This is a genomic window from Streptomyces sp. B93, from assembly GCF_018070565.1.
Lineage (GTDB): Bacteria > Actinomycetota > Actinomycetes > Streptomycetales > Streptomycetaceae > Streptomyces.
In genome coordinates this window covers 1-46717 of sequence record NZ_JAGPXL010000051.1, presented here as the reverse complement: position 1 = coordinate 46717, position 46717 = coordinate 1, and the positions used below count along the sequence as shown (strand labels likewise).

The 46717-nt window shown below is 70.7% G+C and carries 42 protein-coding genes, 1 pseudogene and 1 riboswitch; of the genes and pseudogenes, 12 read left to right on the top strand and 31 right to left on the bottom strand.

The window, feature by feature from the left end; all coding sequences use genetic code 11:
- Positions 1–484 (bottom strand): annotated as a pseudogene (locus KBY47_RS31375) (tetratricopeptide repeat protein); the annotation flags it as partial.
- A 179-nt stretch (positions 485–663) separates the two neighbouring features.
- Here KBY47_RS31375 and KBY47_RS31370 point away from each other — a divergent pair.
- A complete protein-coding gene (locus KBY47_RS31370; RefSeq protein ID WP_210927154.1) occupies positions 664–1242 on the top strand; it encodes a flavodoxin family protein in 579 nt (192 codons plus the stop codon).
- A gap of 36 nt (positions 1243–1278) precedes the next feature.
- On the opposite strand, the gene KBY47_RS31365 is transcribed toward KBY47_RS31370, so the two are convergent.
- The 4 genes from KBY47_RS31365 to KBY47_RS31350 form a co-directional block, all read right to left on the bottom strand.
- Positions 1279–2244, bottom strand: coding sequence for an ABC transporter permease (locus tag KBY47_RS31365; protein WP_374103137.1), 966 nt, complete (start codon positions 2242–2244; stop codon positions 1279–1281).
- Positions 2231–3199 carry an ABC transporter ATP-binding protein gene (locus tag KBY47_RS31360; protein WP_247695515.1) on the bottom strand — a complete coding sequence of 323 codons (969 nt, stop codon included), beginning with the start codon at positions 3197–3199 and terminating at the stop codon, positions 2231–2233. The genes KBY47_RS31365 and KBY47_RS31360 overlap by 14 nt, the downstream gene beginning before the upstream one ends.
- A gap of 99 nt (positions 3200–3298) precedes the next feature.
- Positions 3299–4549, bottom strand: a complete 1251-nt coding sequence (locus tag KBY47_RS31355) for an outer membrane lipoprotein carrier protein LolA (RefSeq protein WP_210927148.1) — start codon at positions 4547–4549, stop codon at positions 3299–3301.
- Positions 4550–4961: 412 nt separating this feature from the next.
- Positions 4962–5972 (bottom strand): polyprenyl synthetase family protein, encoded by a 1011-nt coding sequence (locus KBY47_RS31350; protein ID WP_210927146.1) that lies wholly within the window; start codon positions 5970–5972, stop codon positions 4962–4964.
- Positions 5973–6589: 617 nt separating this feature from the next.
- A riboswitch (cyclic di-AMP (ydaO/yuaA leader) is annotated at positions 6590–6784 on the top strand.
- 3 nt (positions 6785–6787) lie between these two features.
- On the opposite strand from KBY47_RS31350, the gene KBY47_RS31345 reads away from it, so the two are divergent.
- Positions 6788–7270, top strand: a complete 483-nt coding sequence (locus KBY47_RS31345; RefSeq protein WP_210927144.1) for a transglycosylase SLT domain-containing protein — start codon at positions 6788–6790, stop codon at positions 7268–7270.
- Here KBY47_RS31345 and KBY47_RS31340 read toward each other — a convergent pair.
- Positions 7264–8097 carry an HAD family hydrolase gene (locus KBY47_RS31340; protein WP_210927142.1) on the bottom strand — a complete coding sequence of 278 codons (834 nt, stop codon included), beginning with the start codon at positions 8095–8097 and terminating at the stop codon, positions 7264–7266. The two genes, KBY47_RS31345 and KBY47_RS31340, sit on opposite strands and share 7 nt — an antisense overlap.
- 324 nt (positions 8098–8421) lie before the next feature.
- Here KBY47_RS31340 and fahA point away from each other — a divergent pair, with 324 nt between their 5' ends.
- Both fahA and KBY47_RS31330 read left to right on the top strand, forming a co-directional pair.
- The gene (fahA, locus tag KBY47_RS31335) at positions 8422–9633 is read left to right on the top strand and encodes a fumarylacetoacetase (RefSeq protein WP_210927140.1); all 1212 of its coding nucleotides are present in this window, start codon (positions 8422–8424) and stop codon (positions 9631–9633) included.
- 173 nt (positions 9634–9806) lie between these two features.
- Positions 9807–10745, top strand: a complete 939-nt coding sequence (locus tag KBY47_RS31330) for a M56 family metallopeptidase (protein ID WP_210927138.1) — start codon at positions 9807–9809, stop codon at positions 10743–10745.
- Between the two features lie 58 nt (positions 10746–10803).
- Here the strand turns inward: KBY47_RS31330 and recQ are convergent, their stop codons facing one another.
- The 15 genes from recQ to KBY47_RS31255 form a co-directional block, all read right to left on the bottom strand.
- The gene (recQ, locus tag KBY47_RS31325) at positions 10804–12783 is read right to left on the bottom strand and encodes a DNA helicase RecQ (RefSeq protein WP_210927160.1); all 1980 of its coding nucleotides are present in this window, start codon (positions 12781–12783) and stop codon (positions 10804–10806) included.
- A gap of 169 nt (positions 12784–12952) precedes the next feature.
- Positions 12953–14602: an NADH-quinone oxidoreductase subunit NuoN gene (gene nuoN, locus KBY47_RS31320; RefSeq protein WP_210927136.1), complete on the bottom strand. Its 1650-nt coding sequence runs from the start codon at positions 14600–14602 to the stop codon at positions 12953–12955.
- On the bottom strand, positions 14599–16170 hold the full coding sequence (locus KBY47_RS31315) for an NADH-quinone oxidoreductase subunit M (protein WP_210927134.1): 1572 nt from the start codon (positions 16168–16170) through the stop codon (positions 14599–14601). Before KBY47_RS31315 ends, nuoN begins: the two co-directional genes overlap by 4 nt.
- Before the next feature lie 5 nt (positions 16171–16175).
- Positions 16176–18122, bottom strand: a complete 1947-nt coding sequence (gene nuoL, locus KBY47_RS31310) for an NADH-quinone oxidoreductase subunit L (protein WP_210927131.1) — start codon at positions 18120–18122, stop codon at positions 16176–16178.
- Between the two features lie 15 nt (positions 18123–18137).
- The gene (gene nuoK / locus KBY47_RS31305) at positions 18138–18437 is read right to left on the bottom strand and encodes an NADH-quinone oxidoreductase subunit NuoK (protein WP_210927129.1); all 300 of its coding nucleotides are present in this window, start codon (positions 18435–18437) and stop codon (positions 18138–18140) included.
- Positions 18434–19276 carry an NADH-quinone oxidoreductase subunit J gene (locus KBY47_RS31300; RefSeq protein WP_210927127.1) on the bottom strand — a complete coding sequence of 281 codons (843 nt, stop codon included), beginning with the start codon at positions 19274–19276 and terminating at the stop codon, positions 18434–18436. The genes nuoK and KBY47_RS31300 overlap by 4 nt, the downstream gene beginning before the upstream one ends.
- Positions 19273–19914 carry an NADH-quinone oxidoreductase subunit NuoI gene (nuoI, locus tag KBY47_RS31295; protein ID WP_210927125.1) on the bottom strand — a complete coding sequence of 214 codons (642 nt, stop codon included), beginning with the start codon at positions 19912–19914 and terminating at the stop codon, positions 19273–19275. Before nuoI ends, KBY47_RS31300 begins: the two co-directional genes overlap by 4 nt.
- Entirely contained in the window at positions 19907–21274 is a 1368-nt protein-coding gene (gene nuoH, locus KBY47_RS31290; RefSeq protein ID WP_210927123.1) for an NADH-quinone oxidoreductase subunit NuoH, read from the bottom strand. The genes nuoI and nuoH overlap by 8 nt, the downstream gene beginning before the upstream one ends.
- Complete coding sequence (locus KBY47_RS31285; protein WP_210927121.1) at positions 21271–23772, bottom strand: NADH-quinone oxidoreductase subunit G; 2502 nt, start codon at positions 23770–23772, stop codon at positions 21271–21273. The genes nuoH and KBY47_RS31285 overlap by 4 nt, the downstream gene beginning before the upstream one ends.
- Entirely contained in the window at positions 23769–25118 is a 1350-nt protein-coding gene (gene nuoF / locus KBY47_RS31280) for an NADH-quinone oxidoreductase subunit NuoF (protein ID WP_247695514.1), read from the bottom strand. Before nuoF ends, KBY47_RS31285 begins: the two co-directional genes overlap by 4 nt.
- On the bottom strand, positions 25118–25987 hold the full coding sequence (gene nuoE / locus KBY47_RS31275; protein ID WP_210927117.1) for an NADH-quinone oxidoreductase subunit NuoE: 870 nt from the start codon (positions 25985–25987) through the stop codon (positions 25118–25120). Before nuoE ends, nuoF begins: the two co-directional genes overlap by 1 nt.
- Positions 25984–27306, bottom strand: coding sequence for an NADH-quinone oxidoreductase subunit D (locus KBY47_RS31270; protein ID WP_210927115.1), 1323 nt, complete (start codon positions 27304–27306; stop codon positions 25984–25986). The genes nuoE and KBY47_RS31270 overlap by 4 nt, the downstream gene beginning before the upstream one ends.
- Positions 27303–28043, bottom strand: coding sequence for an NADH-quinone oxidoreductase subunit C (locus KBY47_RS31265; RefSeq protein WP_210927113.1), 741 nt, complete (start codon positions 28041–28043; stop codon positions 27303–27305). Before KBY47_RS31265 ends, KBY47_RS31270 begins: the two co-directional genes overlap by 4 nt.
- Complete coding sequence (locus KBY47_RS31260; RefSeq protein WP_189217821.1) at positions 28040–28594, bottom strand: NADH-quinone oxidoreductase subunit B family protein; 555 nt, start codon at positions 28592–28594, stop codon at positions 28040–28042. Before KBY47_RS31260 ends, KBY47_RS31265 begins: the two co-directional genes overlap by 4 nt.
- A gap of 14 nt (positions 28595–28608) precedes the next feature.
- Positions 28609–28968 carry an NADH-quinone oxidoreductase subunit A gene (locus KBY47_RS31255; protein WP_007383963.1) on the bottom strand — a complete coding sequence of 120 codons (360 nt, stop codon included), beginning with the start codon at positions 28966–28968 and terminating at the stop codon, positions 28609–28611.
- 726 nt (positions 28969–29694) lie between these two features.
- Between KBY47_RS31255 and KBY47_RS31250 the strand changes: the two genes are divergently transcribed.
- The gene (locus KBY47_RS31250) at positions 29695–30549 is read left to right on the top strand and encodes a C40 family peptidase (protein ID WP_210927111.1); all 855 of its coding nucleotides are present in this window, start codon (positions 29695–29697) and stop codon (positions 30547–30549) included.
- A gap of 172 nt (positions 30550–30721) precedes the next feature.
- Complete coding sequence (gene def / locus KBY47_RS31245) at positions 30722–31348, top strand: peptide deformylase (protein WP_210927109.1); 627 nt, start codon at positions 30722–30724, stop codon at positions 31346–31348.
- A 12-nt stretch (positions 31349–31360) separates the two neighbouring features.
- Here def and KBY47_RS31240 read toward each other — a convergent pair whose 3' ends face one another.
- Positions 31361–32644, bottom strand: a complete 1284-nt coding sequence (locus KBY47_RS31240; protein ID WP_210927106.1) for a geranylgeranyl reductase family protein — start codon at positions 32642–32644, stop codon at positions 31361–31363.
- Between the two features lie 98 nt (positions 32645–32742).
- On the opposite strand from KBY47_RS31240, the gene KBY47_RS31235 reads away from it, so the two are divergent.
- On the top strand, positions 32743–33249 hold the full coding sequence (locus KBY47_RS31235) for a GNAT family N-acetyltransferase (RefSeq protein WP_210927104.1): 507 nt from the start codon (positions 32743–32745) through the stop codon (positions 33247–33249).
- A 92-nt stretch (positions 33250–33341) separates the two neighbouring features.
- Positions 33342–33686, top strand: coding sequence for a PASTA domain-containing protein (locus tag KBY47_RS31230; protein WP_210927102.1), 345 nt, complete (start codon positions 33342–33344; stop codon positions 33684–33686).
- Positions 33687–33771: 85 nt separating this feature from the next.
- On the opposite strand, the gene KBY47_RS31225 is transcribed toward KBY47_RS31230, so the two are convergent.
- From KBY47_RS31225 to KBY47_RS31210, 4 genes are read right to left on the bottom strand one after another with little or no spacing between them, the layout of a single operon-like run.
- The gene (locus tag KBY47_RS31225) at positions 33772–34476 is read right to left on the bottom strand and encodes a demethylmenaquinone methyltransferase (RefSeq protein ID WP_210927100.1); all 705 of its coding nucleotides are present in this window, start codon (positions 34474–34476) and stop codon (positions 33772–33774) included.
- Positions 34473–35726 carry an acyltransferase gene (locus KBY47_RS31220; protein ID WP_247695519.1) on the bottom strand — a complete coding sequence of 418 codons (1254 nt, stop codon included), beginning with the start codon at positions 35724–35726 and terminating at the stop codon, positions 34473–34475. The genes KBY47_RS31225 and KBY47_RS31220 overlap by 4 nt, the downstream gene beginning before the upstream one ends.
- Positions 35669–37936: a bifunctional polysaccharide deacetylase/glycosyltransferase family 2 protein gene (locus KBY47_RS31215; protein ID WP_210927096.1), complete on the bottom strand. Its 2268-nt coding sequence runs from the start codon at positions 37934–37936 to the stop codon at positions 35669–35671. The genes KBY47_RS31220 and KBY47_RS31215 overlap by 58 nt, the downstream gene beginning before the upstream one ends.
- Entirely contained in the window at positions 37933–38274 is a 342-nt protein-coding gene (locus tag KBY47_RS31210) for a hypothetical protein (protein ID WP_247695513.1), read from the bottom strand. Before KBY47_RS31210 ends, KBY47_RS31215 begins: the two co-directional genes overlap by 4 nt.
- A gap of 190 nt (positions 38275–38464) precedes the next feature.
- On the opposite strand from KBY47_RS31210, the gene KBY47_RS31205 reads away from it, so the two are divergent.
- Entirely contained in the window at positions 38465–39457 is a 993-nt protein-coding gene (locus KBY47_RS31205; protein WP_210927094.1) for a chitinase, read from the top strand.
- A 14-nt stretch (positions 39458–39471) separates the two neighbouring features.
- Here the strand turns inward: KBY47_RS31205 and KBY47_RS31200 are convergent, their stop codons facing one another.
- From KBY47_RS31200 to KBY47_RS31185, 4 genes are all read right to left on the bottom strand, one after another.
- Positions 39472–39921 (bottom strand): hypothetical protein, encoded by a 450-nt coding sequence (locus KBY47_RS31200; RefSeq protein ID WP_210927092.1) that lies wholly within the window; start codon positions 39919–39921, stop codon positions 39472–39474.
- 19 nt (positions 39922–39940) lie between these two features.
- On the bottom strand, positions 39941–41140 hold the full coding sequence (mqnC, locus tag KBY47_RS31195; RefSeq protein ID WP_210927090.1) for a cyclic dehypoxanthinyl futalosine synthase: 1200 nt from the start codon (positions 41138–41140) through the stop codon (positions 39941–39943).
- A 98-nt stretch (positions 41141–41238) separates the two neighbouring features.
- On the bottom strand, positions 41239–43056 hold the full coding sequence (locus tag KBY47_RS31190) for a serine/threonine-protein kinase (RefSeq protein WP_210927088.1): 1818 nt from the start codon (positions 43054–43056) through the stop codon (positions 41239–41241).
- Between the two features lie 110 nt (positions 43057–43166).
- Positions 43167–44015, bottom strand: coding sequence for a menaquinone biosynthetic enzyme MqnA/MqnD family protein (locus KBY47_RS31185; RefSeq protein ID WP_210927086.1), 849 nt, complete (start codon positions 44013–44015; stop codon positions 43167–43169).
- A 299-nt stretch (positions 44016–44314) separates the two neighbouring features.
- Between KBY47_RS31185 and KBY47_RS31180 the strand changes: the two genes are divergently transcribed.
- Positions 44315–44518: a cold-shock protein gene (locus KBY47_RS31180; RefSeq protein ID WP_004984723.1), complete on the top strand. Its 204-nt coding sequence runs from the start codon at positions 44315–44317 to the stop codon at positions 44516–44518.
- 152 nt (positions 44519–44670) lie between these two features.
- On the opposite strand, the gene KBY47_RS31175 is transcribed toward KBY47_RS31180, so the two are convergent.
- Complete coding sequence (locus KBY47_RS31175; protein WP_210927084.1) at positions 44671–45249, bottom strand: helix-turn-helix domain-containing protein; 579 nt, start codon at positions 45247–45249, stop codon at positions 44671–44673.
- Positions 45250–45316: 67 nt separating this feature from the next.
- Here KBY47_RS31175 and KBY47_RS31170 point away from each other — a divergent pair, with 67 nt between their 5' ends.
- Positions 45317–46021, top strand: a complete 705-nt coding sequence (locus KBY47_RS31170; protein ID WP_374103136.1) for an AzlC family ABC transporter permease — start codon at positions 45317–45319, stop codon at positions 46019–46021.
- Positions 46018–46332 carry an AzlD domain-containing protein gene (locus tag KBY47_RS31165; RefSeq protein ID WP_210927082.1) on the top strand — a complete coding sequence of 105 codons (315 nt, stop codon included), beginning with the start codon at positions 46018–46020 and terminating at the stop codon, positions 46330–46332. The genes KBY47_RS31170 and KBY47_RS31165 overlap by 4 nt, the downstream gene beginning before the upstream one ends.
- The last annotated feature ends 385 nt before the right edge of the window (positions 46333–46717 follow it).

The window sequence follows — 46717 nt, the reverse complement described above, 5'->3', positions numbered from 1 at the left end:
GGGTGGGGGTACGGGGCGGCTCAGGTGCCGGGACCGGGGCGGAGGTGGGGGTACGGGGCGGCTCAGGTGCGGGGACGGGGGCCGGATTCGGGTAGGGCCGGTGGCCGCCGGCGGCGTACGGGCCGCTCTCCGGCACGTCCCCCTCGGCCGGACGCGGCCCCGCGCTCATCACCGGTGGCGGTCCGAACTCACCCAACGGGACGGTGACCGGGATGGCGGTCGGCTCGGCGGTGAAGCGGCTGGCACCGTCCGGGTCGACCTGGAGCGGGACGACGTAACCGATGCGCTCGTCATGGACCCTGGCCAGAACGGGGCTGCCGGTCGCACGGGCCATACGGCGCAGGTGCTTCAGCACCGCCTGCTGCGGTTCCTCGCCCGCCGCGACGACGACCGGGACACCCCCGACCGTCGCACCGCCTCCGTCGGCGCCGGAGACCCGAACCTCGACGGGTTCCCGTTCTTGATCGCGGCTGGGTAGGGACATCGGTTCCTCACTCGGGTACGCCCGTGGTCGTACTGTCGAGTCTCTCCGCCATCCGCCTCCGCACACGTCACCGCGCCGTCACAGCCTCGTCCCAAGGGACGGCCTTGCCGGAGTATGGATGCGTGTGCATATAATGCATGCGCCTTTAAGGATCGTACGCCGGACATTTGGGGGTAGCCATGAGCCGCCGTTTCCTGTTCGTCCTGGGCAGCAGCCGCAGTGCGGGCAACACCGAACTGCTGGCCCGCCGGGCAGCCGAACAACTCCCCACGGACGTCGAGCAGCAGTGGATCAGCCTGGCCGAGCACCCACTGCCCGACTTCGTGGACCTGCGGCACGACTCCGACCACACCCGGCCCCGGGAGGGCAATGCCGCGCTGCTGCTCGACGCCACCCTCGCGGCGACGGACATCGTGATCGCCTCGCCCCTGTACTGGTATTCGGTGTCCGGCCACACCAAGCGCTACCTCGACTACTGGTCCGGCTGGCTGCGCACACCCCACGTCGACTTCAAGGCCACGATGGCCGGGCGCACGCTCTGGGGCGTCACCGCCCTCGCGGACGCCGAACCGGTCGTCGCCGACCCGCTGATCGGGACGCTCAACAACTCCGCCGCCTACCTGAAGATGCGCTTCGGCGGCGTCCTGCTCGGCAACGGCAGCAAGCCGGGCGACGTACTGAACGACACGGCGGCGCTGGCCCGCGCCAAGACGTTCTTCGCCTCCGAAGCGCCTCTCGCCCGCTTTCCGGGGGCCTGATCGCCGCGCCGAGGGCTTGGTCGCCGCGCCGGGCGCCTAGGCCGTGATGTCCTTCGCCGTGAACCGCGCCCAGGCCGCCGAGCCGAACACCGCCGCGTACAGGCCCTGGATGCCGAGGTTCTTCAGCAGGTCGTCCCAGTAGACCGGCTCACGCATGAGGTCGGCGAAGGACAGCCAGTAGTGCGAGAAGAAGTACGGGTGCAGCGCGTCCAGCTGCGGTATCTGGTCCAGGATCTGGACGGTGATCAACAGCCCGACGGTCGTCGCCATCGCCGCGATCCCGCTGTTGGTGAGCGTGGAGACGAACAGGCCGAGCGCCGCCACGCCTACCAGTGACGCGGCGACGACGAGCGCGATCAGCAGCGCCCGCAGCAGGCCCTCGGCGAAGCTGATCCGGGTGCCGGAGATGGTCGTCAGCTCGCCCAACGGGAAGAGCAGGGCGCCCACGGTGAGCGCCGACAGCGCGACCACGAGGGTGGCCGCCAGACAGAAGGCGATCACCGTGACGTACTTGGTGAGCAGCAGCCGGGTCCGGCCCGCGGGGGCCACGAGCAGATAGCGCAGGGTTCCCGCGTTCGCCTCACCGGCGATGGCGTCGCCCGCGACCACGCCGATCGCCATCGGCAGGAAGAACGGCAGGGTCGCGGCCAGCGCCGTGAACACCAGGAACAGGCCGTTGTTGGTGATCTGCGCGATGAACGCGGGCCCTTCGCCGCCTCCACCACCGCCGCCCCCGCCGCCGAGGGACGAGCCGTCACTCGTCTCTATCCTCACGGCGATCCCGACGAGGACCGGCACGGCGGCGAGCACCCCGAGCAGCGCCAGGGTGCGCCAGCGCCGGAACGTGATGACGAGTTCACTGCGGAGGAGACCGAAGGTCCACAGCGGGCCGGGCCGCCTGCGAGATCCCAAGGGCGCGGGGGACGCGGGGGCTCCGGCGGTCGTGCCTGTGGGCTCCGCTCCCACCGCCCCGCCTGCTCCCCCCGCCTCAGCCGGCGACATCGAACCCCTCCCCCGTCAACGCCATGAACGCGTCCTCCAGTGAGGCCCGTTCCACCCCGAAGCCCCGGACCCGGACCCCGGCCTCGACCAACGCCGCGTTCAGCTCGGCGAGTTCGCCGTCCGGCGCGTCCGCCGTCACCCGGTCCTCGTCGGCGACCACGACATCACCGACGCCCTTCTCCTTCAGCACCCTGGCCGCCTCCGCCTGGTCCGGCGTGGTCACCACCAGCCGTCCCCGCAGCCCGGCCGCCAGGTCCGCCACCGTGCCCTGGGTGATCAGTCTGCCCTGCGCCATCACCGCGGCGTGCGTGCACACCTGCTCGATCTCGTCTAGCAGGTGCGAGGACAGGAACACGGTCGTGCCCTCGGCCGCCAACTCCCTGACCAGCCCACGGATCTCCCGCATGCCCTGCGGGTCGAGACCGTTGGTCGGCTCGTCCAGGACGAGCAGCCTGCGCGGCTGGAGCAGGGCCGCCGCGAGCCCGAGCCGCTGCTTCATCCCGAGGGAGTACGCCTTCGCCTTCTTCCCGGCCGCCGCCGCGAGCCCGACCCGCTCCAGCGCCGCCTCGACGCGGACGCGCCGGGTGCGCGGATCGGCGGTCGGGTCGGCCGCGTCGTACCTGGTCAGGTTCTCCCGGCCGGACAGGAAGCCGTACAGCGCGGGGCCCTCGATAAGGGCGCCGACGTGCGGCAGGACGGACTGCGCGGCGCGGGGCATGGGCCGCCCCAGCACCCGCGCGGTGCCCGAGGTGGGGGCGATCAGGCCCATCAGCATGCGGATGGTGGTGGTCTTGCCGGAGCCGTTGGGGCCGAGGAAGCCGAAGACGCTGCCCGCCGGGACGGTCAGGTCGAGACCGTCCACGGCGAGCTGACCGCCTCGGTAGCGTTTGGTGAGCGCGCGGGTGCGGATGACGCCGTCCTCGTCCTCCACGACGGCTTCCCCTGTGTCCCCCATGCTCCGCATCAGCTCCTCGGCTTCCTCGTCCCCCGCTGTCTCCCTGCGGCTTGCCGCTTACCGCTTACCGCTTACCGCTTACCGCTTACCGCTTACCGCTCACTGTGCCGACTCGGCCGCCTTCACCAGGGCGTCCTTCGTGACGGCGCCCACATAGACCTTGCCGTCGTCCGTGACGAGGGCGTTGACCAGGCGGGTCTTGAAGACCGTGCCCGTTCCGAAGTCGCCCTTGACCTGGTCCCCGAGGGAGTCGAGGAAGCCACCGACGTCCCCGCCGACCTCGGCGCCCGAGGGCACGCCCTCGCCGCCGGTGTCGAAGACGGCTACGGCGTTCCAGCCCTCACCGATGACCTCCAGGCCTTCGGGGCCCTTCTCCAGGCCCTTGGCGAAGCCCTCCTCGGCTCCGCGCGCGTGCTCCTCCGGTACCGCCTCGTCCTCCTCGGTCACCTTCGCGCCCTTGGGCGGGGTGAAGTCGAAGGTCGACGCGTCCGGCTTGGCGAAGCTGACCTGGGTGAAGCCCGCGTCCACCACGGCGGCGCCACCGCTCGCCGGGGTCAGCGTGAACTTCAGCGGCATACCGGTCTTCGCGTCCACCGCCACGCTGATCGCGCCGACCGTGGAACTGGACTGCTTCGGCTTGATGAGCAGCTTGTACGCGTCGCGCCCGGCGACCTGGGCGGTCCCGTCGACGGTCACGGACGTGGTGTCGTCGACCGCCTTCAGCGCCTCCTCGGTCATCTCCTTGGGCGTGACCGGAACTTCGTCCGCCGTCTCCCCCGCGCCCTTGCCGGCCTTGCCGTCGGCGTGGGCGCTGTCGTCGGCGGTGCCGTGGAACACCTCGTTCGAGGCACTGTCGTAGCCCCAGACGTCATCGCCGTTGTGGATCAGGCTGTACTCGGCGGCGTCCTCCAGCAGCGACAGCTTCTGCCGGTCGGGGCCGTCGGCGGCGACGCGCAGGGTGTGGGTGCCGGAGACCAGCTCGGTCAGCTTCGCCGACGGGTCGGCGGAGGAGCCCTCGCCGTCGCCCTGCCCGGCCATCCCGGACGCCAGACCGCCGCCCAGGCCGCCCAGGTCGGGCAGGCCCAGATCCGCGGTGATCTTCACCGTCCCGGACAGCTGCTGCACGTCCGACTCCGCGATCTTCTGTATGAGTTGCTGTGCGCTGATCTCCGGAAGGTCCGGGCTGCCGGAGTCGGCGAGCGCCGGGACGAGCCCGATGGTCGCCGCGGCCACCCCCGTCACCGCGACCGGCACGACATACCGCGCGGCCCTGCGCCGTGCCCCGCGCGCCTCGTCGTCCTGCGCGTCCCGCGCCGCGGTCGTGTTGTCGTCGGATGCGTACGGTGCCATGTGTGCCTTACCTCTCGCGTCGGCGGCGGCTGTCCGTCTCGTCACGTCCTCGTCGCGCTGTACCCCGAGCCGCCATTCTCACCCGAATCGGTGAGGAGTGGTGTTTTCCGTGGTTCCCATCTGACCAAATCGGCCCGCGAGAAGCGTCAGCCCACGGAGCCAACTCCGCGTACTGCTGGGGTATGACACGGGGTGACGCCGCGTCCGCCGACCCGTAGGGGGCGGCGATCAGCCTCCGGTCGCACTGCGCCGAACGGTGGTACACGACGGCCTGACGGACCACCGGACGCGGCGGCCCGTCAGCGGTACGGGAGGTGTCGGTCCGCCAGCATCGAGGCGCCGGCCCGTCGGCACGACCGGACGCGGCGGCCCGCGAACGCCACCGGAACGCGGTGACCGGCGGTCCGGGTCACTACCCCGCCCGGTGCACCACCGCGTCGCACAGCTCGATCAGCGCCGCCTTCGCGCCGCACTCCCGCAGCGGCGCGAGCGCCGCCCGCGCCTCCTCCGCGTACCGCACCGTGTCGCGCCGCGCCTGCTCCAGCGCGGGGTGGGCGCGCAGCGCCGTGAGCGCGCGCTCGTGCTGCTCGTCGTCGGTGAGGTCGGAGTCCAGCAGCTTGCACAGGGCGATGTCCTCCTCCAGCCCCAGCCGGGCGGCCCGCTCGCGCAGCCGCAGCACGGGCAGGGTGGCGATGCCCTCGCGCAGGTCCGTGCCGGGCGTCTTGCCGGACTCATGGGAGTCGGAGGCGATGTCCAGGACGTCGTCCGCGAGCTGGAAGGCGACACCGAGCCGCTCGCCGTACTGGGTGAGGACGTCGACGACGGTCTCGTCGGCGCCGGACATCATCGCGCCGAACCGGCAGGCGACCGCGACCAGCGAGCCGGTCTTGCCCGCGAGCACGTCGAGGTAGTGGTCGACGGGGTCGCGCCCGTCGGCCGGGCCCGCGGTCTCCAGGATCTGCCCGGTCACCAGCCGCTCGAACGCCTCGGCCTGCACCCGCACCGCCTCCGGCCCGAGGTCGGCCAGGGTGTGCGAGGCACGGGCGAAGAGGAAGTCGCCGGTGAGGACCGCGACGGAGTTGCCGAAGCGGGTGTTGGCGCTCGGTACGCCGCGCCGTACCGCCGCCTCGTCCATCACGTCGTCGTGGTACAGGGTCGCCAGGTGGGTCAGTTCCACGACCACGGCGGAAGGCACGACTCCGGGGGCGTAGGGGTCACCGAACTGGGCCGCCAGCATCACGAGCAGGGGACGGAACCGCTTCCCGCCCGCCCGTACGAGGTGCTGGGCGGCGCCGGTGATGAACGGAACCTCGCTTTTGGTTGCCTCAAGCAACCCTTCCTCGACGGCCGCCAACCCAGACTGGACATCGGCCTCCAGGGCCTGGTCCCGCACGCTCAGCCCGAACGGCCCGACGACGGTCACGAGGGGTCTCCTGTCTGCTGGTGTCCACCGGCGATTACGCGGTTTGTCGATACGTCGCTGCCTTCACTCAAGTCAGCGTATCCGGTCACGTTTCGATCACCGAGGGCGCCCACCGTTGCGGCACGGGCGGTATCGGATCACGGCCCGTATGTTTTTGATCACCCGAAAAGAGTAGACACAGGGGCTAAATGGATCAATTGGGACAGATGGCAAGGAAAGCGGCTATCCACCCCCCCACGGTCGCCCCTGAGGACAAACGAAGCTCCGACCCCAGGGGGTTCCGAATTCACCCGGGCATAAACCCCGACCCCTGCGGGGAGTTGGCGGCTATTGCCCGTTTTGCCGGTCTTGTTGCCTCCCGTGAGTTGTCTCACCCGGCTCACAGGAGCGCACCTCCACCCCGCCATCACACCCACCTCACGAACCTCCCGCCCGTCACCCGCAGTTGAACCTGTGCGCCCGCAAAGGATCAAGTGCCCCGAAATCACCCGATCAAGGTCGATCGGGCGCTGAACGGTGTGATCCACGGATCCCCTACTTGTTTCCGACATGTGCTCTCGCATACGTTCCCGGCCTGTCGGGCGGACGCCTAATCCTGCCGCCGCTCCGGCAACCCACTGACGGACTCACTCATCCACGGCAGGAGCGGGGGACCCAGGTAAGCCGCCGGGCCGCGACGCGTTCGACGTCACACACGACGCCGTACGCCGTCATGGCCCGGCTCGGGGTGAAGCCGTGCCCGCACAGGGCACGGCCGGGCATCTCCAGCCCGAACCCGACAGCTCACCTCGCAGGCGACGGAGAGGACATTCGCCATGCCTGCAAACGGCCAGCCCCGCCGTGCCCGCATCACCCGCAAGCTCGTTCTCGTCGGCACCGGCGCGGCCGTACTCGCGCTCCCGCTGATGGGTGCCACCACCGCCTCCGCGCACACCACGACCACCGCCACGGCCACCACCACCGCGGCCACGGTCTACCCGAACAACCTCGACGGCTGGATCCGCCAGTCGCTCTCCGTGATGGCGCAGCACGGCATCCCCGGCTCCTACGACGGCATCTACCGCAACGTGATCCGTGAGTCGTCGGGCAACCCCAACGCCATCAACCTCTGGGACTCCAACGCCGCCAAGGGCACCCCCTCCAAGGGCCTGCTCCAGGTCATCGACCCGACCTTCGCCGCCTACCACGTGCCCGGCACCGTGTACGACCCGTACGACCCGGTCGCGAACATCACCGCCGCCTGCAACTACGCTGCCGCGCGCTACGGCTCGATCGACAACGTCTTCGGCGCCTACTGAGCCTGCGAGTAGAGACGTTCGAGGACGACGGCCACGCCGTCGTCCTCGTTCGACAGCGTGACCTCGTCGGCGATCGCCTTCAGCTCCGGGTGGGCGTTGGCCATGGCGACGCCATGGCCCGCCCAGTCGAACATCGGGATGTCGTTGGGCATGTCGCCGAAGGCGACGGTGTCCTCCGGCAGCACACCCAGGTGCCGTGCGGCCAGCGCCAGCCCGGTCGCCTTGGTGATGCCGCACGGCTGAAGCTCCACCGTGCCCGGCCCCGACATGGTGACCGTCGCCAGTGAACCCACCACCGCACGCGCCACCGACGCCAACTCGTCGTCCGACAGGGCGGGATGCCGCAGCAGCACCTTGCTGATGGGGGCGCACCACAGGTCGTCGCGCCGCCCGACCCGCACCGCGGGCAGCGTGGGGTGCGGCATCAGGTATCCCGGTTCGATGAGCGTGAGCCCCTCCACGCCGTCCTGGTCGACCGCCGCGTGGACCTGCCCCACCTCCGCCTCGATCTTGCCGAGCGCCGTCTCGGCCAGCTCCTGGTCGAGGGTGACCGACCACAGCAGCCGGTCCGCGCCCGCGTCGTACAACTGCGCGCCCTGCCCGCACACCGCGAGCCCCGTGCTGCCCAGCGACTCCAGCAGCGGACGCACCCTGGGCGCCGGCCGGCCCGTCACCACCAGGTGCCGGGCACCCGCCGCGGCCACCCGCGCGAGTGCGGCCAGCGACCGGTCGGAGAACGTATCGTCGCCGCGCAGCAGCGTCCCGTCCAGGTCGGTGGCGATGAGGGAGTACGCGGTGCGCTCGGCATATGCGATGGGTGCGGCCATGATCAGAGAATACGGACATCGCGCCCGCCCCGTTCACCACCCGATCCCCTCCCAACTTCCTTGCGCCGCTCCCTTCTTCGGTCCCACACGGGCACGATCCCCCCTGTCCCGGCCCGGTCCTTCCCCCTCCTTTCTCACGCAGCCGCCGATCATCGGCTTCTCCCACTTCCGCGGATCGCCGACCCTCCCGGCACCGCACGCACTGCCCAAGACGGGCGACCCGGCCGTAACGTGTGGCCCGACCACCAGAACGTGTGGCGCGCTCGCACACCCGTGCGGCGCGACCCCTGGATCACGGCGCGTACGAAAGTGAGGCAGCACCCCATGCCCCCCTTCGATGTCCCCGAGGGCGACCCCTTCGGACCGCACAATCTCCCGTACGGCGTGTTCTCCCTCCCTGGCAACACGGACCGCAGGATCGGCGTCCGCCTCGGTGACCACGTCCTGGACGCCGGTGCGGCGGCCCGGACCCTCGGCTCCCCCTACGCCGCCCTCCTGGGCGGGCCGAACCTCAACTCCCTGCTGGCCGCCGGACGCACCGCGTGGTCCGACGTACGGCGGGCGCTGACGGCCTGGGTGACCGTGCCCTCCCACCGCGAGGCCCTGGAACCGCTGTTCCACCCGCTGTCCTCGGTGACCCTGCACCTCCCCTTCGAAGTGGCGGACTACGTCGACTTCTACGCCTCCGAGAACCACGCCCGGAACGTCGGCCGCATCTTCCGCCCCGACGCGGAGGACTCCCTGACCCCCAACTGGAAGCACCTGCCGATCGGTTACCACGGCCGCTCCGGCACCGTCGTGGTCTCCGGCACCGATGTCGTCCGCCCGTCCGGCCAGCGCAAGGCCCCCACCGATCCCGCGCCGGTCTTCGGGCCCTCCGTCCGCCTGGACATCGAGGCCGAGGTCGGCTTCGTCGTCGGGGTGCCGTCACGGATGGGCTTCCCCGTGGCGCTGGGCGACTTCCGCGAGCACGTCTTCGGCCTGTGCCTCCTCAACGACTGGTCCGCCCGCGACCTCCAGGCCTGGGAGTACGTTCCCCTCGGCCCGTTCCTCGGCAAGTCCTTCGCCACGTCGGTCTCGGCGTGGATCACCCCGCTGGACGCCCTGGAGGAGGCCCGCGTCGCCCCGCCCGAGCGCACCCACCCGCTGCTGCCCTACCTGGACGACGCCCAGGAGGAGCCCGGCGGCTACGACCTGCGTATCTCGGTCTCCGTCAACGGCCACGTCATCTCCGAGCCTCCCTTCTCCACCATGTACTGGACGGCCGCCCAGCAGCTCGCCCACATGACCGTCAACGGCGCCTCCCTGCGCACCGGTGACCTCTACGGCTCCGGCACGGTCAGCGGACCGGCCGAGCGTGAACGCGGCTCCCTGCTGGAACTGACCTGGAACGGCCGCGACGCCCTCGAACTCCCCGACGGCAAGCGCACGTTCCTCGAGGACGGCGACGTCGTCACCATGACGGCGTGGGCCCCGGGCCCGGACGGCGCCCGGGTCGGCCTCGGCGAGGTGACCGGCCGGGTCGTCGCGGGCTGAGCCGCCCCGACCGGACCGCGCAAGGGCGCTGACTCCGACCGCCCGCCGCCGTCATACTGGCGGCGGGCGAGCGGCGTCTGCGGGCACGGCACGCGCGGCGCGCGGCCCGAGCCGCCCCACCCCGTACCACCCCCACTCCCGATACTCCCGATCAGGATCCGGAGCCGCGTGGCATGACCGTCTGCCTGCTCCTGCTGAGCATCGTCGCCCTGACGGCCGCCGTACCCGTACCGCGTCTGCTCACCCGCGCCGCGTGGCCCGAACGGGAGCCGGTGGTGGCGCTGTGGGTGTGGCAGTGTCTGGTCGCCACGGTGCTGCTGAGCTGTCTGACGGCTCTGCTGCTGGGGGCCGCCGCTGTCTTCCAGACCGTGCGCGCCCAGGTCTTCGCCCCGGCCCCGGCGGCCGTCACCGCCGCGTACGACCTGTCCACCGCGCCGCCCTGGGCGGTCGCCCTCACCCTGCTGCTGGCCTGCGGCGCAGCCTGGACCGGGGCCATGCTCGCCCGGGAACTGTTCGAGGCGCGGCGCCGCCGTCTGCGGGCCAGCACCGTGCTGCGGGAGCGCGCCCCCGACCTGCCCGCCGGGCTCCCGGCCGCCCGGGGGCCGCTGCTGGTGCTGGAGGACGAGTACCCCGACGCCTGGTGGATGCCGGGCCACCCGCCACAGCTCGTCGTCACCACCGGCGCACTGCACCGGCTCACCGACCACCAGCTCGACGCCGTCCTCACCCATGAACGCGGCCACGCCCGCGCCCGCCACGACTGGCTGGTCCACCTCTCCACCGCGCTCGCCACCGGATTCCCCCACATCCCGTTGTTCGCCCATTTCTGCGACCAGACCCGCCGTCTGATCGAACTCGCCGCCGACGACACCGCCTCCCGCCGCTGCGGCCACCTCACCACGGCCCTGGCCCTGATCGAGCTGAACCAGCACCGCGGAGTCCTGTCCTGCTCCTCCAGCCACCGCCTGCTCGGCGAACGCGTCGACCGCCTGCTGGAGCCCCCGCCCCGGCTGGGCCGCCGGGACCGCGCCCTGACCACGACGGCGGCGGCGCTCGTGCCCCTGCTGCCGCTGCTGATCACCTTCGCACCGGGCCTGACGGCGCTGAGCTGACCTCGACCGAGGAACAGCCGCCATGGACCCAAGGCCCAAGCCAAGTGGCCCAGGGTGCCTACTCCCAGTCCTCCGGTTCCGCCTCCGGCCACATGCCGTCGTCCTCCGCGGCCGGGCCGCCCTGCTCCGGTCCCGGCGCCGCGCCCGGCCCCTCGCCCAGGGAGGCGAGGACGCCGAGCACCCCTTCCCCGTACGTGGCCAGCTTCTTCTCGCCGACGCCGCTGATCCCCCCGAGCTGGGCCACCGAGGTCGGCCACACCGTGGCGATCTCCCGCAGTGTGGCGTCGTGGAAGATCACATACGCCGGGACGCCCTGCTCGCGGGCCTGCTCGGCGCGCCAGGCACGCAGCGCCTCGAACGCGGGCAGCAGTTCCTCGGGCAGCTCCGCCGCGGCCGCCTTCGGCTTGCGCTCGCCCCGGCCGGAGCCCGCGGAGCCGGACGACGCCGACCGGGACGCCGGTCTCTTCGGCTCCTTGCGCAGCGGCACCTCCCGCTCCCGCCGCAGCACCGCCCCGCTGGCGTCGGTGAGCACCAGGGTGCCGTACTCGCCCTCGACGGCGAGCAGGCCCTGGGCCAGCAACTGCCGGACCACACCGCGCCATTCACCCTCGGTCAGCTCCTGTCCGATGCCGAACACGGACAGCTGGTCGTGGTCGAACTGGATCACCTTGCCGGTGCGCTTGCCCAGCAGGATGTCGACGATCTGCACCGCCCCGAACTTCTGCCCCCGCTCCCGCTGCAACCGCACCACCGTCGACAGCACCTTCTGCGCCGCGATCGTGCCGTCCCAGGTCTCCGGCGGCACCAGGCAGGTGTCGCAGTTGCCGCATCCGGCCGCGTCCGGGTCCTGTCCGAAGTAGGCGAGCAGCTGGCCCCGGCGGCACTGGGCCGTCTCGCACAGCGCCAGCATCGAGTCCAGGTGCGCGGCGGCCCGTCGCTGGAAGGCCTCGTCGCCCTCGCCGGACTGGATCAGCTTGCGCTGCTGGATGACGTCATTGAGCCCGTACGCCATCCAGGCCGTGGACGGCAGCCCGTCACGGCCCGCGCGCCCGGTCTCCTGGTAGTAGCCCTCCACCGACTTCGGCAGGTCCAGGTGGGCGACGAACCGCACGTCGGGCTTGTCGATGCCCATGCCGAAGGCGATGGTCGCCACCACGACCAGGCCCTCCTCCCGCAGGAACCGGGACTGGTGCGCGGCACGCGTGCCCGCGTCCAGGCCCGCGTGGTACGGCACCGCCTCGATGCCGTTGCGGGTGAGGAACTCGGCCGTCTTCTCCACCGAGTTGCGCGAGAGGCAGTAGACGATGCCCGCGTCCCCGGCGTGCTCCTCGCGCAGGAAGCTGAGCAGCTGCTTCTTGGGATCGGCCTTCGGCACGATCCGGTACTGGATGTTGGGCCGGTCGAAGCTGGCGACGAAGTGCCGGGCCGCCGGCATGTTCAGCCGCTCGGTGATCTCGCGGTGCGTCGCGTGGGTGGCGGTGGCCGTGAGCGCGATCCGCGGGACGTCCGGCCAGCGCTCGCCGAGCAGTGACAGGGCGAGGTAGTCGGGGCGGAAGTCGTGGCCCCACTGGGAGACGCAGTGCGCCTCGTCGATGGCGAAGAGGGCGATCTTCCCGCGGGAGAGCAGCTCCAGCGTGGCGTCGACCCGCAGCCGCTCCGGCGCCAGGTACAGCAGGTCCAGCTCGCCCGCGAGGAACTCGGCCTCCACCACCCGCCGCTCGTCGAAGTCCTGCGTGGAGTTGATGAACCCGGCCCGCACCCCGAGCGCCCGCAGCGCGTCCACCTGGTCCTGCATCAGCGCGATCAGCGGCGACACGACGATGCCCGTGCCGGGCCTGACCAGGGACGGGATCTGGTAGCACAGCGACTTGCCGCCGCCGGTCGGCATCAGGACGACGGCGTCCCCACCGGCCACCACATGCTCGATGACGGCTTCCTGCTCGCCACGGAAGGCGTCGTACCCGAACACCCGGTGCAGCGTGGCCAGCGTCTCACTCTGCGTCACTGCCATCTCGGCGATACCGCCCGTCCCACCCATCGTCATGTCCCCCGTACGTCGTCCCTCGACCACTGCGTCCACGATAGGGGGCCGCGCCGACAGCCTCCGGAGTTATCCACAGGCTCACTCCTGCGGTATGACCGCACACGCCGCTGCCCGGCACCCCCGAGACCGGGGCGCCGGGCAGCGGATCGAACAAGAGAGCAGGTCAGCGCGCGAACACTCCCGCCTGCCCGGCCAGATCCAGGAAGTACTGCGGCGCCACACCCAGCACCAGCGTGACCGCCACGCCCACCCCGATCGCCGTCATCGTCAGCGGCGACGGGACGGCCACGGTCGGGCCCTCGGGCCTGGGGTCGCTGAAGAACATCAGCACGATCACCCGGATGTAGAAGAACGCCGCGATCGCCGACGAGATCACACCGACCACGACCAGCGGGGCCGCGCCGCCCTCGGCCGCCGCCTTGAACACGGCGAACTTCCCGGCGAAGCCGCTGGTCAGCGGAATGCCCGCGAAGGCCAGCAGGAACACCGCGAAGACCGCCGCGACCAGCGGCGACCTACGGCCGAGACCGGCCCACTTGGACAGGTGTGTCGCCTCGCCGCCCGCGTCCCGCACCAGCGTGACCACCGCGAAGGCGCCGATCGTCACGAACGAGTACGCGGCCAGGTAGAACAGCACCGACGACACACCGTCCGGGCTGGTGGCGATGACACCGGCGAGGATGAAGCCCGCGTGGGCGATCGACGAGTACGCCAGCAGCCGCTTGATGTCCGTCTGGGTGATGGCGACGATGGCGCCGCCGAGCATGGTGATGATCGCCACGCCCCACATCACCGGCCGCCAGTCCCAGCGCAGGCCCGGCAGCACCACGTACAGGATCCGCAGCAGCGCGCCGAACGCGGCCACCTTCGTCGCGGCCGCCATGAAACCGGTCACCGGCGTCGGCGCGCCCTGGTACACGTCCGGCGTCCACATGTGGAACGGCACCGCGCCCACCTTGAACAGCAGGCCCATCACGATCAGCCCGGAGCCGACGAGCAGCAGCGCGTCGTTGCCCATGGTGGACGCGAGCGCCGGGGTGACCTCGGTGACGGTGCCGTCGACGACCTGCGCGATCGTGCCGTACGACATCGAACCCGCGTAGCCGTACAGCAGCGCGATGCCGAACAGGGTGAACGCGGACGCGAACGCGCCCAGCAGGAAGTACTTGACCGCGGCCTCCTGCGACATCAGCCGCTTGCGGCGGGCCAGCGCGCACAGCAGGTACAGCGGCAGCGAGAAGACCTCCAGGGCCACGAACAGCGTCAGCAGGTCGTTGGCCGCGGGGAACAGCAGCATTCCGGCGACCGCGAACAGCAGCAGCGGGAACACCTCGGTGGTGGTGAAACCGGCCTTCACCGCGGCCTGCTCGCTCTCGCTGCCGGGCACGGCCGCGGCCTGCGCGGCGAAGGAGTCGACCCGGTTGCCGTGCGCCTCCGGGTCGAGCCGCCGCTCGGCGAAGGTGAACAGGGCGACCAGCGCCGCCAGCAGGATGGTGCCCTGGAGGAACAGGGCCGGTCCGTCCACCGCGATGGCGCCCATCGCCGCGATACGGGCCTTGGTGGTGCCGTACCCCTCGACCGCGAGGGCGACGACCGCGGCGAACGCGGCGGCCAGCGCGACCACGGAGACGAACATCTGGGCGTAGTAACGGGACTTGCGCGGCAGGAACGCCTCCACCAGCACCCCGATGATCGCCGCGCCCACGACGATCAGGATGGGCGAGAGCTGCGCGTACTCGATCTTCGGCGCGTCGATCTTCGAGATCGGGTCGGCCGCCGTTGTCCACAGGTTGTGGACGGCTGTTGCGCTCACTTGGCCGCCTCCACGTCAGGCCGGGGGTCCTTCTCCTGTACGTCCGACATGGTCTGCTTGACCGCCGGGTTGACGATGTCCGTGACGGGCTTCGGGTAGACGCCCAGGACGATCAGCAGGGCGACCAGCGGAGCCACGACGACCAGCTCCCGCACCCTGAGGTCGGGCATCTTGGCGACCTCGGCCTTCACCGGGCCGGTCATCGTCCGCTGGTAGAGGACGAGGGTGTACAGCGCGGCGAGCACGATGCCGAAGGTGGCGATGATGCCGACCGCCGGATACCGCGAGAACGTGCCGACCAGCACCAGGAACTCACTCACGAACGGCGCGAGACCCGGCAGCGACAGCGTCGCGAGACCACCGATCAGGAAGGTCCCGGCGAGCACCGGGGCGACCTTCTGCACTCCGCCGTAGTCGGCGATGAGCCGCGAGCCGCGCCGGGAGATCAGGAAGCCGGCGACCAGCATCAGCGCGGCGGTGGAGATGCCGTGGTTGACCATGTACAGCGTCGCGCCCGACTGGCCCTGGCTGGTCATCGCGAAGATGCCCATGATGATGAAGCCGAAGTGCGAGATCGACGCGTACGCCACCAGGCGCTTGATGTCACGCTGGCCGACGGCGAGCAGCGCCCCGTAGATGATGCTGATCAGCGCCAGTACGAGGATGGCGGGCGTCGCCCACTTCGAGGCCTCCGGGAACAGCCCGAGGCAGAAGCGGAGCATCGCGAAGGTGCCCACCTTGTCGACGACCGCGGTGATCAGCACGGCGACCGGGGCGGTGGACTCGCCCATGGCGTTGGGCAGCCAGGTGTGCAGCGGCCACAGCGGCGCCTTCACCGCGAAGGCGAAGAAGAAGCCGAGGAACAGCCAGCGTTCGGTGCTGGTCGCCATGTCCAGTTCGCCGCTCGCGCGGGCCTGGGCGATCTCCGGGAGCGAGAAGTTCCCGGCGACCACGTACAGGCCGATCACCGCCGCCAGCATGATCAGGCCACCGGCGAGGTTGTAGAGGAGGAACTTCACGGCCGCGTACGACCGTTGCGTCGACGCCACCTCCTCGCCGTGCTCGTGGGCACGGTCCCCGAAGCCTCCGATGAGGAAGTACATCGGGATGAGCATGGCCTCGAAGAAGATGTAGAACAGGAAGACGTCGGTGGCCTCGAAGGAGATGATCACCATCGCCTCGACGGCCAGGATCAGGGCGAAGAAACCCTGGGTGGGCCGCCACCGCTTGCTGCCGGTCTCCAGCGGGTCGGCGTCGTGCCAGCCCGCCAGGATGATGAACGGGATCAGTACGGCGGTGAGCGCGATCAGCGCGACCGCGATGCCGTCCACGCCCAGTTCGTAGCGGACGCCGAAGTCGGCGATCCAGGAGTGGGATTCGGTGAGTTGGTAGCGGTCGCCGTCCGGGTCGAAGCGGACCGCGATCGTGACGGCCAGCGCGAGCGTCGCCAGTGAGACGAGCAGGGCCAGCCACTTGGCGGCGGTGCGCCGCGCGGCCGGTACGGCGGCCGTGGCGATGGCCCCGAGCGCGGGGAGCACCGCCGTCGCTGTCAGCAGGGGAAAGGACATCGGTATCAGACCGCCCTCATCAGCAGGGTCGCGGCGACCAGGACCGCCGCACCGCCGAACATCGAGACCGCGTACGACCGCGCGAAGCCGTTCTGGAGCCTGCGCAGCCGTCCGGAGAGGCCGCCGACCGAGGCCGCCGTGCCGTTGACGACTCCGTCGACCAGGGTGTGGTCGACGTACACCAGGGAGCGGGTGAGGTGCTCGCCGCCGCGGACGAGGACGACGTGGTTGAAGTCGTCCTGGAGCAGATCACGCCGGGCGGCCCGGGTGAGCAGCGACCCGCGCGGGGCGACGGCCGGGACCGGACGGCGCCCGTACTGTGCCCAGGCGATCGCGACGCCGATGACCATGCAGGCGACGGTCGCGGCGGTGACCGTGGCCGCGCTGATCGGCGCGTGCCCGTGGTCGTGACCGGTGACGGGCTCCAGCCAGTGCAGGAAGCGGTCGCCGATGCTGAAGAACGCGCCGCCCGCGACCGAGCCGATGGCCAGCACGATCATGGGGATCGTCATGACCTTCGGCGACTCGTGCGGGTGCGGCGGCGTGTACTCGCCGCGGGTCTCCGCGGCGGGCTCCACGCTCGGCTCGGCGGGGGACGGCGTCGGGGCGCTGCGCCAGCGCTCCTCGCCGAAGAACGTCATCAGCATCACGCGCGTCATGTAGTACGCGGTAATGGCCGCGCCCAGCAGGGCCACCGACCCGAGGATCCAGCCTTCGGTGCCGCCCTTGGCGAACGCCGCCTCGATGATCTTGTCCTTGGAGAAGAAGCCGGACAGGCCCGGGAAGCCGATGATCGCGAGATAGCCGAGGCCGAAGGTGACGAAGGTGACCGGCATGTACTTGCGCAGGCCGCCGTAGCGGCGCATGTCGACCTCGTCGTTCATGCCGTGCATCACCGAACCTGCGCCGAGGAACAGCCCGGCCTTGAAGAAGCCGTGCGTCACCAGGTGCATGATCGCGAAGACGTAACCGATGGGGCCGAGGCCCGCGGCCAGGATCATGTAGCCGATCTGCGACATCGTCGAACCGGCCAGCGCCTTCTTGATGTCGTCCTTCGCGCAACCGACGATCGCACCGAAGAGCAGCGTGACCGCGCCGACGATGGTGACGACGAGCTGCGCGTCCGGCGCGGCGTTGAACAGCGCCCCGGAGCGGACGATCAGGTACACGCCCGCAGTCACCATCGTCGCGGCGTGGATCAGCGCGGAGACCGGTGTCGGGCCTTCCATCGCGTCCCCGAGCCAGGACTGGAGCGGCACCTGGGCGGACTTGCCGCACGCGGCGAGCAGCAGCATCAGGCCGATGGCGGTGAGGGTGCCCTCGGAGGTCTCCCCCACGCTGTCCAGCACCGGGCCGAAGGCGAAGGTGCCGAACGTGGTGAACATCAGCATGATCGCGATCGACAGGCCCATGTCGCCGACGCGGTTGACCAGGAACGCCTTCTTCGCGGCGGTCGCGGCGCTGGGCTTGTGCTGCCAGAAGCCGATCAGCAGGTAGGAGGCGAGACCGACGCCCTCCCAGCCGACGTACAGCAGCAGGTAGTTGTCGGCGAGGACGAGCAGCAGCATCGCCGCGAGGAACAGGTTCAGATAGCCGAAGAAACGGCGGCGCCGCTCGTCGTGCTCCATGTACCCGACCGAGTACAGGTGGATCAGCGAGCCGACGCCGGTGATCAGCAGGACGAACGTCATCGACAGCTGGTCGAGCTGGAAGGCGACGTCGGCCTGGAAGCCCTCGACGGGGATCCAGCTGAACAGGTGCTGTGTCAGGGTCCGTTCCTCGGCGCCCTTGCCGAGCAGGTCGCCGAAGAGGACGAGGCCGATGACGAAGGAGACGGCCGCGAGGGCGGTACCGATCCAGTGGCCCACGGCGTCGAGCCGCCGGCCGCCGCACAGCAGGACGGCCGCTCCGAGCAGGGGCGCCGCCACCAGCAGCGCAATCAGGTTCTCCACGATTCTTCCGACCCCTTACAGCTTCATCAGGCTGGCGTCGTCGACCGAGGCCGAGTGGCGGGCGCGGAACACCGAGACGATGATCGCGAGTCCGACCACGACCTCCGCGGCGGCGACGACCATCGTGAAGAAGGCCATGATCTGGCCGTCGAGATTGCCGTGCATCCGGGAGAACGCGACGAGCGCGAGGTTGCAGGCGTTGAGCATCAGCTCCACGCACATGAACAGCACGATCGCGTTCCGTCTGATCAGTACGCCGGTGGCGCCGATGGTGAACAGCAGGGCCGCGAGATAGAGGTAGTTGACCGGGTTCACTTCGATGCCTCCTCGGCCCGCTTGAAGGTCGCCGGCTCGATCGCGGTCCGCTCCAGGCGTTCCTCCGCGCGCTGTTCCAGCGCCCGCAGGTCGTTCAGCGCCTCCGTCGACACGTCCCGGATCTGGCCGCGCTCACGCAGCGTCTTGCTGACCGTCAGTTCGGACGGGGTGCCGTCCGGGAGCAGACCGGCGATGTCCACGGCGTTGTGCCGCGCGTACACACCGGGCGCGGGCAGCGGCGGGATGTGCTTGCCCTCGCGGATCCGCTGCTCGGCCAGTTCCCGCTGGGTCCTGGCCCGCTCGGTGCGCTCGCGGTGGGTGAGCACCATGGCGCCGATGGCGGCCGTGATCAGCAGGACACCGGTCAGCTCGAAGGCCAGGACGTACTTGGTGAAGATCAGGGCCGCCACGCCCTCCACGTTGCCGTTGGCGTTGGCCGCGCCGAGCCCGTTGAACTCCGAGAGCGAGGCGTTGCCGATGCCTCCGACCAGCAGGATCCCGAAACCGAGCCCGCACAGCACCGCCACCCAGCGCTGCCCCTTGATGGTCTCCTTCAGGGAGTCGCCCGCCGTGACACCGACGAGCATCACCACGAACAGGAAGAGCATCATGATCGCGCCGGTGTAGACGACGATCTGCACGATGCCCAGGAAGTAGGCGCCGTTGGCGAGGTAGAACACCGCCAGGATGATCATGGTCCCGGCGAGGCAGAGGGCGCTGTGCACCGCCTTCTTGGAGAGAACGGTGCCCAGGGCACCGATCACCGCGATGGTGCCGAGGATCCAGAACTGGACCGCCTCCCCGGTGGAGGTGGAGTAGGCGGCGAGCTGCTGCGTCATCGGCCGATCACCTCCTCCGACGCGGGCTCGTCCGCACCGAAGGTGCTGTCGGCTTCCTGCGGCGCCTCCCCCTTGGAGACGGCCGGCTGCCGGACCGTGCCGGGCGCGGCCTCCGTGACCAGGCCCCGGTAGTAGTCCTGCTCGTCCATGCCCGGGTAGATGGCGTGCGGGGTGTCGACCATGCCGTCCTCGAGACCGGCGAGCAGCTGCTCCTTGGTGTAGATGAGGTTGGCGCGGCTGGAGTCCGCCAGCTCGAACTCGTTGGTCATCGTCAACGCGCGCGTGGGGCACGCCTCGATGCACAGGCCGCACAGGATGCAGCGGGCGTAGTTGATCTGGTAGACGCGGCCGTACCGCTCGCCCGGCGAGTAACGCTCCTCGTCGGTGTTGTCCGCGCCCTCGACGTAGATCGCGTCGGCCGGGCAGGCCCAGGCGCACAGCTCGCAGCCGACGCACTTCTCCAGGCCGTCCGGATGGCGGTTGAGCTGGTGCCGTCCGTGGAACCGGGGAGCGGTGGTCTTCTGCTGCTCGGGGTACTGCTCGGTCAGCCGCTTCTTGAACATGGCCTTGAAGGTCACGCCGAAGCCGGCCACGGGGTTCTGGAAACCGGGCTTGGTCTCCTTGGCCTCCTCAGCCATCGGACGCCTCCTTTCCATCCAGAGATCCGTCACTGGCAGTATCGGGGCCACCACTGACAATCAACTCGCGCTCGCGGTGCGGGCGTCGCCGCGGCACCGGCGGCAGCTCCTGTCCGGGCAGCGGCGGCACGGGGAATCCGCCCGCCATCGGGTCGAAGGCGGCCGGTTCGGCGGGCCCCGCCTTCTCCTCTTCCTTGGCGCGGTCGCGGAAGAAGTCCACGAGGAAGGAGAGGAGCAGCACGCCAAGGACACCGCCGCCGACGTACAGGGCGATGTCGGTGAATTCGTAGTTCTCGTTCCGCAGGGTCCGCACGGTCGCCACCAGCATCAGCCAGACCACGGCGACCGGGATGAGGACCTTCCATCCGAGCTTCATCAGCTGGTCGTAGCGGACCCGCGGGAGCGTGCCGCGCAGCCAGATGAAGAAGAACACCAGCAGCTGCAGCTTGACCGTGAACCACAGCATCGGCCACCAGCCGTGGTTCGCGCCCTCCCAGAAGGTGCTGACCGGCCAGGGAGCACGCCAGCCACCGAGGAACAGCGTCACCGCGATCATCGACACGGTGACCATGTGGATGTACTCGGCGAGCATGAACATCGCGAACTTGATCGAGCTGTACTCCGTGTTGAAGCCACCGACCAGGTCGCCCTCGGACTCCGGCATGTCGAAGGGGGCCCGGCTGGACTCACCCACCATCGTCACCATGTAGATCAGGAAGGACACCGGAAGCAGCAGGACGTACCAGCGTTCCTGCTGTGCCCCGACGATCGCCGAGGTCGACATCGACCCGGAGTAGATGAACACCGAGGCGAAGGCGGCGCCCATGGCGATCTCGTACGAGATGATCTGGGCGCACGACCGGATGCCGCCGAGCAGCGGGTACGTCGACCCGGAGGACCAGCCTCCCAGGACGAACCCGTACACCCCGAGGGAGCCGATGGCCAGGATGTAGAGCATCGCGATGGGCAGGTCGGTGAGCTGCATCGTGGTGCGCTGGCCGAAGATCGACACCTCGTTCCCGGCCGGCCCGAAGGGGATCACCGCGATCGCCATGAACGCGGGGATGGCGGCGATGATCGGCGCGAGGACGTAGACCACCTTGTCCGCGCGGCGGACGATCACGTCCTCCTTCAGCATGAGCTTCACGCCGTCGGCCAGCGACTGGAGCATGCCCCAGGGGCCGTGCCTGTTGGGCCCGATGCGCAGCTGCATCCAGGCGACGACCTTGCGCTCCCAGACGATGGAGAACAGCACGGTCAGCATCAGGAACGCGAAGCAGAAGACCGCCTTCACGACGACCAGCCACCACGGATCGGTGCCGAACATCGAGAGGTCCTCAGCAGCCTGGTACACGCTCATGCCTCCACCTCCTTGAGGGCCTCGGCGGCGTCGGTCGCCGGTCCGATGCGGACGAGGGAGCCGGGCCGGGCGCCGGTGTCGGAGGTGACGCCCCCGCCGACGGAGTTCAGCGGCAGCCAGACCACCCGGTCGGGCATCTCGGTGATCTCCAGCGGGAGTTCCACGGTCCCGGCGGGACCGGTCACCGCGATCGGTTCGCCCTCCGCGACGCCCGCCTCGGCCGCCGTGGCGGACGACACGCGCGCGTGGGCGGCGTGCCGGGTCCCGGCGAGCGCCTCGTCGCCCTCCTGGAGGACACCCTGGTCGAGCAGCAGGCGGTGCCCGGCCAGAACGGCCTCCCCGGCGGCCGGACGCGGCAGCGCGCTCGCCGTCTCCAGCGGATCGGAGGCCCGCGGCCCGTCCCAGGCCCCTAGCCGGTCCAGTTCGGCGCGCAGGGTCCGCAGATCCGGCAGACCCAGGTGTACGTCCATGGCGTCGGCCAGCATCTGGAGCACCCGCGCGTCCGCGGTCAGCCGACGCGGCGTGTGCTCCGGCTTGAGCGCGGCGTCGAAGAGGCGGGCCCGGCCCTCCCAGTTGAGGAAGGTGCCCGCCTTCTCGGCGACCGCGGCCACCGGCAGGACGACGTCCGCGAGTTCCGTGACCTCACTGGGCCGCAGCTCCAGCGACACCACGAACCCGGCCTCCGCCAGCGCCGCACGCGCGCGTGCCGGATCCGGCAGGTCGGCGACCTCGACCCCGGCGACCAGCAGCGCCTGGAGTTCGCCGGTGGCGGCGGCCTCCACGATCTGCCCGGTGTCCCGGCCGTAGCGGTGCGGGAGTTCGGCGACGCCCCAGACGGCGGCGACCTCCTCACGCGCGCGCGGGTCGGTCGCCGGACGCCCGCCCGGCAGCAGCGACGGCAGCGCGCCCGCCTCGACGGCACCCCGCTCACCGGCCCGGCGCGGGATCCACACCAGCTGCGCCCCGGTCGCGGTCGCGGCCCGTACGGCGGCGGTGAGACCGCCCGCCACACCGGCCAGCCGCTCACCGACGACGATCACCGCGCCCTCGGCACGCAGCGCCTCCGCGGCGACCGCACCGCCGTTCTCCAGCCCGACGCCGCCCGCCAGCGCGTCCAGCCACTCGGTCTCCGTGCCGGGAGCCGCGGGAAGCAGCGTGCCGCCCGCCTTCTCCAGACCCCGGGTCGCGTGCGTGGCCAGCGAGAAAACCCGCTGCCCGTGGCCGCGCCAGGCCTTGCGCAGCCGCAGGAAGACGCCGGGCGCCTCCTCCTCCGACTCGAACCCGACCAGCAGCACCGCGGGCGCCTTCTCCAGCGCTGTGTACGTGACGCCCGTACCGTCGAGGTCACGGCCGCGCCCGGCGACCCGGGCCGCCAGGAAGTCGGCCTCCTCACCGCTGTGCACGCGCGCGCGGAAGTCGATGTCGTTGGTGTCGAGGGCGACCCGCGCGAACTTGCTGTACGCGTAGGCGTCCTCGACGGTGAGCCGACCGCCGGTCAGCACACCGGTCCGGCCGCGTGAGGCGAGCAGGCCCTGCGCCGCGATCTGCAACGCGTCCGGCCAGGACGCCGGTTCGAGCTCACCCTCGGCGTTGCGCACCAGCGGCGTCTCGAGACGGTCCTTCGCTTGCGCGTACCGGAACGCGAAGCGTCCCTTGTCGCACATCCACTCCTCGTTGACCTCGGGGTCGTTGGCCGCGAGGCGCCGCATCACCTTGCCGCGCCGGTGGTCGGTGCGGGTGGCGCAGCCCCCCGCGCAGTGCTCGCACACCGACGGGGAGGAGATCAGGTCGAAGGGGCGGGAGCGGAACCGGTACGCCGCCGAGGTGAGCGCGCCGACCGGGCAGATCTGGATGGTGTTGCCGGAGAAGTACGACTCGAACGGGTCGCCCTCGCCGGTGCCGACCTGCTGGAGCGCGCCCCGTTCCAGCAGTTCGATCATCGGGTCGCCCGCGACCTGGTTGGAGAAGCGGGTGCAACGGGCGCACAGCACACACCGCTCCCGGTCCAGCAGCACCTGTGTGGAGATCGGCACGGGCTTCTCGTACGTCCGCTTCTTGCCGTCGAAGCGGGAGTCGGCGTTGCCGTGCGACATCGCCTGGTTCTGGAGCGGGCACTCACCGCCCTTGTCGCAGACCGGGCAGTCCAGCGGGTGGTTGATGAGCAGCAGCTCCATCACACCCTTCTGCGCCTTCTCCGCGACCGGCGAGGTGAGATGGGTCTTCACCACCATGCCGTCGGTGCAGGTGATGGTGCAGGACGCCATGGGCTTGCGCTGGCCCTCGACCTCGACGATGCACTGGCGGCAGGCGCCGGCCGGGTCGAGGAGGGGGTGGTCGCAGAACCGGGGGATCTCGATGCCGAGCTGTTCGGCGGCCCGGATGACCAGGGTGCCCTTGGGCACGCTGATCTCGGCGCCGTCGATCGTCAGCGTGACGAGATCCTCCGGCGGGACCGCCGCCTCTCCCCCGCCGGAGGGAGCGCTGGTGGTCACTGTCATGCGTTGACCTCCGTACGGTGATCGGCCCAGGCCGTCGACTTGGCCGGGTCGAAGGGGCATCCGCGGCCCGTGATGTGCTGCTCGTACTCCTCACGGAAGTACTTGAGCGAGGAGAAGATCGGCGCGGCGGCACCGTCGCCGAGGGCGCAGAACGACTTGCCGTTGATGTTGTCGGCGATGTCGTTCAGCTTGTCGAGGTCGGACATCTGGCCCTTGCCCGCCTCGATGTCCCGCATCAACTGCACCAGCCAGTACGTTCCCTCACGGCAGGGCGTGCACTTGCCGCAGGACTCGTGGGCGTAGAACTCGGTCCAGCGGGTCACGGCGCGCACGACGCAGGTCGTCTCGTCGAAGCACTGGAGGGCCTTCGTGCCGAGCATGGAACCCGCGGCGCCCACTCCCTCGTAGTCGAGGGGGACGTCCAGGTGCTCGTCGGTGAACATCGGCGTCGAGGAGCCGCCCGGGGTCCAGAACTTCAGCCGGTGCCCGGGCCGCATGCCGCCGCCCATCTCCAGGAGCTGGCGCAGGGTGAGGCCGAGCGGCCCCTCGTACTGGCCGGGGTTGGCGACATGGCCGCTGAGCGAGTACAGCGTGAAGCCCGGGGACTTCTCGCTGCCCATCGACCTGAACCATTCCTTGCCGTTTTTCATGATGGCGGGAACCGACGCGATCGACTCGACGTTATTCACCACAGTCGGGCACGCGTAGAGGCCCGCGACGGCAGGAAAGGGGGGACGGAGCCGCGGTTGCCCACGGCGGCCTTCGAGCGAGTCGAGCAGTGCGGTCTCCTCACCGCAGATGTACGCGCCAGCGCCCGCGTGCACGGTGATGTCGAGATCGAGGCCGCTGCCCAGGACGTTCTTGCCCAGGTAGCCGGCCGCATAGGCCTCGCTCACGGCCGAATGCAACCGCCGCAGCACGGGGACGACCTCACCACGCAGATAGATGAAGGCATGCGAAGACCGGATGGCATAACACGCGATGACAATGCCCTCGATGAGGCTATGCGGGTTCGCGAACAGGAGCGGAATGTCCTTGCACGTTCCGGGCTCCGACTCGTCGGCGTTGACAACTAGATAGTGCGGCTTTCCATCCCCCTGCGGAATGAACTGCCACTTCATTCCGGTGGGGAATCCCGCGCCGCCGCGCCCGCGCAGCCCGGAGTCCTTGACGTACGCGATCACGTCGTCGGGCGACATGGCCAGCGCCTTGCGGAGCCCCTCGTATCCCTCGTGCCTCCGGTACACGTCCAGCGTCCAGGACCTGTCCTCGTCCCAGAAGGCCGACAGCACGGGTGCGAGCAGCTTCTCGGGGCTGGTGTCTTTCAGCTCGGGTGCCAAGGTCATCACTCCCCCTCCTCGGCTACGGGCCCCGCCGGGTGGGAGGGGTCGGAGGCCGATGTGTCCTGCGGCGCGTCGTGTGAGCTGAGGTGCTCGGTGGGCGACGGCTCGTGCACCTTGTCGTGCGGTTCCTCGTGCGGCCCGGCGTCCCTCGGGTGCACGACCCGCGCGGGATGGGCCTCGCCCTTGGCGAGCTTGAGGCCGACCAGTGAGGCGGGTCCCGCGCCTCCGGTCGCCTCGACCGCGCCGTCCCGCTGGTCCGGGAAACCGGCCAGGATGCGGGCGGTCTCCTTGAAGGTGCACAGCGGCGCACCCCGCGTGGGCGCGACCTCGCGTCCGCCGCGCAGGTCGTCCACGAGGCGCTTGGCGCTCTCCACGTCCTGGTTGTCGAAGAACTCCCAGTTGACCATCACGACGGGAGCGAAGTCGCAGGCCGCGTTGCACTCGATGTGCTCCAGCGTGACCTTGCCGTCGTCGGTGGTCTCGCCGTTGCCGACGCCGAGGTGCTCCTGGAGCGCCTCGAAGATGGCGTCCCCGCCCATCACCGCGCACAGGGTGTTGGTGCAGACACCGACCTGGTAGTCACCGCTCGGGCGGCGCCGGTACATGGTGTAGAAGGTGGCGACGGCGGTGACCTCGGCGGTGGTCAGGGCGAGCATGTCCGCGCAGAACTGCATTCCGGTGCGCGTGACATGGCCCTCCTCCGACTGCACCAGGTGCAGCATCGGCAGGAGGGCGGACCGGGAGTCGGGGTAGCGGGCGATGATCTCGCGCGCGTCCCGCTCCAGCCGGGTGCGGACGTCGTCCGGGTAGTCGGGCGCGGGCAGTTCGGGCATGCCCAGGCTGACGCCCCGCTCCGAAGAACTGGTGGTCACCGGTCGACGCCTCCCATCACGGGGTCGATGGACGCGACGGCGACGATGACGTCGGCCACCTGGCCGCCCTCGCACATCGCCGCCATAGCCTGAAGGTTGGTGAAGGACGGGTCGCGGAAGTGGACCCGGTAGGGGCGGGTGCCGCCGTCGGAGACGGCGTGTACGCCAAGTTCGCCCTTGGGTGACTCGACCGCCGCGTACGCCTGTCCCGGCGGGACGCGGAAGCCTTCGGTCACCAGCTTGAAGTGGTGGATCAGGGCCTCCATGGAGGTGCCCATGATCTTCTTGATGTGGTCCAGGGAGTTGCCGAGGCCGTCCGGTCCCAGGGCGAGCTGGGCGGGCCAGGCGATCTTCTTGTCGGCGACCATGACCGGTCCGGGCTGGAGCCGGTCCAGGCACTGCTCGACGATCCTGAGCGACTGGCGCATCTCCTCCAGGCGGATCAGGAAGCGGCCGTAGGAGTCGCAGGTGTCGGCGGTGGGGACGTCGAAGTCGAAGGTCTCGTATCCGCAGTAGGGCTGGGACTTGCGCAGGTCGTGCGGCAGGCCGGTGGAGCGCAGCATCGGGCCGGTGACGCCGAGGGCCATGCAGCCCGCCAGGTCGAGGTAGCCGATGTCCTGCATACGGGCCTTGAAGATGGGGTTCCCGGTGGCGAGCTTGTCGTACTCCGGGAGGTTCTTCCGCATCTTCTTCACGAACTCGCGGATCTGGTCCACCGCGCCGGGCGGCAGGTCCTGGGCGAGTCCGCCGGGCCGGATGTACGCGTGGTTCATCCGCAGGCCCGTGATCAGCTCGTAGATGTCGAGAATCATTTCACGATCACGGAATCCGTAGATCATGATCGTGGTGGCGCCGAGTTCCATGCCGCCGGTGGCGATGCACACCAGGTGCGAGGAGAGCCGGTTCAGCTCCATCAGGAGCACCCGGATGAGGGTGGCGCGGTCGGGGACCTGGTCCTCGATGCCGAGGAGTTTCTCGACGGCGAGGCAGTAGGCGGTCTCGTTGAAGAAGGACGTCAGGTAATCCATGCGCGTGACGAAGGTGGTGCCCTGCGTCCACGTGCGGAACTCGAGGTTCTTCTCGATGCCGGTGTGCAGATAGCCGATGCCGCAGCGGGCCTCGGTGACGGTCTCGCCCTCGATCTCCAGGATGAGGCGCAGCACTCCGTGGGTGGAGGGGTGCTGGGGGCCCATGTTGACGACGATGCGCTCGTCGTCGGCACGGGCCGCGGACTGCACGACCTCGTCCCAGTCGCCGCCGGTGACCGTGTAGACGGTGCCCTCGGTGGTCTCTCGGGGGGAAGCGTGGGAAGTGCTCATGAGTACGACCTCCGCTGGTCCGGAGCCGGGATCTGGGCGCCCTTGTACTCGACGGGGATGCCGCCGAGGGGGTAGTCCTTGCGCTGTGGGTGGCCCTGCCAGTCGTCCGGCATCATGATCCGGGTCAGGGCCGGGTGACCGTCGAAGACGATGCCGAAGAAGTCGTAGGTCTCGCGCTCGTGCCAGTCGTTCGTCGGATAGACGGAGACGAGGGACGGGATGTGCGGATCGGCGTCCGGGGCGCTGACTTCGAGGCGGATGAGCCGGTTGTGGGTGATCGAGCGCAGGTGGTAGACGGCGTGCAGCTCGCGTCCCTTGTCGTGCAGGTAGTGGACGCCGCTGACGCCGGTGCACAGCTCGAAGCGCAGGGCCGGGTCGTCGCGCAGGGTGCGGGCGACGCGGACCAGGTGCTCGCGTTCGATGTGGAAGGTGATCTCGTCGCGGTCGACGACCGTCTTCTCGATGGCGTTGCCGGGGAGGAGTCCCTGTTCCTCCAGGGCGCCCTCCAGCTCGTCGGCGACCTCGTCGAACCAGCCGCCGTAGGGGCGGTTCGAGGGTCCGGGGAGCCGGACCGAGCGGACCAGGCCGCCGTAGCCGGAGGTGTCGCCGCCGTTGTTGGCGCCGAACATGCCGCGCTGGACGCGGATCTCCTCGCCGCCCTGACCGCGCTGGCCGGGGAGGTTGGAGGCGCTGAGGTCCTTCTCCGGGTTGACCTCGCCGCTGTTGGCGTCGCTCATCGCAGCAGCCCCTTCATCTCGATCGTCGGCAGGGCCTTGAGCGCCGCCTCCTCCGCCTCGCGGGCCGCTTCCTCCGCGTTCACGCCGAGCTTGGAGTGCTGGATCTTGTGGTGGAGCTTGAGGATGGCGTCCATCAGCATCTCGGGCCGGGGAGGACAGCCGGGGAGGTAGATGTCGACCGGGACGACATGGTCGACGCCCTGGACGATGGCGTAGTTGTTGAACATGCCGCCCGAGGAGGCGCACACGCCCATGGAGATCACCCACTTGGGGTTCGGCATCTGGTCGTAGACCTGCCGCAGCACCGGCGCCATCTTCTGGCTCACCCGGCCCGCGACGATCATCAGGTCCGCCTGGCGGGGTGAGCCGCGGAAGACCTCCATGCCGAAGCGCGCCAGGTCGTAGCGCCCCGCGCCGGTGGTCATCATCTCGATGGCACAGCACGCGAGGCCGAAGGTGGCGGGGAAGACCGATGACTTGCGCACCCAGCCCGCGGCCTGCTCGACGGTGGTCAGCAGGAATCCGCTCGGCAGCTTTTCTTCGAGTCCCATGACTTAAAGGCCCCTCAGTCCCATTCCAGGCCGCCGCGCCGCCACACGTACGCGTACGCGACGAAGACGGTGAGCACGAAGAGCAGCATCTCCACGAGCCCGAACACACCCAGGGCGTCGAAGGTGACGGCCCAGGGGTAGAGGAAGACGATCTCGATGTCGAAGACGATGAAGAGCATCGCCGTCAGGTAGTACTTGATGGGGAAACGCCCGCCGCCGGCCGGCGTGGGGGTCGGCTCGATACCGCACTCGTAGGCCTCGAGCTTGGCCCGGTTGTACCGCTTTGGACCGATCAGCGTGGCCATGACCACGGAGAAGATCGCAAAGCCTGCCCCGAGGGCTCCCAGTACGAGGATGGGCGCATACGCGTTCACCGCTCCTCGCTCCTCTCAGTCGGCACTGACTGCTGGCGGTTTCACCGGACTCGCATCCGCCCCCTCAGTCCCACAAACCCCGTCTGTCCCGGCGAAGATCGAGAACATGTGAAGCAGGTCACAAGCCCAGTTGCCTCGCATCTTATGCCCGTGGCTCTGTGATCTGCGACACGGGGTATTGCACAAGCTTTGTGATCTCCACCACCTGACGAAGGATCATGAAGTCGGATGAGCGGTGATCTTCACACTCGAAGCGTCCGAGTGATCACCAGAGGTGACATTTTCGCTAGTCAGCGCAGCTCGGAGGGGTCGTCTCAATATCAAGAGTGTTCCGCTGCATGCAAATTGGAGTTGGGCACCCGCCGTTGATAGAGGACCACGTTCACATCTGGACGGAGGTCTAGGGAGGCGATGTGGACGCGTGCACGCGTTCACGAAGTCGACCGGTGGAGTGGACCGATGTCGATCACACGCGAGACGCGGGCGTCGCGGTAATCGTTCCGTGACCTCCGCCACATTCATGAGAGGCGGATGAAAAGCGGGCTTGGCCATCGGACCCAACGAGTGGTAGGTGGCGGGCAATTCGGGCGTAACGACGAAAGGCCATGATCACAGGCTTGATCAACCGTGTCCGCAATGTCCGTTACGGCGTCAATAAGGGCCGACACGCCCGGGGTTCCGAGTGCCGATTGAACAACTGTGGCGCAGCACACGTTTCTTGAAGGTATGGAGGAGCCCCTGATACCGCTTGTTCCCATGTCCCACACCGCTCACATACGCAGCCACCGGAAACCCCGCCGCACCGCGTCCTCGACGATCGCGATGCGCGCCGGAGTGGCCGGTGGCATCCTCAGCACCGTGGCAGTGGCCAGTGCGTCGGCCGCGGCGAACGCCGCCGAGCCCGTGACGCAGACGCTCGAACTGCCCGTCCTGACGGCCGACCTGGCCGCTCAGGTCGCCGAGTCCGCGGACGCCACCCAGCTGGCCGCCGCGAGCTACGAGCTGGAGGCCGAGCGTGACGCGGCCGCCGCGAAGGCCGCCAAGCAGGCCAAGGCGGACCTCGCCGAGGCCAAGCGGAAGGCAGAGGCCAAGAAGAAGGCCGCGGAGGCCGCCCGCAAGGAGGCCGCGGAGCGCGCCGCCCGTGACGCCGAGCGCGCCACCCTCACCGCGACCGCGAGCGCGGGTGCCGGCGTCGACACCGGCACGACCGCCTCCGCCCCCGCGAGCGGCAGCGTGGCGACGGTCATCTCCTTCCTCAAGGCGCAGTTGGGCGACGCCTACGTCATGGGCGCCACCGGCCCCAACGCCTGGGACTGCTCCAGCCTCGTCCAGGCCGCCTTCCGCCAGGTCGGCGTGGACCTGCCCCGGGTCTCGCAGGACCAGTCGATGGTCGGCACCGAGGTCTCCCTCTCCGCCCTCCAGGTGGGCGACATCCTGTACTGGGGCGGCAAGGGTTCCGCCTACCACACGGGTGTGTACATCGGTAACGGCCAGTACCTGGACGCGGCCAACCCGTCCAAGGGTGTCGTCATCCAGGACCTCTCCGGCTACCCGGCGTCGGGTGCGGTGCGCGTGCTCTGATTCACGAGCCGCGCGCCGGCAGGGGCGCCACGGGGGAAGGGCCGCAGCCGCTCGGGGGCAGCGGCCCTTCCGCCGTACCGCGTGTTGCGCGTGGCGCCCCCGCCCCAGCACTCTCTTGCCCGACGGCCACGCCGCGGTGGCGGGGCCGCGGGAGAGAGAAGGAGGGGCAGCGATGCCCAGCGTCTTCGTCCAGGGAACGCCCGTCGAGTCCTACCCGCCGCTGGCGCCCGAGGCCCGGCGCGGTGCGGTGCGGCGGATCACCGAGGTAGGTGAACAGGTCCTGCACAAGCCGTGCCGGGACGTGACCGAGTTCGGGCCCGATCTCGCCGCGCTCATCGACGACATGTTCCTCACCATGTACATCGCCGACGGGGCCGGGCTGGCGGCGAATCAGGTAGGCGTCGATCTGCGGCTGTTCGTCTACGACTGCCCGGACGACGAAGGTGTCCGACATGTCGGACACATCGTCAACCCGGTGCTGGAACCGCTGCCTCCGGCCGGGCGACGGCTGATCGACGACAGCGAGGGCTGTCTGTCGGTGCCGGGGGCGACGATGGAGGTACCCCGGCCCGACCGCGCCGTCGTGCGCGGGTACGACAAGGACGGCGGTCCGCTCGTCATCGAGGGGACGGGGTACTTCGCGCGGTGTCTCGCGCACGAGACCGACCATGTGAACGGGCACGTGTATCTGGACCGGCTCTCCGCGCGGGAGCGCAGGCGGGCGCTGCGGCAGGTGGCGGACCGGCGGGACGAGGTGTTCGCCCGCCGGGCCGCCAACGTGGCGGCGCTGGGCGCCTGAGGCCCGCCGGGCTCAGGCCTTCGGGGCCACCCGGCTCAGCCCGTTGATGATGCGGTCCATCGCGTCGCCGCCCGTCGGGTCCGTGAGGTTGGCGAGCAGCTTCAGGGTGAACTTCATCAGCATCGGGTGGGTCAGGCCGCGCTGGGCGGCGATCTGCATGACCTTGGGGTTGCCGATGAGCTTCACGAAGGCGCGGCCGAGGGTGTAGTAGCCGCCGTAGGTGTCCTTGAGGACCTGCGGGTAGCGCCGGAGCGCGGCCTCCCGCTGGGCGGGGGTCGCGCGGGCGTGGGCCTGGACGATGACGTCGGCGGCGAGCTGGCCGGACTCCATGGCGTAGGCGATGCCCTCGCCGTTGAAGGGGTTCACCAGGCCGCCGGCGTCGCCGACGAGGAGCAGCCCGCGCGTGTAGTGCGGCTGCCGGTTGAAGGCCATGGGCAGGGCGGCGCCGCGGATCGGGCCGGTCATGTTGTCGGGGGTGTAGCCCCAGTCCTCCGGCATGGACGCGCACCAGGCCTTCAGCACCTCGCGCCAGTCCAGCTCCTTGAAGGAGTCGGAGGTGTTCAGGACGCCCAGGCCGACGTTGGAGGTGCCGTCGCCCATGCCGAAGATCCAGCCGTAGCCGGGCAGCAGGCGGTCCTGGGGGCCCCGCCGGTCCCACAGCTCCAGCCAGGACTCCAGGTAGTCGTCCTCATGACGCGGTGAGGTGAAGTACGTACGGACCGCGACGCCCATCGGACGGTCCTCGCGGCGGTGCAGGCCCATGGCGAGGGAGAGGCGGGTGGAGTTGCCGTCGGCGGCCACCACCAGCGGCGCGTGGAAGGTGACCTCGCGCTTCTCCTCGCCGAGCTTGGCGTGCACGCCGGTGATCCGGCCGGTGCGGTCGTCGATGATCGGGGCGCCGACGTTGCAGCGCTCGTGCAGCCGGGCGCCCGCCTTCTGGGCCTGCCGGGCGAGCTGCTCGTCGAAGTCGTCGCGCTTGCGGACCAGGCCGTAGTCGGGGAAGGAGGCCAGATCCGGCCAGTCCAGCTGGAGTCGGACACCGCCGCCGATGATGCGCAGGCCCTTGTTGCGCAGCCAGCCCGCCTCCTCGGAGATGTCGATGCCCATCGCCACGAGCTGCTTGACCGCGCGCGGGGTGAGACCGTCGCCGCAGACCTTCTCCCGTGGGAACTCGGTCTTCTCCAGCAGCAGCACGTTCAGTCCGGCCTTGGCCAAGTGGTAGGCCGTCGTGGAGCCCGCCGGGCCCGCGCCCACGACGATCACATCGGCGGTGTTGTCCGTCAGAGACTCGGCCACGGCGGGATCTCCCCAAGTTCGAAATCTGTGTGCCGACCGGCACTGGACATGGGCAGTCTATTCAGCAGAATTGATCACCCGGCTGAAGGGCTGCCCCCGTGAACCGAACTCTCCCCGTAGTGCGGCTGCGCGTCCCCACCGACGAGGACGCCGTCGCCTGGCACCGGGTGTTCGACCACCCGGACGTCATGGAGTTCCACGGCGGCAGGGCCGCGGAACTGTCCGTCTACGAGGAGCTGACCGCCCGCCAGCGCCGCCACGACGCCGAGCACGGCTTCTGCCTGTGGACCATGCTGGACGAGGAAGACCGGGTCATCGGCTTCACCGGTGCCCAGCCCTGGCCCTGGGAGTGGGGGCCCAAGGGCGAGATCGAGATCGGCTGGCGGCTCGGCCGGGAGCACTGGGGCAAGGGCTATGTCACCGCCGCCGCGCGGCAGACCCTGGAGCGGGTCAGGGCCGCGGGGGTGCCCGACGTCGTGGCGATGGTCAACGCCCGCAACGCCCGTTCCATCGCCGTCACCCAGCGGCTGGGCATGCGGCTCGCCGAGACCTTCACGACCCCGACGAGCAAGCAGCAGGGGCACTGCTACCGGCTCGCCCTGTAACGCCGAGTAATCGTCGGCTACGGAAAGACACTTGACGCTTCCGGACCACCCACCGGGGAGTTACCCTGCCAGTACCGCTGGGGGTGACATCTGTGCGCATAACACCCAGGACACCCGAGGTGAGGGTGCCGAAGCTGGTCGGTCTGATGGCCATGGACGCGCGCGCGACGGCCGACGCGCACGGGGTGCTGCTCGCGGCACCCGACCGGCCCGACTTCCATCTCACCGTCGTCGACTACGTCGTACGGCAGTACCCACCGCCCGGCGTCGAGATCCCGCGCGGGGCGGTGGTCACCGTCTGGTTCGACCTCGGGGAAGGTGAGGGCGGCGGCGGATCGGGGGTCCGGGAACCCCGGCTGCCGAATCCGCCACGGGGCGGGATACGGCGGGAAATGGACGAGCCGGAGGATCCGTTCGCGGTGGCCCGCTCCCACTGAGCGCTCCGCTGGTTGCGCCGGGTTCCTTGGCTGGCGCGTCGTCGGGGCTGGGCACGCGGTTCCCCGCGCCCCTCCGGGACGTTGGTCAGCTCTGGCCGGTCACCTTGAAACCCCGGTGCAGGGCCACCACCCCGCCCGTCAGGTTGCGCCAGGCCACGCTCGACCAGCCCGCGGTCCGCAGCCGGTCGGCCAGGGCGCTCTGGTCGGGCCAGGCGCGGATGGACTCGGCGAGGTAGACGTAGGCGTCCGGGTTGGAGGACACGGTCCGCGCGACGGGGGGCAGCGCCCGCATCAGGTACTCGGTGTAGACGGTCCGGAAGGGCGCCCACGTCGGGTGGGAGAACTCGCAGATGACCACGCGCCCGCCGGGCCGGGTCACCCGGTACATCTCGCGCAGCGCCGCGTCCGTGTCCTGGACGTTGCGCAGCCCGAAGGAGATCGTCACCGCGTCGAAGGTGTCGTCCTTGAACGGCAGCCTCGTGGCGTCCCCCGCCGTGAACGGCATCCACGGCTGGCGCCGCTTGCCGACCTGGAGCATCCCCTGGGAGAAGTCGCAGGGTACGACGTACGCGCCCGCGCGGCTGAAGGGCAGGGAGGAGGTCCCCGTACCGGCCGCCAGGTCCAGGACCTTCTGCGCGGGGCGCGCGTCGACGGCCCGCGCGACCTCCTTGCGCCATCGCCGGTCCTGGCCGAGGGACAGCACGTCGTTGGTCAGGTCGTACCGTTCCGCGACGTCGTCGAACATCGAGGCGACTTCGTGCGGCTGCTTTTCCAGGGATGCGCGGGTCACGGAGCCATTCTTGCAGCAGAGGTCGCGAGCGGGGCGGCCGGGAGAAGACATGGCCTCTTCCGCGCCGCCACGTCCTCCACCCACCCGCACAGCAGCACGAAGACCGCGATCAGCAGCCAGGCCACCCCGAACATGAACCACTGGCTCTCCAGCGGCAGATGGGCCTCGAAGGCGGGGATCTCCCAGAACCGGTCGATCAGCGGTACGGCGAGGACCAGCGCGATCTCGTGCCAGAGGTAGATCGTCACCGCGCGCGCGTTGAAGACGGCCACGACCCGGTCGAGCCGCCGGAACCGGGCCAGCCCGGCGAGGTCGACGCGGAAGCGCGCCTTGGCGTACATCAGGGGCGTCACGAAGCCCGCCGACCAGAAGGCCTGCGCCAGGGGGTTGTCGTCGAGGTCGTAGGTGCCGCCGTACTCGGCCTGGTGCGTCAGCGCGTACCAGCCGCCGTAGCCGAGCGCGGCCAGCGACAGCGCCCCGACGGCGGACGGCCGCAGCCGCGCCAGCACCCCGTCGCGGTGGGCGAAGCCGAGCAGCCAGCAGAACAGGTACGTCGCCAGGTCCCACAGCCCGGCGCCGAGACGTCCGTCCGGCGGCGGCCAGGCGAAGGTGAACACCACGACCGGCGCGAGCGACAGCGCCAGCACCGCGACCGGCGCCCTCCTGAAGAGCCACAGCAGGGCCGGGGAGAGCAGGACGAACCAGAGGTACGTCCGCAGGTACCAGAGGACCTCCCAGGCCTGCTCGCCCCACGCGTCGCCCGGCGGGTCGCCGAGCGGCACCACCCAGTAGACGATCCGCCAGCCCGGCAGCCAGCCGTGCAGCAGCATCGCGAGCACCACGAAGAAGCCCCAGAACCAGAACGGCGGCAGCAGTCGGCGGACCCGGCCCCTGACCACCGCGACCGCCGGACGCTCCAGCGACCTCGCCATCAGGCTCCCGGCAAGGGTGAACATGACACCCATGGAGGGGAACACCATGCCCGCCCACGCCCAGCCGAAGGTGTGGTACGCGACGATCCGCACGAGGGCGAGGGCCCGCAGCACGTCGAAGTACCGGTCCCGGCCCCCACCTCCCCCACCTCCCGCGCCTCCCGCGCCTCCCCCTCCCGTCCGTATCCCGGACTCACCCTTCCGTACGCCGGTCCCGCCCGCCCGTGCCCCGGTCCCGCCCCGCCTCCGATGCGCCCCCATCAGCCCGCCGATCCCGCCGGTGTCCCCACCTCGCCCGTCCGCTTCAGCTTCTGCCAGCGCAGTCGGCCGCCGGTGAGGGCGGTGACGCAGGAGTGGATGAGGACGAGGTACATCATCTGCCGGTAGGCGAGCTGCTGGAGCGGCATCATCAGCAGATACCGGTACTTCTCCCGGTCGAGCCGGAAGGCGTACGCCGCGCACACCAGTTGCACCCCCAGCACCGCCAGCCACGCCAGCAGCGCCGCCTTGAAGTCGACGAAGATCATCGAGTAGGCGGTGAACACGTCGATGAGCGGCGCGAAGACCGGCGTGACGATCTGGAAGACCACCACGAGCGGCATCCCCACCCGCCCGAACCGTCCCGAGGGCCCCTTGTCCGTGAGGGACTTGCGGTGCTTCCACAGCGCCTGCATGGTGCCGTACGACCAGCGGTAGCGCTGGGACCAGAGTTGCTTCAGGGACCCCGGCGCCTCGGTCCACGCCCGCGCGTGCTCCTGGTAGACCACCCGCCAGCCCGCGCGGTGCATCGCGATGGTGATGTCGGTGTCCTCGGCGAGGGTGTCCTCGCTCATCCCGCCGGCCCCCAGCACCGCCTCCCGCCGGAACGCGCCGATGGCCCCGGGGATCGTCGGCATGCAGCGCAGCAGGTCGTACATGCGGCGGTCGAGGTTGAAGCCCATCACGTACTCGATGTGCTGCCAGGCGCCGATGACCGTGTTGCGGTTGCCGACCTTGGCGTTGCCCGCGACCGCGCCGACGCCGGGGTCGGCGAAGGGCTGGACGAGCTGCCGTACGGTGTCCGGTTCGAAGACGGTGTCGCCGTCCATCATCACGACGATGTCGTGAGCGGCGTTGCGGACGCCGTTGTTGAGGGCGGCGGGCTTGCCCGCGTTCTCCTGCCGGATGACCCGGACGTTGAGCATGCCGAGGTCGGCCGCCGTGTCCCGCGCGAGCTGCGCCGTGCCGTCCGTCGAGCCGTCGTCCACGACGATGATCTCGATCGGGTGCGTGCTCCGCGCCAGCGACCGGAGGGTGTTGGCGATGCACTCCTTCTCGTTGTACGCCGGGACGATCACGGTCACCGGCCGGGTGACCGGCGGTCCCCAGCTGAAGCGGCGGCGGTCGCGCTGCCGGTGGTGGCGCCGGGCGAGGACCACCATCATCCCGAACCGGCCCATCACGGCCACACCGACCACCACCAGCCCGGCCGACAGCGCCGGTACGGTCCACTCGGCGACGGCGACGGCCGCGACGAGCGCCTTGCCCTCGTAGAGGGTGGTGCCGGTGGCCGCACGGTGGGCGGCCTGGAGCATCGCCGTGCCCGAGGCCCCCGGGGGCACGGCCGCACCCGAGGCCCCGGCCTGCTCCGCCTCCTCCGCCCGGGCCTCCCGCATCGCCCCGCTGACGGTCGTGAAGGTGTACCCCTCCGCCTGCATCTTCTCGATGTACCGCGCCAGCGCCGTCACCGTCTGCGAGCGGTCACCGCCCGCGTCGTGCATCAGCACGGACGCGCCCTCCCCGTCCTCCGGGGTGGCCCACTTGACGATCTTCGCCACGCCCGGTGTCTTCCAGTCGTCGCTGTCGGTGTCGACGAAGACACTGGTGTAGCCCTCCTCGCCGAGCCGCTGGTAGACGGGCCAGCTGTAGTTGTCGATGGCGTCGGTCTCGGAGGAGTAGGGCGCCCGGAACAGGGTCGTCGTGATCCCGGCCGCGCCCGCGAGCGCGAGCTGGGTCTGGGTGATCTCACGGGTGACGCGGGCGTCGCTCTGGTACGACAGGTCGACGTGCGTGAAGGTGTGGACGCCGACCTCGTTGCCCTGCTCCACGAGGTCCCGCACGATGCCGGGGTAGCGGGAGACCATCGAGCCGACGACGAAGAAGGTCGCCGGGACGTCGTACTCCGCCAGCACCTCCAGGATCTGCGGGGTCCAGGTCGGGTCCGGACCGTCGTCGAAGGTCAGCGCGATCGTCTTGTCCGGCACCGAGAGGGTGGTGGCCTCGCCGCCCCGGAAGGTGAGGATCGGTCCGCCGTTCAGGACGTCGTCGGGTACGTCGCCGGCGCTGGCGCCGGTGCGGACGCGCTGGTCGCCGCCGACCTCGGCGCGCAGATAGCCGTCCAGCAGCATCACGCAGGTCAGCGCGAGCAGGAGCAGCAGGGCGAGGACGACCCGGGGGCGCTGGAGCGCCGCGGCCCGGCCCGCCGCGCGCTCGATCCGGCTGGGGGCACGGCGACGACCCCGGGCGGGACGTGCGGGGGCGGTGGTCATGAGGCGCCGTTACCGCCCTGCGGCGGGAGACCGGTGCCGGGGGCACCGCTGGGGGTGCCGCTTGGGGCGCCGCCCGGGCCGGACCCGCCCTCCGCGCCGAACGGCAACAGCGAGGACGGCGTGAGCGAGGTCCCCCAGCCCATGAAGGCCGCGCCCAGCAGGACGGCGTACCCCACACAGGCGACGCCGAGGAGGAGGCCGATCCGGCGCAGCACCTTGGCCCGGCGCCCGGAGGTGTCAACGAACACGGGCCCTTCGACGACGGGGGCCTCGTTGCCGCGTTTGCGGCGGCGACCGCGCATGGCGGCACGACTTTCGACGACAGACTCGGAATGCATTCCCCGGACGATAGGGATCCTTTATTTGTGCAGGGCACGGCGCACATATGAGGAGCCCATGAAGAGACCCGGAACCTGTCCCTTCCCTTAGAGAAGGCCTGCACGACAGCAAATCGGCGCCGATACCCAGCCTCGTGTGAGACGTTGCCCCTCCCCACGAGCCGATTCCACGAGAGCGGGTGCGTCAGCGATGCGGAGTTTCCTGAAGCCGGTGGCCGGGCTGAGCTGCCTGCTGGCACTGGCGGTCACGGGGTGCTCCACGACGACCACGGCGACGGCCGAGAGCACACAGGCACAGGACGCCCCCGAGGAGCCGTACACCTCCTACGCCCCCTACGTCAGCGCCACCGCCGCCGCCGACCAGGACACCGCCGGTTCCCCGGCGGCGTACAACCTCGCCTTCGTGATCTCCGAAGGCGACGGCTGCACCCCGGCCTGGGGCGGCAGCCACGGCATCGACGACTCGGCCGTGACGTCCCGGATCGCCGCGCTCGGCGAGACGGGCGCCGCGCTCCGCGTCTCCTTCGGCGGCGCGTCCGGCGCCGAGCTGGCGACCGTCTGCGACAGCGCCGAGGACCTGGCGGAGGCCTACGGCGCCGCACTGGACGCGGCCGGTGCCACCCGGGCGGACTTCGACATAGAGGGCGACACCCTCACCGACTCCGGCTCGGTCGCCCTGCGCTCGGAGGCGGTCGCCCTGCTCCAGGAGCAGCGCCCCGGCCTCGACGTGTCCTTCACGCTCCCGGTGATGCCGTCCGGCCTCGACGACGACAGCGTGACCCTGCTGGAGTCCGCCAACGACCACGGCGTGCAGGTCGCCACCGTCAACATCATGACGATGAACTACGGCAGCACGTACACCGGCGACATGGGCGACTACGCGCTCGACTCCGCGAAGGCCACCCACGCCCAACTCAAGGAGATCTTCGGCCAGTCAGACGAAGGCGCCTGGCACGCCATGGCCCTCACCTCGATGATCGGCGTGAACGACGTCGACGACGAGACCTTCACGCTCGCGGACGCCGCGCAGGTGCGGACCTTCGCGGAGGAGAAGGAGATCGCCTGGGTGTCGATGTGGTCCACGTTCCGGGACCAGCAGTGCGCGGACGAGGGCAGCCCGGCCACCGAGTGCACCGGCGTGACCCAGTCACCCGGCGCCTTCGCGGAGGCCTTCACCGGCTGAACCCGGCTGCCCCGTCACCGCCGCCGGTGCACCAACCGCCCCGCGCACACGGTGGCGACGGCCTCCCCCACCCCGTACTCCTCGGCGAAGACGGCGAGATCGGCGCGCCCGTCCACCTCCAGCACGGCGGCTCGCGCGGCCCCCAGCACCCGTACGTCGTTCCGCTCGGCCGCCGCCCGCAGCTCCGCCGTACCCACGTGCCCGGCGACCACCGCCGTGGCCCCCAGCTTGAGCACGGCGTGCACGCGCTCGCGCGGCGAGGGCGCGTCCGGCAGCGGACCGTCGTGGACGAGGCCGGGCCCGAGCACCCCGGGCCACCGCCGCACCCGCGCCCCCGGGAACCGCTCGGTCAGCTCGGGCAGCGCGCCCACGGCGGCGATCAGCGCCCCGTCGACGGCGACGGCACCGTCCTTCAGGTACCCGCCGCCGCCCACCACCTGGTCAGCGGCATGAATGGTCAGCACGAACAGCCCGTCCGCCCGGTCAGTTGGAGGCGAGCAGCTTCAGCTCGGGGTGGGCGGTGCCGCCCGCGATGGCGGTGGAGGAGATGTGGGACATCACGCGCCCGTCGACGGGGTCGTCGGCGGGGTCGTCGTGGACGTGGAGGTGCTCGTACGTGGTGGACCGCTGGGCGGGCACGCGGTCGGCGCCCCGGATCATCTCGATCATCTCCATCAGGTTGGAGCGGTGCTTGGCACCGGCCGCGGAGACGACGTTCTCCTCCAGCATGATCGAACCGAGGTCGTCGGCGCCGTAGTGCAGGGTGAGCTGGCCCGCGTCCTTGCCGGTGGTGAGCCAGGAGCCCTGGATGTGGGCGACGTTGTCGAAGAAGAGCCGGGCGACGGCGATCATCCGCAGGTACTCGAAGATGGTGGCCTGGGTGCGGCCCTTCAGATGGTTGTTCTGCGGCTGGTACAGGTACGGGATGAAGGCGCGGAAGCCGCCGGTCCGGTCCTGTACGTCGCGGATCATCCGCAGGTGCTCGATGCGCTCGGCGTTGGTCTCGCCGGTTCCCATCAGCATGGTGGACGTGGACTCGACGCCCAGGTTGTGGGCCGTCTCCATGATCTCCAGCCAGCGCTCACCGCTCTCCTTCAGCGGGGCGATGGCCTTGCGGGGCCGCTCCGGCAGCAGCTCGGCACCGGCACCGGCGAAGGAGTCGAGCCCGGCGGCGTGGATCCGCTGGATCGCCTCCTCGACGCCCACCTTGGAGATCCGGGCCATGTGCTCGACCTCGGAGGCGCCCAGCGAGTGGATCACGAGCTGCGGGAAGGCCTCCTTGATGGCGGCGAAGTGCTTCTCGTAGTACTCGACGCCGTAGTCCGGGTGGTGACCGCCCTGGAACATGATCTGCGTACCGCCCAGTTCGACGGTCTCCGCGCACCGGCGCAGGATGTCGTCCAGGTCCCGGGTCCAGCCCTTGGCCTTGTCCTTCGGCGGCGCGTAGAAGGCGCAGAACTTGCACGCCGTGACACAGACGTTGGTGTAGTTGATGTTCCGCTCGATGATGTACGTCGCGATGTGCTCGACGCCCGCGTACCTGCGGCGGCGTACGGCGTCGGCGGCGGCGCCCAGCGCGTGCAGCGGGGCGTCGCGGTAGAGCGCGAGCGCCTCCTCGGGCGTGATCCGCCCACCGGCCGCGGCACGGTCGAGCACAGACTGGAGGTCGGCCTTCTCGGTCACCGAAGCGTCCCTTTCGTCAAGGGTTGTGGACAGACCGACTCAGCCTACGCCAGCCGTTCGAACCGACCGACGTCAGGCCGCGCGGGCGGCACGGCCGCCTACTCCACCTTCGAGAGGCGCGCCTCGGGCCGCCCCGAGTCCGAGCTGTCCGACTTGTACCGGAGGTCGTCGCCGACCGGGGTGAGGCTGACAGTGTGGGCGGCCTGGCTGCACCCGGCGTGGTTGCCCTCCGCGCCCACGGAGTCCGCCAGCAGCCGCCCGCCGCTGACCTCCTTGAGGGTCAGTACGTCGGTGCAGACGCCGCCGAGCGGATCGGTGTTCTGGACGCGGCCCACCTCCTCGCCCACCTTGGCCTGCTCGACGGTGACCCGGAAGGCGCCCATGGGCAGCGCGCCGCCGAGGGCGGTGCCCTGGCCCTCCCAGGTGCCGAGATAGCGGTCGGGCACGGCCGCCGCCCCACCGGAGGAGTCCCCGGGGGCGCTCTGGCTCGCCGACGGGGTCCGCGTGCCCGTGCCGGGCCCCTGGTCGGCCGAGTCGTGCTCGCCGCCGCCCGGCACCAGATCGAACAGGAACGCCGACCCGACGGTCACCGCGGCCAGCGCCCCCGCGACCGCGAGCGCGACGGTGCAGCTCAGCCGCCGCCCGCGCCCGCCGTCCCCCGGCATGGTGGTCGCCGAGAGGCTGACGGAGACCCGGCCCGGACGCTCGTCGGTGGGCGGCGGCACGAAGGTGGGCGCGTGCGGCGACGGCATCACGGGAGCGGGCCCGAAGCCTCCGCCGCTCCCGCCGCTCCCACCGTGGGAGCCCGGCCCCGGCACGGAGGGAGGGGGCGTCGGTGTCGGGGTCGGCGGCAATGACGGGAGCGGCGGGCTCGTCGCGGGAGTCGGGGACGGCGCCGGAGTTGAGGGCGGCACCGGAGTCGGGGCCGAAGGCGGCGTCGGCGTCCAGCTGGGCGTCGGCGTCGCGTTCACCGCCGGACTGCTGAACCCCACGGGCCCCGAGGCCTCCCCACCACCCCCCGCCGTCTCCAGGTTCAACAACTGCACGGCACTCCGGCTGACCCGCTCCACCAGGGGCCCCGGCAGCCAGCCCCCGCTGATCAGCCGCGCCGTGCCCTCGGGCGCCAGCCGCGCGGCGATGTCGCGGGGCGCGGGCCGGGCGCCCGGGTCCTTGGCCAGGCAGGCGGCGGCCAGCTCCCGCAACTCCCCGTCGAGGCCGTCCAGTTCCGGCTCCTCGTGGACGACCTTGTAGAGCAGGGCGGCCGAGGAGTCCCCCGGGAAGGGCGGCGCGCCGGTCGCCGCGTACCCCAGGACGGCACCGAGCGAGAAGACGTCCGCGGCGCCCGTGACGCCCTTGCCGAGGATCTGCTCGGGCGACATGTAGCCGGGCGAGCCGATGGAGACGCCGGTGGAGGTGAGGGAGGCGGTGCCGTCGGTGGCGCGGGCTATGCCGAAGTCGATGAGGAGGGGGCCGTCGAGGGTGAGCAGGACGTTGGACGGTTTCACGTCCCGGTGTACGAGGCCCAGTTCGTGCACGGCCGCCAGCGCCTCGGCGAGCCCCGCGCCCAGGGCCCGTACGGTGTGCGCGGGCAGGGCTCCACCGTCCGTGACGGCGGCGGTGAGGGACGGCCCGGCGGCGTAGGCCGTGGCGATCCACGGCACCGGCGCCTCGGGGTCGGCGTCCAGGACCGGCGCGGTCCAGGCGCCGCCGACCCGCCGCGCCGCCTCGGCCTCGCGGCGGAAGCGGGCCCGGAACTCCTCGTCGAGCGCGAAGTGCGGGTGGACGATCTTGACGGCGACGGTCCGGCCGCCGGCGCTGCGGCCGAGGTAGACCCGCCCCATCCCGCCGGAGCCGAGCCGGCCGAGCAGCCGGTAGGGCCCCACGGTGGTGGGCTCGTCGGCACCGAGCGGCTGCATGCCGCCCCCCTTTCCCCCGGATGTTCCCCCGATTTCCCCGCACTGCCCGGAAGGGTATAAGCCCGACGCGCCTCGGGGCCTGTGCCGTCGGACGCTCCCCAGCCCGTCCGCTACGGCTGGAGCAGCTCCACCTTCACATCGGCCGGGAACCCCGTCGTGGGCCCCACCCGGCGGGCGAACTCCGCGACCGCCGCGAGCTGCGGGCCGCCGAAACGGAAGTCCAGGGTGGTGAAGTAGCGGGCGAGGACCTCCTCGTCGAAGGCCTCCCAGCGGGCGGCCTGTTCGGCGACCTTGGCGACCTCCTCGAGGGAGAGGTTGCGGGAGGCGAGGAAGGCCTCGTGGACCTTGCGGGTGATGACCGGCTCCCGCTCCAGGTAGTCGCGCCGGGCGGCCCAGACCGCGAAGACGAACGGCAGTCCGGTCCACTCCTTCCACAGGGTGCCCAGGTCGTGGACCTCCAGGCCGAAGCGGGGCCCGTCGAGCAGGTTGGCGCGCAGGGCGGCGTCGCCGATGAGTACGGCGGCGTCGGCCTCCTGCATCATCAGGCTCAGGTCGGGCGGGCAGGTGTAGTAGTCGGGCTGGACGCCGAACCGTTCCGCCAGCAGCAGCTGGGCGAGCCGGACCGAGGTGCGCGAGGTGGAGCCGAGGGCGACCCGGGCGCCGTCGAGGCGGTCCAGCGGGACCTGCGAGACGATCACGCAGGACATCACCGGGCCGTCGCAGCCGACCGCGATGTCGGGGAAGGCGACCAGTTCGTCCGCGTGCCGGAGGAACTCGACGAGGGTGATCGGCCCGATGTCGAGGTCTCCCCGCACCAGCTGCTCGCTGAGCTTCTCCGGGGTGTCCTTCGTCAGCTCGAAGTCGAGGAGCGTGCCCGTTCTGGCGAGCCCCCAGTACAGGGGCAGACAGTTCAGGAACTGGATGTGGCCGACACGCGGCCGGGTGCGAGAAATGTCCACATCGCGAGACTAGACCCCGTGGGGTAGGGCGCGGGCTCCCGGGGCCCGGGAGCGGGGGTGTCAACCACACCAGTCCCTTCAAACATCCGGGTGACGTGATCTTGCCCTCTATTGCATTCGGCGGCCCGCGTGCTAGGCTCGCCGCAAGTTGCAGTTTGGTTTCCCTTGCAGTACAGAGCCTGCGGAGCATGTGACCGCGGGCTCTCGTCGTTCCTAGGCGGATGCAGTTGTGCAGAACTCATGATCTTCACACTTGCTGGTTCTGGAGCAGGGCAACCCTTTGAGCCCAAGGAGGGCTTATGGCTACCGGAACCGTGAAGTGGTTCAACGCCGAAAAGGGCTTTGGTTTCATCGCCCAGGAAGGCGGCGGCCCCGACGTCTTCGTCCACTACTCCGCGATCAACGCGACCGGCTTCCGGTCCCTTGAGGAGAACCAGCAGGTGTCCTTCGACGTCACCCAGGGCCCGAAGGGCCCGCAGGCGGAGAACGTCACCCCGGTCTGATCGATCCTCCGATCCGGGAACGAGTGCAGTACCCAAGGAGCCCCGCGCCGTCCAGTACGGCGACGGGGCTCCTGCCCTTTTCGGCGGGGAGCCGCCGACGGCGGACGGCGGACGGGTGAATTCCCGCGGAATTCCGGCACCGGCACCCCGCCTCACACATGCTGCATGATCAACACGAATGCCGTTCCGGGCTCCAGCGCCTCATACGAATGGGCCACATCCCCCCGGTAACTCAGGTAATCGCCCGGTTCCAGCTCCACCTCCTCGCCGCGCGGCCCCGCCTTCACCCGTCCGGCGCCGACGACCAGATGCTCCACCGTCCCCGGAATGTGCGGCTCCGACTCCCGTGCCGCGCCGGGTTCCGCCCGCAGCCGGTAGATGTCCCGCCGGGCCCCGGGCGGGCTGGCCGAGAGCAGGGTGGCGACGTAGTCGGCCCGCTCGGAGGCGACCGACGGCCCCTCCCCGGCCCTGATCACCTGCACCGCGGGCGCGGGCGGCTCGACGAGCGCGCTGAACGGCACACCGAGCGCGACGCCGAGCGCCCACAGGGTCTCCACGCTCGGGTTCCCGCCCCCGGCCTCCAGCTGCGACAGCGTGGACTTGGCGATTCCGGCGCGCTTGGCCAGCTCGGACAGGGAGAGCCCCGCGCGGGTGCGTTCACGGCGCAGGGCCGCCGCGATCCAGTCGAGGGGGAGCCTGGGAGGGGGCGTGCCGTCGGTGCCGTCTGCCATGCGTTCGCTCCATCAATACGATCGTTCGCCTTGACGAACGGGCCCGGGTGCGTTCATCGTAGAGAACATGCGTTCGCCACTCCGAACACCTGATTCCGTCCCCATGATGGCACCGCTGGCGCCGCTCGTCCGCGACGCCTCCCTGGTCTGGCTGGCGAGCGGTGTCGTCGGGGTCTCCTTCGGCGCGATCGCCGTCACGGGCGGGCTGCCGGTGTGGGTGCCGGTGGTGATGTCGCTGGTCGTGTACGCGGGCTCGGCCCAGTTCAGCGCGGTCGGTGTGCTGCTGGCCGGGGGCGGTCCGATCGCGGCGGCGGCCACCGGTCTGCTGCTGAACACCCGGACGGCCGCCTTCAGCCTCGGCGTGGCGGACAGCCTGGGGAAGGGGCGGCTCGCCCGGTTCCTCGGGGCGCACCTGGTCACCGACGAGACCGTCGCCTTCGCCCTGGCCCAGCCCGACCCGGACCGGCGCCGGGCCGCGTTCTGGATCTCCGGGCTGGGGCTGTTCGCCGTGTGGAACGCGGGCGTGCTTGCCGGGGCCCTGGCGGGCACCGCGCTCGGCGACACCGGCCGCTACGGCCTGGACGCCGCCTTCCCCGCCGTACTCGTGGCACTGGTGCTGCCCGCCCTGCACGAGGATCCGGCGGTACGCCGCTGTGCGCTGCTCGGCGCGGCGATCGCCCTGGCCGTGACACCGGCCGTCCCGGCGGGGGTGCCGGTGCTGCTGGCGCTGGCCGGGCTGGCGCTGTACGGGCGGCGGGAGCGTGCGGCATGAGCGCGACGGTCGCGATGATCCTGGCGCTGGCCGTGGGGACGTACGCCTTCCGGCTGGTGGGGCCGGTGCTGCACGGGCGGGTGCAACTGCCGGTGCGGGTGCAGGAACTGCTGTCCGCCGGGGCGGTGGTACTGCTGGTCGCGCTGCTGGCGACGGGGGCGCTGACCGAGGGCGGCGACTGGGCGGGCTGGGCGCGCCCGGCCGGGGTGCTGGCAGGTGGCGTACTGGCCTGGAGGAGGGCGCCCTTCCTGGTGGTCGTGCTGGGCGCGGCGATAACGACGGCGGCACTCCGGGCGCTCGGCGTCGAGTGAGGCACCCCACGCCCCACGCCCCGCGTCCTCGACACCGCAACCCCGCCCTGCGACCCCGACGCCGCGACCCCGAGAACGCAACCCGGCATCGCACCCCCGCGCCCCCGACACCACAACCCCGGCCCTGCGACCCCGAGACCACGACCCCGGCCCTGCGGCCCCGGCACCACCACCCCGAGAACGCAACCCGGCATCGCACCCCCGCGCCCCCGACACCACAACCCCGGCCCTGCGACCCCGAGACCACGACCCCGACACCACAACCCCGGCCCTGCGACCCCGGCACCACCACCCCGAGAACGCAACCCGGCATCGCACCCCCGACGCCACGCCCTCGACCCCTGCCCCGACCCCCCAGCCTCGCCCCCGGTCACCCCTCCGGTAC

What these genes read in the sequence shown, in the direction of transcription:
- KBY47_RS31370 (WP_210927154.1), top strand. Translation starts at nt 664, where the DNA reads ATGAGCCGCCGTTTCCTGTTCGTCCTGGGCAGCAGCCGCAGTGCGGGC.
- KBY47_RS31365 (WP_374103137.1), bottom strand. Translation starts at nt 2,244, where the DNA reads ATGTCGCCGGCTGAGGCGGGGGGAGCAGGCGGGGCGGTGGGAGCGGAG.
- KBY47_RS31360 (WP_247695515.1), bottom strand. Translation starts at nt 3,199, where the DNA reads ATGGGGGACACAGGGGAAGCCGTCGTGGAGGACGAGGACGGCGTCATC.
- KBY47_RS31355 (WP_210927148.1), bottom strand. Translation starts at nt 4,549, where the DNA reads ATGGCACCGTACGCATCCGACGACAACACGACCGCGGCGCGGGACGCG.
- KBY47_RS31345 (WP_210927144.1), top strand. Translation starts at nt 6,788, where the DNA reads ATGCCTGCAAACGGCCAGCCCCGCCGTGCCCGCATCACCCGCAAGCTC.
- KBY47_RS31340 (WP_210927142.1), bottom strand. Translation starts at nt 8,097, where the DNA reads ATGGCCGCACCCATCGCATATGCCGAGCGCACCGCGTACTCCCTCATC.
- fahA (WP_210927140.1), top strand. Translation starts at nt 8,422, where the DNA reads ATGCCCCCCTTCGATGTCCCCGAGGGCGACCCCTTCGGACCGCACAAT.
- KBY47_RS31330 (WP_210927138.1), top strand. Translation starts at nt 9,807, where the DNA reads ATGACCGTCTGCCTGCTCCTGCTGAGCATCGTCGCCCTGACGGCCGCC.
- recQ (WP_210927160.1), bottom strand. Translation starts at nt 12,783, where the DNA reads ATGGGTGGGACGGGCGGTATCGCCGAGATGGCAGTGACGCAGAGTGAG.
- KBY47_RS31315 (WP_210927134.1), bottom strand. Translation starts at nt 16,170, where the DNA reads ATGTCCTTTCCCCTGCTGACAGCGACGGCGGTGCTCCCCGCGCTCGGG.
- KBY47_RS31300 (WP_210927127.1), bottom strand. Translation starts at nt 19,276, where the DNA reads ATGACGCAGCAGCTCGCCGCCTACTCCACCTCCACCGGGGAGGCGGTC.
- nuoI (WP_210927125.1), bottom strand. Translation starts at nt 19,914, where the DNA reads ATGGCTGAGGAGGCCAAGGAGACCAAGCCCGGTTTCCAGAACCCCGTG.
- nuoH (WP_210927123.1), bottom strand. Translation starts at nt 21,274, where the DNA reads ATGAGCGTGTACCAGGCTGCTGAGGACCTCTCGATGTTCGGCACCGAT.
- KBY47_RS31285 (WP_210927121.1), bottom strand. Translation starts at nt 23,772, where the DNA reads ATGACAGTGACCACCAGCGCTCCCTCCGGCGGGGGAGAGGCGGCGGTC.
- nuoF (WP_247695514.1), bottom strand. Translation starts at nt 25,118, where the DNA reads ATGACCTTGGCACCCGAGCTGAAAGACACCAGCCCCGAGAAGCTGCTC.
- KBY47_RS31270 (WP_210927115.1), bottom strand. Translation starts at nt 27,306, where the DNA reads ATGAGCACTTCCCACGCTTCCCCCCGAGAGACCACCGAGGGCACCGTC.
- KBY47_RS31265 (WP_210927113.1), bottom strand. Translation starts at nt 28,043, where the DNA reads ATGAGCGACGCCAACAGCGGCGAGGTCAACCCGGAGAAGGACCTCAGC.
- KBY47_RS31260 (WP_189217821.1), bottom strand. Translation starts at nt 28,594, where the DNA reads ATGGGACTCGAAGAAAAGCTGCCGAGCGGATTCCTGCTGACCACCGTC.
- KBY47_RS31250 (WP_210927111.1), top strand. Translation starts at nt 29,695, where the DNA reads ATGGAGGAGCCCCTGATACCGCTTGTTCCCATGTCCCACACCGCTCAC.
- def (WP_210927109.1), top strand. Translation starts at nt 30,722, where the DNA reads ATGCCCAGCGTCTTCGTCCAGGGAACGCCCGTCGAGTCCTACCCGCCG.
- KBY47_RS31215 (WP_210927096.1), bottom strand. Translation starts at nt 37,936, where the DNA reads ATGACCACCGCCCCCGCACGTCCCGCCCGGGGTCGTCGCCGTGCCCCC.
- KBY47_RS31210 (WP_247695513.1), bottom strand. Translation starts at nt 38,274, where the DNA reads ATGCATTCCGAGTCTGTCGTCGAAAGTCGTGCCGCCATGCGCGGTCGC.
- KBY47_RS31205 (WP_210927094.1), top strand. Translation starts at nt 38,465, where the DNA reads ATGCGGAGTTTCCTGAAGCCGGTGGCCGGGCTGAGCTGCCTGCTGGCA.
- KBY47_RS31190 (WP_210927088.1), bottom strand. Translation starts at nt 43,056, where the DNA reads ATGCAGCCGCTCGGTGCCGACGAGCCCACCACCGTGGGGCCCTACCGG.
- KBY47_RS31180 (WP_004984723.1), top strand. Translation starts at nt 44,315, where the DNA reads ATGGCTACCGGAACCGTGAAGTGGTTCAACGCCGAAAAGGGCTTTGGT.
- KBY47_RS31175 (WP_210927084.1), bottom strand. Translation starts at nt 45,249, where the DNA reads ATGGCAGACGGCACCGACGGCACGCCCCCTCCCAGGCTCCCCCTCGAC.
- KBY47_RS31170 (WP_374103136.1), top strand. Translation starts at nt 45,317, where the DNA reads ATGCGTTCGCCACTCCGAACACCTGATTCCGTCCCCATGATGGCACCG.
- KBY47_RS31165 (WP_210927082.1), top strand. Translation starts at nt 46,018, where the DNA reads ATGAGCGCGACGGTCGCGATGATCCTGGCGCTGGCCGTGGGGACGTAC.